The 57,671-nt window shown below is 40.9% G+C and carries 59 protein-coding genes and 2 other annotated features (2 of these 61 cut by a window edge); of the genes, 25 read left to right on the plus strand and 34 right to left on the minus strand.

Annotation, left to right across the window (positions count from 1 at the left end):
• The 6 genes from C6348_RS16005 to C6348_RS16035 form a co-directional block, all read right to left on the minus strand.
• A protein-coding gene (locus C6348_RS16005) for a hypothetical protein (RefSeq protein ID WP_106043715.1) crosses the window boundary here: on the minus strand, window positions 1-5 show its start. The gene continues 1,279 nt to the left of window position 1, outside the view; only the first 5 of its 1,284 coding nucleotides appear in the window; its start codon is at window positions 3-5; its stop codon lies off the left edge, out of view.
• Between the two features lie 26 nt (window positions 6-31).
• Window positions 32-598 (minus strand): hypothetical protein, encoded by a 567-nt coding sequence (locus C6348_RS16010; protein ID WP_106043716.1) that lies wholly within the window; start codon window positions 596-598, stop codon window positions 32-34.
• 173 nt (window positions 599-771) lie between these two features.
• The gene (gene thrS, locus C6348_RS16015) at window positions 772-2,694 is read right to left on the minus strand and encodes a threonine--tRNA ligase (RefSeq protein WP_106043817.1); all 1,923 of its coding nucleotides are present in this window, start codon (window positions 2,692-2,694) and stop codon (window positions 772-774) included.
• A gap of 52 nt (window positions 2,695-2,746) precedes the next feature.
• Window positions 2,747-2,970: a binding site (T-box leader), on the minus strand.
• A gap of 37 nt (window positions 2,971-3,007) precedes the next feature.
• Window positions 3,008-3,231, minus strand: a binding site (T-box leader).
• Window positions 3,232-3,305: 74 nt separating this feature from the next.
• Window positions 3,306-4,490 carry a DUF1835 domain-containing protein gene (locus C6348_RS16020; protein WP_106043717.1) on the minus strand — a complete coding sequence of 395 codons (1,185 nt, stop codon included), beginning with the start codon at window positions 4,488-4,490 and terminating at the stop codon, window positions 3,306-3,308.
• 338 nt (window positions 4,491-4,828) lie between these two features.
• Window positions 4,829-5,152 (minus strand): carboxymuconolactone decarboxylase family protein, encoded by a 324-nt coding sequence (locus C6348_RS16030; RefSeq protein ID WP_106043718.1) that lies wholly within the window; start codon window positions 5,150-5,152, stop codon window positions 4,829-4,831.
• Between the two features lie 26 nt (window positions 5,153-5,178).
• On the minus strand, window positions 5,179-5,568 hold the full coding sequence (locus tag C6348_RS16035) for a tautomerase family protein (RefSeq protein ID WP_106043719.1): 390 nt from the start codon (window positions 5,566-5,568) through the stop codon (window positions 5,179-5,181).
• 110 nt (window positions 5,569-5,678) lie between these two features.
• Here C6348_RS16035 and C6348_RS16040 point away from each other — a divergent pair, with 110 nt between their 5' ends.
• A complete protein-coding gene (locus C6348_RS16040; protein ID WP_106043720.1) occupies window positions 5,679-6,563 on the plus strand; it encodes a LysR family transcriptional regulator in 885 nt (294 codons plus the stop codon).
• 101 nt (window positions 6,564-6,664) lie between these two features.
• Here C6348_RS16040 and C6348_RS16045 read toward each other — a convergent pair whose 3' ends face one another.
• The 3 genes from C6348_RS16045 to C6348_RS16055 all read right to left on the minus strand — a co-directional run bounded on the left by C6348_RS16045 (window position 6,665) and on the right by C6348_RS16055 (window position 9,569).
• Window positions 6,665-7,075 (minus strand): DUF6508 domain-containing protein, encoded by a 411-nt coding sequence (locus C6348_RS16045; protein WP_106043721.1) that lies wholly within the window; start codon window positions 7,073-7,075, stop codon window positions 6,665-6,667.
• Between the two features lie 136 nt (window positions 7,076-7,211).
• Window positions 7,212-8,597 carry a 23S rRNA (uracil(1939)-C(5))-methyltransferase RlmD gene (gene rlmD / locus C6348_RS16050; protein WP_060595788.1) on the minus strand — a complete coding sequence of 462 codons (1,386 nt, stop codon included), beginning with the start codon at window positions 8,595-8,597 and terminating at the stop codon, window positions 7,212-7,214.
• A gap of 102 nt (window positions 8,598-8,699) precedes the next feature.
• Complete coding sequence (locus C6348_RS16055; protein ID WP_106043722.1) at window positions 8,700-9,569, minus strand: DNA-3-methyladenine glycosylase family protein; 870 nt, start codon at window positions 9,567-9,569, stop codon at window positions 8,700-8,702.
• Between the two features lie 431 nt (window positions 9,570-10,000).
• Between C6348_RS16055 and C6348_RS16060 the strand changes: the two genes are divergently transcribed.
• From C6348_RS16060 to C6348_RS16070, 3 genes are all read left to right on the plus strand, one after another.
• The gene (locus tag C6348_RS16060) at window positions 10,001-10,507 is read left to right on the plus strand and encodes a hypothetical protein (RefSeq protein ID WP_034665101.1); all 507 of its coding nucleotides are present in this window, start codon (window positions 10,001-10,003) and stop codon (window positions 10,505-10,507) included.
• A 132-nt stretch (window positions 10,508-10,639) separates the two neighbouring features.
• Window positions 10,640-11,599, plus strand: a complete 960-nt coding sequence (gene corA / locus C6348_RS16065; RefSeq protein WP_060595785.1) for a magnesium/cobalt transporter CorA — start codon at window positions 10,640-10,642, stop codon at window positions 11,597-11,599.
• A gap of 32 nt (window positions 11,600-11,631) precedes the next feature.
• Window positions 11,632-12,123: a DUF2716 domain-containing protein gene (locus C6348_RS16070; RefSeq protein WP_106043723.1), complete on the plus strand. Its 492-nt coding sequence runs from the start codon at window positions 11,632-11,634 to the stop codon at window positions 12,121-12,123.
• Window positions 12,124-12,157: 34 nt separating this feature from the next.
• Here the strand turns inward: C6348_RS16070 and pdaA are convergent, their stop codons facing one another.
• Window positions 12,158-12,949: a delta-lactam-biosynthetic de-N-acetylase gene (gene pdaA, locus C6348_RS16075; protein ID WP_095286087.1), complete on the minus strand. Its 792-nt coding sequence runs from the start codon at window positions 12,947-12,949 to the stop codon at window positions 12,158-12,160.
• A 101-nt stretch (window positions 12,950-13,050) separates the two neighbouring features.
• Complete coding sequence (locus tag C6348_RS16080; protein WP_044139757.1) at window positions 13,051-13,242, minus strand: SE1561 family protein; 192 nt, start codon at window positions 13,240-13,242, stop codon at window positions 13,051-13,053.
• A 146-nt stretch (window positions 13,243-13,388) separates the two neighbouring features.
• On the opposite strand from C6348_RS16080, the gene yfkAB reads away from it, so the two are divergent.
• The 9 genes from yfkAB (at window position 13,389) to C6348_RS16125 (ending at window position 20,811) form a co-directional block, all read left to right on the plus strand.
• Window positions 13,389-14,510, plus strand: a complete 1,122-nt coding sequence (yfkAB, locus tag C6348_RS16085) for a radical SAM/CxCxxxxC motif protein YfkAB (protein ID WP_060595783.1) — start codon at window positions 13,389-13,391, stop codon at window positions 14,508-14,510.
• A gap of 7 nt (window positions 14,511-14,517) precedes the next feature.
• Entirely contained in the window at window positions 14,518-15,354 is an 837-nt protein-coding gene (locus C6348_RS16090) for a mechanosensitive ion channel family protein (RefSeq protein ID WP_060595782.1), read from the plus strand.
• Between the two features lie 101 nt (window positions 15,355-15,455).
• Window positions 15,456-15,857, plus strand: coding sequence for a nuclear transport factor 2 family protein (locus tag C6348_RS16095; RefSeq protein ID WP_106043724.1), 402 nt, complete (start codon window positions 15,456-15,458; stop codon window positions 15,855-15,857).
• A gap of 131 nt (window positions 15,858-15,988) precedes the next feature.
• Entirely contained in the window at window positions 15,989-16,708 is a 720-nt protein-coding gene (locus C6348_RS16100) for a YebC/PmpR family DNA-binding transcriptional regulator (RefSeq protein WP_012009270.1), read from the plus strand.
• Between the two features lie 460 nt (window positions 16,709-17,168).
• Window positions 17,169-17,366, plus strand: coding sequence for a hypothetical protein (locus C6348_RS16105; RefSeq protein ID WP_024425263.1), 198 nt, complete (start codon window positions 17,169-17,171; stop codon window positions 17,364-17,366).
• Window positions 17,367-17,430: 64 nt separating this feature from the next.
• Entirely contained in the window at window positions 17,431-18,000 is a 570-nt protein-coding gene (locus C6348_RS16110) for a YIP1 family protein (protein WP_159049986.1), read from the plus strand.
• 18 nt (window positions 18,001-18,018) lie between these two features.
• A complete protein-coding gene (locus C6348_RS16115) occupies window positions 18,019-19,575 on the plus strand; it encodes a hypothetical protein (RefSeq protein WP_106037178.1) in 1,557 nt (518 codons plus the stop codon).
• A gap of 14 nt (window positions 19,576-19,589) precedes the next feature.
• Window positions 19,590-20,252, plus strand: a complete 663-nt coding sequence (locus C6348_RS16120; protein WP_060595779.1) for an ATP-binding cassette domain-containing protein — start codon at window positions 19,590-19,592, stop codon at window positions 20,250-20,252.
• Window positions 20,245-20,811 (plus strand): stage II sporulation protein M, encoded by a 567-nt coding sequence (locus tag C6348_RS16125; protein ID WP_060595778.1) that lies wholly within the window; start codon window positions 20,245-20,247, stop codon window positions 20,809-20,811. Before C6348_RS16120 ends, C6348_RS16125 begins: the two co-directional genes overlap by 8 nt.
• A 38-nt stretch (window positions 20,812-20,849) precedes the next feature.
• Here the strand turns inward: C6348_RS16125 and C6348_RS16130 are convergent, their stop codons facing one another.
• The 3 genes from C6348_RS16130 to C6348_RS16140 form a co-directional block, all read right to left on the minus strand.
• Window positions 20,850-21,632, minus strand: a complete 783-nt coding sequence (locus tag C6348_RS16130; RefSeq protein WP_050944786.1) for a YfkD famly protein — start codon at window positions 21,630-21,632, stop codon at window positions 20,850-20,852.
• A 67-nt stretch (window positions 21,633-21,699) separates the two neighbouring features.
• Window positions 21,700-22,767, minus strand: coding sequence for a calcium/proton exchanger (gene cax / locus C6348_RS16135; protein WP_060595776.1), 1,068 nt, complete (start codon window positions 22,765-22,767; stop codon window positions 21,700-21,702).
• Window positions 22,768-22,831: 64 nt separating this feature from the next.
• A complete protein-coding gene (locus C6348_RS16140) occupies window positions 22,832-23,209 on the minus strand; it encodes an OsmC family protein (RefSeq protein ID WP_106043725.1) in 378 nt (125 codons plus the stop codon).
• A gap of 75 nt (window positions 23,210-23,284) precedes the next feature.
• Here C6348_RS16140 and C6348_RS16145 point away from each other — a divergent pair, with 75 nt between their 5' ends.
• Window positions 23,285-24,466 carry an MFS transporter gene (locus C6348_RS16145; RefSeq protein ID WP_106043726.1) on the plus strand — a complete coding sequence of 394 codons (1,182 nt, stop codon included), beginning with the start codon at window positions 23,285-23,287 and terminating at the stop codon, window positions 24,464-24,466.
• Between the two features lie 210 nt (window positions 24,467-24,676).
• Here the strand turns inward: C6348_RS16145 and C6348_RS16150 are convergent, their stop codons facing one another.
• The 3 genes from C6348_RS16150 to C6348_RS16160 are packed head-to-tail and all read right to left on the minus strand — an operon-like array spanning window position 24,677 to window position 26,337.
• Window positions 24,677-25,495, minus strand: a complete 819-nt coding sequence (locus C6348_RS16150) for a YihY/virulence factor BrkB family protein (protein ID WP_106043727.1) — start codon at window positions 25,493-25,495, stop codon at window positions 24,677-24,679.
• Window positions 25,496-25,513: 18 nt separating this feature from the next.
• A complete protein-coding gene (locus C6348_RS16155) occupies window positions 25,514-25,846 on the minus strand; it encodes a hypothetical protein (RefSeq protein WP_034665145.1) in 333 nt (110 codons plus the stop codon).
• 20 nt (window positions 25,847-25,866) lie between these two features.
• The gene (locus tag C6348_RS16160) at window positions 25,867-26,337 is read right to left on the minus strand and encodes a low molecular weight protein-tyrosine-phosphatase (protein WP_034665148.1); all 471 of its coding nucleotides are present in this window, start codon (window positions 26,335-26,337) and stop codon (window positions 25,867-25,869) included.
• Between the two features lie 174 nt (window positions 26,338-26,511).
• Between C6348_RS16160 and C6348_RS16170 the strand changes: the two genes are divergently transcribed.
• Both C6348_RS16170 and C6348_RS16175 read left to right on the plus strand, forming a co-directional pair.
• Window positions 26,512-27,867: an alanine/glycine:cation symporter family protein gene (locus C6348_RS16170; RefSeq protein WP_060595772.1), complete on the plus strand. Its 1,356-nt coding sequence runs from the start codon at window positions 26,512-26,514 to the stop codon at window positions 27,865-27,867.
• Window positions 27,868-27,944: 77 nt separating this feature from the next.
• Window positions 27,945-28,160, plus strand: a complete 216-nt coding sequence (locus C6348_RS16175; RefSeq protein WP_003214000.1) for a DUF1128 domain-containing protein — start codon at window positions 27,945-27,947, stop codon at window positions 28,158-28,160.
• Window positions 28,161-28,272: 112 nt separating this feature from the next.
• On the opposite strand, the gene C6348_RS16180 is transcribed toward C6348_RS16175, so the two are convergent.
• On the minus strand, window positions 28,273-28,791 hold the full coding sequence (locus C6348_RS16180; RefSeq protein WP_095286079.1) for a type 1 glutamine amidotransferase domain-containing protein: 519 nt from the start codon (window positions 28,789-28,791) through the stop codon (window positions 28,273-28,275).
• Between the two features lie 302 nt (window positions 28,792-29,093).
• Between C6348_RS16180 and C6348_RS16185 the strand changes: the two genes are divergently transcribed.
• On the plus strand, window positions 29,094-33,320 hold the full coding sequence (locus tag C6348_RS16185) for a multifunctional 2',3'-cyclic-nucleotide 2'-phosphodiesterase/3'-nucleotidase/5'-nucleotidase (RefSeq protein ID WP_223251593.1): 4,227 nt from the start codon (window positions 29,094-29,096) through the stop codon (window positions 33,318-33,320).
• Between the two features lie 48 nt (window positions 33,321-33,368).
• On the opposite strand, the gene C6348_RS16190 is transcribed toward C6348_RS16185, so the two are convergent.
• From C6348_RS16190 to C6348_RS16220, 7 genes are all read right to left on the minus strand, one after another.
• Window positions 33,369-33,803, minus strand: coding sequence for a terpene synthase (locus C6348_RS16190; protein WP_106043729.1), 435 nt, complete (start codon window positions 33,801-33,803; stop codon window positions 33,369-33,371).
• 73 nt (window positions 33,804-33,876) lie between these two features.
• Window positions 33,877-34,605, minus strand: a complete 729-nt coding sequence (gene treR, locus C6348_RS16195) for a trehalose operon repressor (RefSeq protein ID WP_060595768.1) — start codon at window positions 34,603-34,605, stop codon at window positions 33,877-33,879.
• A 19-nt stretch (window positions 34,606-34,624) separates the two neighbouring features.
• On the minus strand, window positions 34,625-36,325 hold the full coding sequence (gene treC, locus C6348_RS16200; protein WP_106043730.1) for an alpha,alpha-phosphotrehalase: 1,701 nt from the start codon (window positions 36,323-36,325) through the stop codon (window positions 34,625-34,627).
• Between the two features lie 15 nt (window positions 36,326-36,340).
• Complete coding sequence (gene treP / locus C6348_RS16205; RefSeq protein ID WP_106043731.1) at window positions 36,341-37,777, minus strand: PTS system trehalose-specific EIIBC component; 1,437 nt, start codon at window positions 37,775-37,777, stop codon at window positions 36,341-36,343.
• A gap of 163 nt (window positions 37,778-37,940) precedes the next feature.
• A complete protein-coding gene (locus C6348_RS16210; protein ID WP_106043732.1) occupies window positions 37,941-38,327 on the minus strand; it encodes a DnaJ family domain-containing protein in 387 nt (128 codons plus the stop codon).
• Window positions 38,328-38,406: 79 nt separating this feature from the next.
• Entirely contained in the window at window positions 38,407-40,131 is a 1,725-nt protein-coding gene (locus C6348_RS16215; protein WP_034665174.1) for a methyl-accepting chemotaxis protein, read from the minus strand.
• 31 nt (window positions 40,132-40,162) lie between these two features.
• The gene (locus tag C6348_RS16220; protein WP_106043733.1) at window positions 40,163-41,821 is read right to left on the minus strand and encodes a pyridoxal phosphate-dependent decarboxylase family protein; all 1,659 of its coding nucleotides are present in this window, start codon (window positions 41,819-41,821) and stop codon (window positions 40,163-40,165) included.
• A 578-nt stretch (window positions 41,822-42,399) separates the two neighbouring features.
• Here C6348_RS16220 and ltaS point away from each other — a divergent pair.
• Both ltaS and C6348_RS16235 read left to right on the plus strand, forming a co-directional pair.
• On the plus strand, window positions 42,400-44,382 hold the full coding sequence (ltaS, locus tag C6348_RS16230) for a lipoteichoic acid synthase (RefSeq protein WP_106043735.1): 1,983 nt from the start codon (window positions 42,400-42,402) through the stop codon (window positions 44,380-44,382).
• Between the two features lie 99 nt (window positions 44,383-44,481).
• Entirely contained in the window at window positions 44,482-45,069 is a 588-nt protein-coding gene (locus C6348_RS16235) for a YjgB family protein (RefSeq protein ID WP_106043736.1), read from the plus strand.
• Between the two features lie 44 nt (window positions 45,070-45,113).
• Here C6348_RS16235 and C6348_RS16240 read toward each other — a convergent pair whose 3' ends face one another.
• Entirely contained in the window at window positions 45,114-45,617 is a 504-nt protein-coding gene (locus C6348_RS16240; protein ID WP_034665187.1) for a DoxX family protein, read from the minus strand.
• Between the two features lie 195 nt (window positions 45,618-45,812).
• Between C6348_RS16240 and C6348_RS16245 the strand changes: the two genes are divergently transcribed.
• Complete coding sequence (locus C6348_RS16245) at window positions 45,813-46,571, plus strand: DUF817 domain-containing protein (RefSeq protein ID WP_095286073.1); 759 nt, start codon at window positions 45,813-45,815, stop codon at window positions 46,569-46,571.
• Between the two features lie 18 nt (window positions 46,572-46,589).
• Here C6348_RS16245 and nagE read toward each other — a convergent pair whose 3' ends face one another.
• Window positions 46,590-47,951 (minus strand): N-acetylglucosamine-specific PTS transporter subunit IIBC, encoded by a 1,362-nt coding sequence (gene nagE / locus C6348_RS16250; RefSeq protein ID WP_223250510.1) that lies wholly within the window; start codon window positions 47,949-47,951, stop codon window positions 46,590-46,592.
• Between the two features lie 191 nt (window positions 47,952-48,142).
• Here nagE and map point away from each other — a divergent pair, with 191 nt between their 5' ends.
• From map to C6348_RS16260, 3 genes are all read left to right on the plus strand, one after another.
• Entirely contained in the window at window positions 48,143-48,892 is a 750-nt protein-coding gene (gene map, locus C6348_RS16255; RefSeq protein WP_044139748.1) for a type I methionyl aminopeptidase, read from the plus strand.
• Window positions 48,893-49,014: 122 nt separating this feature from the next.
• A complete protein-coding gene (locus C6348_RS19095) occupies window positions 49,015-49,176 on the plus strand; it encodes a hypothetical protein (RefSeq protein WP_003214360.1) in 162 nt (53 codons plus the stop codon).
• Window positions 49,177-49,310: 134 nt separating this feature from the next.
• Window positions 49,311-49,448 (plus strand): YflJ family protein, encoded by a 138-nt coding sequence (locus C6348_RS16260; RefSeq protein ID WP_003214303.1) that lies wholly within the window; start codon window positions 49,311-49,313, stop codon window positions 49,446-49,448.
• 41 nt (window positions 49,449-49,489) lie between these two features.
• Here the strand turns inward: C6348_RS16260 and C6348_RS16265 are convergent, their stop codons facing one another.
• Window positions 49,490-50,140 carry an MOSC domain-containing protein gene (locus C6348_RS16265; protein ID WP_106038422.1) on the minus strand — a complete coding sequence of 217 codons (651 nt, stop codon included), beginning with the start codon at window positions 50,138-50,140 and terminating at the stop codon, window positions 49,490-49,492.
• 122 nt (window positions 50,141-50,262) lie between these two features.
• Between C6348_RS16265 and C6348_RS16270 the strand changes: the two genes are divergently transcribed.
• Entirely contained in the window at window positions 50,263-50,532 is a 270-nt protein-coding gene (locus C6348_RS16270) for an acylphosphatase (RefSeq protein ID WP_034665208.1), read from the plus strand.
• Window positions 50,533-50,551: 19 nt separating this feature from the next.
• Here the strand turns inward: C6348_RS16270 and C6348_RS16275 are convergent, their stop codons facing one another.
• Both C6348_RS16275 and C6348_RS16280 read right to left on the minus strand, forming a co-directional pair.
• The gene (locus C6348_RS16275; protein WP_106043737.1) at window positions 50,552-51,658 is read right to left on the minus strand and encodes a nitric oxide synthase oxygenase; all 1,107 of its coding nucleotides are present in this window, start codon (window positions 51,656-51,658) and stop codon (window positions 50,552-50,554) included.
• Window positions 51,659-51,762: 104 nt separating this feature from the next.
• Window positions 51,763-52,320: a PadR family transcriptional regulator gene (locus C6348_RS16280; protein ID WP_106043738.1), complete on the minus strand. Its 558-nt coding sequence runs from the start codon at window positions 52,318-52,320 to the stop codon at window positions 51,763-51,765.
• Window positions 52,321-52,432: 112 nt separating this feature from the next.
• On the opposite strand from C6348_RS16280, the gene C6348_RS16285 reads away from it, so the two are divergent.
• Window positions 52,433-52,918: a phenolic acid decarboxylase gene (locus tag C6348_RS16285; RefSeq protein ID WP_095286068.1), complete on the plus strand. Its 486-nt coding sequence runs from the start codon at window positions 52,433-52,435 to the stop codon at window positions 52,916-52,918.
• Between the two features lie 227 nt (window positions 52,919-53,145).
• Here the strand turns inward: C6348_RS16285 and C6348_RS16290 are convergent, their stop codons facing one another.
• The 4 genes from C6348_RS16290 to C6348_RS16305 all read right to left on the minus strand — a co-directional run.
• A complete protein-coding gene (locus C6348_RS16290; RefSeq protein WP_106043739.1) occupies window positions 53,146-54,777 on the minus strand; it encodes a M14 family metallopeptidase in 1,632 nt (543 codons plus the stop codon).
• Between the two features lie 180 nt (window positions 54,778-54,957).
• The gene (gene citM / locus C6348_RS16295; RefSeq protein ID WP_034665220.1) at window positions 54,958-56,256 is read right to left on the minus strand and encodes an Mg(2+)/citrate complex secondary transporter CitM; all 1,299 of its coding nucleotides are present in this window, start codon (window positions 56,254-56,256) and stop codon (window positions 54,958-54,960) included.
• Between the two features lie 191 nt (window positions 56,257-56,447).
• Window positions 56,448-57,425, minus strand: a complete 978-nt coding sequence (locus tag C6348_RS16300; protein ID WP_106043740.1) for a tripartite tricarboxylate transporter substrate-binding protein — start codon at window positions 57,423-57,425, stop codon at window positions 56,448-56,450.
• Between the two features lie 3 nt (window positions 57,426-57,428).
• On the minus strand, window positions 57,429-57,671 hold the final stretch of the coding sequence (locus C6348_RS16305; protein WP_189293948.1) for a response regulator. 456 nt of this gene lie beyond the right edge of the window; only the last 243 of its 699 coding nucleotides appear in the window; its start codon lies off the right edge, out of view — the gene reads right to left on this strand; the stop codon is at window positions 57,429-57,431.

Below are 57,671 nucleotides of genomic sequence, written 5' to 3' on the forward strand. Positions count from 1 at the left end.
TTCAATGGTTTCACCTCAAAATAATGATGTTTTATGGAAGAAGAAAAATTACGATAAAGATAGAGATGATGATTGCCATCAATAACCCTAAAGCAATTCCCATCATGTTAGACTCTTTTGTATAGCCTGTTAATTCTCCTTCAGTCGATCTGTCGATTTTTCGAAAGCGAAAAAGCATGCTTATATTGATAGAGGCTAGAACGATTAAAAACAAGAAAATGGTAAATACAGGATCGATGTCACTAAATGGATTCGTTACATTTTGAAAACTAAATGATTGAAAAAACATAATGCCACTCAATACGACTTTCCAAACATTCTCTAAAAATTTTTCTTTCTCCCACTCTTTTCCTAATTTCTCTTTTTCATAAATAGCTACCTGCTCAAAAATAGGTATGAAAAACTTTGTTTTTCCTTTTTTGATAAAGCCTATAATGCCTTGGAGAAGCATTAAAATGCCTAAACACAAAAAGAAATGTGTAAGTTGGATATTAAAGATTTGAATCACCATAAAAAAAGCGATGATCATAAGTCCGAATATCAAATTAGAGACAGCTATTTGTTTTGTCCTCATCTTTTTCAGTGCAGCTTGTTCCATGTAATACTCCTCTCCGCTTTAAATGTTTCTGTTGAACGCTCTATCTTTATTACGATTTTACCCGAAGAAATGTTTCAATATTTTCCCTTTCCATTGCAGATTCAGCTTTTCAGCAAATGAAAAGACGCCCATCATTCAATGAACGTCTGATCCTTCTTCATGAAATCACCACATCATATTTGAGCAGTTGTTCTTTCTTTTATTTGCTGAGCTGCCAAGTGTTTAAAGTCGTCAATAGACAGCTGTCTAGATGTCTTTTCTCCATGCTGTCTGATATTCAATGTTTTATCTTGCATTTCTGTATCACCAATGACAGCGATATAAGGGATTTTTTGCATTTGTGCTTCTCTCATTTTATAGCCGAGTTTTTCATCCCGTTCATCGATTGTCACTCTTATTCCGATCTTTCTTAATTGCTGCTGCACCTCAAGGCAGTGATCAAGGTGAACCGTTGAGACAGGGATGATTTGTACTTGTACTGGTGCCAGCCATAACGGGAAGGCGCCTGCAAAATGCTCGATGAGAATGCCAAGGAAACGATCCAGAGAACCGAAAATGGCACTATGAATGACAACTGGCCGTACCTTTTCATTCTTTTCATTGATATATGTTAAATCAAATTTCTCAGGCATTTGAAAATCTAACTGAATTGTGGCGCACTGATGGCTCCGCTGCAAGGCATCTTTTATATGAAAATCGATTTTCGGGCCATAAAATGCCCCATCTCCTTCATTTAGCTGATAATCGACTTTTAGCCGATCAAGCACATTCTTTAGCGCTGATTCAGAGATATCCCAAATGGCATCATCGCCTAACGCTTTTTCAGGACGAGTGGATAGTTCCACAGAGTACTCAAATCCAAATGTCCGATACACATGATCAACTAATTGGAAAATCCGTTTGATTTCAGCTTCAATTTGATCTTCTCTCAAAAAAATATGGGCATCATCTTGGCAAAATGTTCTGACCCTGAACAATCCATTTAATGCTCCGCTAAATTCATGACGATGCACCTGACCAAACTCAGCCATCCTGATGGGAAGGTCTCTGTATGAAAATAAGCTATTTTTAAACATGAGCATATGTCCTGGACAATTCATAGGCTTTAAAGCAAAGCTTGTATGGTCTACTTCTGAGAAATACATATTTTCATGATAATGATCCCAATGTCCCGACTTTTCCCAAAGCTCTTGGTTCATCATAAACGGTGTGCTCACTTCTTCATATTGCGCTTTGCCTCGCACTTCTCTAGAAAAAGCCATTAATTCATTTTTGACAAGCTGACCCTTTGGTAAATAAAACGGCATACCTGGCGCTTCTTCCGAAAACATGAACAGAGATAATTGTTTCCCTAATTTCCGGTGATCACGCTTGTTTGCTTCTTCCATGAAATGAAGATATTCAGCTAGTTGTTTTGAATGTTGAAACGCTACACCATACACTCGCTGCAATACATCTTGATGACTGTCTCCCCGCCAATAAGCCCCTGCAACACGTGTTAGTTTAAATGACTTTAAGTACCCAGTAGAAGGTAAATGTGGTCCACGGCACAAGTCGATAAATTCTCCTTGCTGATAAACTGTGATGGCTTCTTGAGAGGGTAGACCTTTTAAAATATCCAGCTTATATGGATCATGTGCAAACAACGATTCAGCTTCTTTGTAAGATACCTCTTTTCTTTGGATGAGATGATTCTCGTTTATGATGTTTTCCATTTCTTTTTCAATTACAGCCAAATCCTCTACACTTAATGTTTGATTGAGCTTCATATCATAGTAAAATCCATTTTCGATAACAGGTCCGATTCCAAGCGTGACATTGTCATATAACCTTTTCACCGCTTGGGCTAATACGTGTGCAGATGTATGGCGCAGTACTTCAAGCCCTTCTTTTGAATCGAGTGTGACAATAGACAGCCGAGCATCGCTGTCTAGCTGGTGACTTAGATCGACCATTTGATAATTGATCTTTCCTGCCACTGCTTTCTTCCTTAAGCTCGGGCTAATATAGGAGGCAACATCTGCGACAGTCGTACCTGCAAAAAACTCCTTTATCTTTCCATCTGGAAATTGAATCTTCACCATTTTTTCTCTCATCACTGACACACCTTTCATCTTTTTTGAAATAAAAAAACACATCCATCCCTCATAAAGGGACGAATGTGTAATCCGTGGTTCCACCCAAATTCCCATAATGCGTATTCGCTTTATGGCTCTGGTGCCGTAACGCGGCGTAGTCGGTATTGGATACTATGATTTCCCCAATACAGCTCAAAGGTGGTAAGACAGCTTTTCTGCGTTAGGAAGATTTCAGCGTGACTTCCCTCTCTGGTAACCGATAAAAGCTGCTCTTGTCCTTTTCGAAGCAATGATCATATATGAGTGTACAAAAAAACACACCCATCCCTCATAGAGGGACGAATGTGTGATCCGTGGTTCCACCCAAATTCCCATAATGCGTATTCGCTTTATGGCTCTGGTGCCGTAACGTGGCGTAGACGATATTGGATACTGTAATTTCCCCAATACAGCTCAAAGGTGGTAAGACAACTTTCCTGCGTTAGGAAGATTTCAGCGTGACTTCCCTCTCTGGTAACCAGTAAAAATGGCTCATGTCCTTTTCTTCGCTTTTAATTTCTCCATATCTTACATGATGATGATAGAACATGTAAAGCTTTATTTTGTGCAGTGGTGACGAAATTCCCTCTTTAAATGTAATATTGCGCGTATTCACTTGGGGTGTATTCAATTTGATACGCAGGAGATAATTCACGTTTCACTTCTTTCGTGATTCGCTCTCCTTCTTGATTAAACTTCCTTTTCATGTCTACACCATTTGGCAGTAAATCATCGGTTTCTTCGTCAAACCAGCGGCCATACTGTATGACCCAATTCCAAATCTTTGAGAAAAGGGTATCGCTTACTGGTACATCATCTCTTTCTAAATGACATTGACAATACCCGCAATGAAAAGGTTCACCACCGTAATCTCCTTCAATTTTCACAAAGGGATGATCTACAAACTCTCGACAGCACACCCATTTTTTGAAGTTCTGACCGAACTCTGTCAGTTTAAACGAGTAATAACGCATGGAAGTTCGTTTTCCTTTCATGTCAAAAATCCCTTGATCAATTAATGTCTTCAGTCGATATTCAATAAAATCATCGCCGATATACTGATCTAAATGACCAATGACTTCTCCTATTAGACGTGGAGTGACGATGTACTCCTCTTCTGGCGCGGACTGATGAAGCCGCTTAGCCATTTTCACTAAATAAGCATCAAATTCATCTTCTGGTACGCTGATCATTTGTCCTTTTTGCCATATCCGCAGCGTATGATTTTCTTTAGCAAGTGAAAGCCATTCATTTTGTAATCTTTCTCTCTCTTCTTTTGTCACTGGGTGAATATGCTCTTTACTCTCATACAAAATTTTAAATTTTTCAGAAGCGATTTCTCCGGAATGTCGAAGGATCATTCTTCTTGTATTTGTATTGAACAGCTGATCAAATGCTGTCGTTATATTGATTACAGACAATTCAACCCTTTTTTCTTTTAATAAATAGACGGCATATCGCAAACCAATTTGCTCATGGGCATTACTGCCTGTCCAGATGAGAATACGACTGCCAGTCTTTATTTCTTTTATTTGCTGAAGCATTCTCTGCTGATCGTTGACCATGTCATCAAAATAGCCAAATTCATTTGACATCACGTTACGCAGCCACTCTATACGGTTCGCTTGTCCTTCATGTTCGTGTAAATGTAGAAGTGGTCCAATCGAATAAATATCATTAAAAGCGATGATATCATCTATTTGATCTTGCTTCATTTCACGTATTGCTTGTTTTAAACTACCGGCAGGTGCCGCCCCAAATATGATATGTATCATCATTCGTCTCCCTTTATCTTACAGTTTATTTCATCTTCACCTATTCATTGTTCTTTCGTCAATTCTATTGAGTCAATTTCATTCAAAAGTATGACAATGAGACGATAAGATATATACAGAAGAAATGAATGCAGAATCGAGGAGACAAATGTTCTTAGACTTTTTATTTAAAAAGGAAGAAACAACTAAACCCGTTGTACAGAAAGATGTCCAACAAAAAACTACGGACAACAAAAAAACCGAACGAAAAGGGGCACTTGGTGTACAAATTTCTTTATCTTCCTTGTTCCATCACCTTCAAACTCTTATCTCAAATAGGGCCCGTTGTTTAATCAACTTTATTTGTCCTCCTGAATATGTTTAGCTGCTTCTAGTGCTGAAGCTGCTTTAGGCCATCCAATATAAAAACTAAGATGCGTTATCACTTCGATCAATTCTTCTTTCATGACACCATTTTCTTTAGCCAGATGTAAATGGTATTCCAACTGATTCAGGCTGCCCGCGCTTACTAAAGCTGAGACTGTAATCATACTTCGATCTCTTAGCGAAAGTTCCTCTCTTCGCCACAAATCCCCAAAGAGAACTTTTTCGGAGTACTCAACAAATGCTGGAGCAAAATCTCCGAGGGTTAATTTCACAGTTGACTTGATTGGTTGATGCATATCTATTTCCTCCTCCATTCGTTCCATTACTTGATCATCTGCGCAAGTCCTTCTCCAAAGGACCAATTCTCCAAGCCTGTCTCAACCAACATAATGAATACATTTTCTTTTGGTATATGGAGTTGGCTATTTAACTGGTCAGCTATTTCCTTATATAAAGACTGCTTCTGTTCGTGAGTTCTTCCTGAACCACATGTAATTTGGATATATAAAAGACGATGATCCCTCTCATGATGAAGTAGATAATCGGGATCATAAAAAAATTCTTCTTTCTTATGTGAACTGAACACCTGAAAGTAATCTTTTTTAGGAACATGAAATTCTTTCATCAGGGCCTTCATGATCGTTTGGCTAACAGAAGCTAAGCTTTCTTTATCGTACGCATTTTCCATATAACTGACTTTTACAAATGGCATGAATGTCATCTCCTCTTTCTGTCTCACTTCATTTTACGTCTTCATACTTGTTTTGTATAATTGATAAATATATAAATTATTATTCGAAATACGAATGGAGATTATCAGAAATGGACTTAAAAGAATTAAAAGCTTTTCAAGCCGTGATTCAAGAGGGGACATTCTCAAAAGCCGCTCAAAAATTGAATTATGCACAGTCAACCATAACAAATCAGATCAAACGATTAGAACAGGAGTTAGGATTTCAATTGTTTGTGAGAGGATGGGAGGCTGAATTAACCCCTTCAGGGCAATTGTTTGCCAAAGAGATTGATCAGCTGATTCTCCATTGGCACTTTGTATTAGAGCAATCACAAAAACTCCAAAAAGAAGAAATCGGTACCTTGAATATAGGAGTCATAGAACCTATCGCTGCCTCTAATGTTCCTTCCGTCCTTCAAACATTCAGAAAGCAAAAACCGAATATCACATGCCACTTTATCATCGGTAATACAGACTTTCTTCACAAGCAGCTGCTCAAGGGAGAGATTGATTTTGCTATTGCAGGGGAACCGGCGATGAACCCACTTCCGTTTGAGGAATTGTACAAAGAGGAAATATCTTTTATCATCTCAAAACAGCAGGCAGATCAAGTTGGAACGATTTCATTGATCAAGGATCTTTATCAACAACCACTGATCATAGGTGGGGAAAGTTGTTTATATCACATGAAGTTACAAAAGGAACTATCAAGAATAAATATTGAGCCGTTCACTTATACTATCAGCCAGATTTCAGCGATTCCGCCATTTCTAAAAGAATTTCCCTCCGTCGGAGTCGTCCTTTCCTCTACACCATTGTCAGACGAGTTTGTGAAAGTTCCAATCGATATGGAGGATCCTTTTATCCCAATAGGAATCTTATCTCATAAGGAACCTCATCTCTCTCTGGAAAAGACCAAGCAGCTGCTGCTTGATCTATTTCGTCAAGAAGCTGAGAAGTTAACATGCTCGTGATCTTGTTCGGAAACAGAAGAAATGATGCAAAAAAACCTAGACTTCATATCATCTAGGTTTTTCATTGTTTCAATGCATTTTTTATCAGACGCACCCTTCTCTTAATCCAAACAATCCAATCTTTCAAGGCACTTAACAATGGTTCCGCTTTTAAAGAAATTGAATATGAGACCCTCGCAAAACCGTTCAGCTATCACAACCCCCATCATGAGAGCAAGCACACACTGCGCATTTAAATCTGACATGTCCACATTCTCCATATCATTCATTCCCGATTCAATGCCATTTTCTTTGAGGATTTCTCTGTAGCGGGTAAGCTCCAGCTCTTGATGTTGTTTTGCAAAGGTATAAACATCTTCGATCAAGTGACGGACCGTTTCGGAATAATTCACAAAGGGCATCTGAATCGGATGTTCAGCTGTGCCATCATTTTCTTGATCGTTTACCCATTCTCCAATATGATCTTCCTGAAGCATCGGGATGTATTTTGTTAGAATATCGAATTGACTCATTTTCATCCTCCTCTATCTCCTTTATATGGTTTACTCTGATCGACACCTATGGATCAGTATAAAAAAAAATCCGTGATCATCCTACCAGCTAGACACCAGTATTCAAATCACGGACAGTCTTTATTCACTTCACTTTTTATACTCTAACCATTGATACAACTGTCTCCACATGCGCCGTTTGCGGAAACATATCCACTGGCTGCATGTATTCGATTTTGTAGTCTTTTGACATGTATTCGAGGTCTTTTGCTAATGTCGATGGGTTGCAAGAGACGTAGACAAGGCGTTTTGGTTTGACTTGTTTGACAGTGTCTAAGAAGGTGCGCTCGCAGCCTGTTCTTGGCGGGTCCACGACGATGACGTCAGGACGGAAGCCTTCTTTGACCCATTTTGGCAGCCAGTGTTCAGCTGTTCCTGTCACATAGGTCGCGTTTTTCATGCCGTGTTTTTTGGCATTTTTCTTGGCATCATCAATCGATTCTTTGATGACATCCATTCCTCTTACTTCTTTTGCGCCATCTGAAAGCCACATACCAATCGTTCCAACGCCGCAATACGCATCGACAACCTTTTCTTTGCCAGTCAGTTTGGCCGCTTTTTTCGCTTCGTCGTAAAGCTTTAGCGTTTGCTTCGGATTCAATTGGAAGAAAGCACGTGCACTCAGTTCAAAGGAGACGTCTCCTAAAAATTCTTGAATGACCATGTTGCCAGCTAGGTGAGATGTCTTATGGCCAAAGATGACCGACGTTTTTTCACCGTTGACATTGTGCATAATGGACGTCACTTCTGGCAGACGTTTTTGAATGGCTTCGGCGATTTCTTTTTTCTTTGGAAATTCAGGTTTCGATGTCACAAGAACGACTTGTACTTCCCCTGTTTCAAAGCCGACACGCACGACAATTGAGCGTACGTCGCCTTTTCTTGTCCGTTCATTGTAGACCGATACACCGAATTTCTCTAAGATTTTGCGGACAACGCCCGTTGTTTTGTTCGTATTTGGATGCTGCACGATACATTCCTTGATCGGTACAAGCTTATGAGAGTTCAGTCCGTAAAGTCCAGCAATGATGTCACCGCTGTGAGAACGCCCTACTTGGAACTGGCTTTTGTTCCGGTAGTGCCACGGATCTTCCATACCGATCGTTGGTCGAATATCTAGTTTTTCAACTGATAGCTTCGTATGTCGTTCTATTGATTGAATGACAATATCTCGTTTTTCCTTTAGCTGCTGCTCGTATGCCAAATGCTGTAGCTGACAGCCTCCGCACTGCTCGTATACTGGGCATGGCGGTTTCACTCGATGCTCGGAGCGCTTTCGGACTTTCCTGACCGTACCTTCTGCATATTTTGCTTGGACATTCGTTGCTTCCACAACCACTTCTTCGCCTGGAAGCGCACCCGGGACAAAGACCACTTGCTTTTTAAAATAACCGACCCCTTCCCCATTAATGCCAAGGCGTTTAATGGTAAGCGGGAACTGCTGTCCCTTTTGTAAAAGGGCACCTTGCTGTTTTTCCTTCACTTCATTCTCTCCGTTCTATCTGAACCCTTGATAGGTTGTCTTCATTTTATTCCATCTCATTAGTATATCATGACTTGGACAAAGAGAGAAAATCCCTTTCATTTATTTATCTGTCTCAATGCTTCTCCATAAATATAAAGAAGCGTAGCTTAAATACGGGGTCCACTCCTTGCTTAATGCTGCCATTTCTTCTTTTGTCGGCTTTTCAGGCAGGTCAAAATGCCGCTTGATGGCGTTTTGAATACCGATATCTGCCATCGGAAAGAGATTTGGTCTTCCAAGTCCATTCATGAGCACATTTTGAACTGTCCAAGGTCCAATCCCTCTAATCGGAAGCAGACGTTCTTCCACCTCCAGATCAGTTAAATCGTGTAATTCTTCTAAACAAAGAGAGCCGCTCACAATTCGCTTCGATACATCGATGACATATTCCGCTTTCCGCTGACTAAATTGGAGCTTTCTCAAATCCTCTGTTTCAAGTGAGGCGATGGCTTCCGGTAAAGGATCAAACCAAACACCTTCTATTTGCTCACCGTACGTATGAACAAACCGTTTCGTGAGCTCATAAGCAAACGCCAGATTGAGCTGCTGATGAATGATGCATTTCATCAAACAATGATATAAATGAAAATCCAGCATGAGCGGTGTCCCGACATGACGCTCAAATATGGACGCTAAATTCGTTTGAGAAAAATGCTCATGCACAGCGTGTAATTGATGCTTCATACCAAATATCCGCTTCATCTCACATATGAGAGGTTCCTCAGGACCTTTTCCTTGCACCCGAAACGTGGGCGCTTCTTTTGTTCCGGTGGCTTGAACGACGACAACGTATGGTTTTTGTTCTAACCTAATTGGTACTTTGATTTCTCGTTTATTCAAATCGACTGCTTTTAATGGATCACTTGATAAGCGTCTGAGCACTTGATCGAAATGATACGGCGGCTCCACCATCAGCTCTTTTTCCCACATGTTTTCCTCTTCCTTTCTGCAAACACGCAGATGCGATTGTTTCACTTTGCATGAATGATTCTCCATATTGAATACTTTTAAACATAAAGAGTACAAGAATTTATCAGTTATATCTTCCTTATTTACGGTCATTTTCCTTTTGGATGAAGGAACATTTTTAGTCGAATTCAGCTAAAATTCGACAGCACCCTTCAATATTTTAGGATTATTTACCTTAAATTAGAAATAGAACCTCTGGGTGATATCTTCTATCCCGAAAATATTTGTATAATTATGACATATCAAGGAGGTGAACAAAGGAATTAGCTGATTAGGCAATCATTTGTTTTATCTTGCAGGACCATATTTTACCTCATTGATAACCGGCTTCACCTAGTTTCACTTTTTACGAAAAGGAAGACCCAAAATTTAAAAACAAGGAGATCCGACCAATGAAAAAAACCATTCTTTCTGTTGCCCTTGCCACTGCTGTTTCTTCGACACTACCAGTATTCGCTGACGCTGCTGAACAAAAAACTACTCCAGTTTCAACTACTGTTCAGCAAACTGTTTTAAACAAAGCTGCTGAAAGTAAAGCATCTACAACCGCAGGAAACGTTAATATTAACTTTGACGTACTTGGTATAGCTAATGCATTAATCAATGCTGCAAATGCTAACACAAACCGTGAAGGCTTTGTCAAAGGACTAATGGAGTCTGCTTTCTATGCTGCGGGCTCAAAATACAATGTCATGGTATTTAACTTAAGCCAAGGTTATGAGACTCGTTTCAACGGAGTCAAAACGTTTGCTACTGTGAAATACGGAAGCATTACTTACGGAGTTTGGGTATTTGAAAATGGATCTTTCACAAACAAAGGTGACGGCGGCTACATCAACTGGGCATTTAGAGGCTGGTTCGACCGTAACGGTGGTTTCGTCAACTTCCGTCGTCCTTAATTCTCGGTTTTATCCATCAATCATACACGCACATTGGACCGATCTCAGTAATGAGATCGGCTTTTTTATGCAGAACACGTATAAGTTCACCGGTGCTGCTTCATGATATAATGCAAGTCTGGAGGGGTGCACATGCTGAAAAAAATTGCAGTGACAAAAAACGGCGACTTGATTGAACATGCAACATTGCAGCAGCTTTCAAGCCCCGATATCGCCTGGTATTGGATTGATTTTCATGCGCCTACGGAAAAGGAAGCAGCGCTTTTAAAAGAATACTTTCAGTTCCATCCGCTTGCGATTGAGGATTGCTTCCATTATTTACAGCGGCCGAAGCTTGATTTTTATGAAGGGTATTTATTTTTCGTGCTTCATGCCCTGAATCAAAAGACGCTTCGATCTGAGGAAATCGATCTGTTTGTCGGTGACAATTATATTGTGACCTTTCATTTGAAGGAAGCACCATACATTGATCGTGTCATTCGAAAGCTCAAAGAATCTGACAAAACCCGAAATAGCGGACCTGAGCATATTGCTTATATGCTGATTGATCAGCTTACCGATGATTATTTCCCAATCATTTATCAAATTGAGGACAGGCTGAATGAAATTGAGGATGAAGAAGGTCATAAAACATATGGAACGCTGATGAACGAAGTATTCGGAATTCGATCCGATTTGCTCAAGCTGCGAAGAACGATTATCCCGATGAGGGACCTTTTATATCGTATTGTCAACACAAATACGATGAGAAGCGATACGAACCGGCAAGCATATTTCAATGATATTTATGATCACCTTTTGAAACTAACCGAGATCGTCGAGTCAAACCGTGATATGACGGCCGATTTACGAGACAGCTATCAGACGCTGAATTCCAATCGAATGAATGCAATCATGATGACATTGACCATTGTGTCGACCATTTTTATTCCACTGACCTTTATTGTTGGGGTGTACGGGATGAACTTTGACAACATGCCTGAATTACACTGGAAGTATGGCTATTTTGGCGTACTGATTTTCATGGGTCTGCTCGTCTCGGGTATGCTTTTGTGGTTTAAGCATAAAGGGTGGTTCCGCATTTTCAAATAATTTGTTGAGAGAATAGCTTGGGGGCGGTTAAGGTGGAAAACTGGATTCCATTGACTCATCAAGAACTAAAGCTGGTATGGAAGACGTTCTATCGAGATTTCAAATTTAATCCAAGCATCTCTCGTTTTCCCTCATTTCACGTACCTTCTCCTTTCATTACATATGATATTTCTGCTTATTTTGAGGACCCTTCCCTTCTACATGCGGAGGAAGACCTTGAAGAGAAAGCGTTACTTGCTTTTCAGGAGCATATGAGAACAGACGAATATATGCTGGCACTCGATTGGCAGCACGAATGCTACTGGATCACTCCATACGGGTCATTTGAAAAAGATGAAATTGGGGAATGGAGAGTCCCTGTGCTTCCTAACGGGGATTATGATTTCTTTTTATCAAAGGAGATGCATTGGGGCTTGCTAGGACATCCTTGGGAGCAAACAATCACGATTTTCGGTGAGGGCTTGATTGACTCTTTTACGCGTCATCACCCGATTTTGTTTCAGCGTAAAATAAGAGAAGGATAAAGAAAAAGCTCGCAGGTCTTCTGCAAGCTTTTTTCTATAGCTGAGGCAGATGCCATACTTTTTCAAGCATGAGATCGTCTAGGCTTTTAAAGGAATATCCTTGTTTTTTCAGAGCCGTGATGGCATCATCCAATGCCTCGGCATTGTCCCTTGAGACGGTATGAAGTAAGTAAATGGCACCTGGGTGCGCCTGCTTCATCATTTGATCGTAGGCATACTGTTTTCCTTTTTGATGATGAATATGCCAGTCCACAAACGCTACTGACCAGAAAACGGTTTGGTAGCCGAGCTCTTTTGTTTCCTTCAGCACTCTTTCACTGAATACACCGCGCGGCGGACGAAGATAGAGGTTGTCTTGTTTTCCAGTGATTTTGTACACGGCTTCATTGACACGGTCCAGCTCTTCTTTGATTTCTTTCGTACTCTTTGTTGTTAAATCTGGATGGTGATAGGAGTGGTTGCCAATGATATGACCTTCCTCTGCCATCCGTTTGACGAGCTCAGGCTGATCCTTCACAAAGTGCCCTGTCACAAAAAAGGTGCCTGGTACTTGATGTTTTTTCAGCACATCTAAGATCTTCGGCGTGTACCCATTTTCATAGCCATTGTCGAAGGTAAAATAAATCTCTTTCTTTTTCGTGTTTCCTAAATAAAAGGCATCATACTTTTTTAAAAGGACGTTCAATTCTTTACCCGCATCTGCTGGCTTGTGTTCTTTGCTTTTCGCAAATCCCCAATGGACGGGCTTATTAGACACGGCTTCCGCTTCTGAGAGAGGCATGGATACAAAAAGCGCACATAAACAGATGAGCATGTATTTTTTCATTTACGTCACTTCCCGGTTTTTCTTCTATTGTGCAGAATAAGACCGAGACTCATACACTGATTCACCTGCCAAATTAAAGAAAAAAGCCCGCACTGCGCGAGCTATTCTTCCTTCCAATCGCTTTTAAACCGTTCATATTTCGCTTCTAGGTCGTCAATCATCTGGATCAGTCTGTCTATATCCTCAACATCTGTTGATTCAGGATCTAATGAATCAATCACATTCATAAACATATCTAATCGGTTCTTTAAATAATCAACCTGCTGCTCTTTGCTGTCTGCTGCCTTGCCCATAGATACACTCCCTTTAGCATTTGTTTCTAGCTTATCTTTTTTCCCCTTGTAAATCAATGATGCCCCACTTGCGTATAACGGTGATGGGGCTTAAAATTAACTGTTGGCGGGTCTACGTTTGCCCGAATGAAAAGGAGATAGATACCATGAACCAAAAAACAGCACTTCGTCCGATTACACCTGCATACGACCCTTGGGAAGCCTATCTCGATGTGCAGGATTACGGAGAGATGAAGCTGACAAATATCGAATTTACAACAACGACGTTGTGTAACATGAGATGTGAGCACTGTGCGGTCGGCTATACCTTACAGCCTAAGGACCCGAATGCACTGCCGCTTGATTTACTGCTTCGCCGTTTAGATGAAGTTCCGCTTCTGCGCTCAATCAGTATTACAGGCGGAGAGCCTATGCTTTCTCTCAAATCTGTGCGGGAATATGTCGTCCCTTTATTAAAGTATGCCCATGAACGCGGCGTCCGTACACAGATCAATTCAAACTTAACACTTGATTTGGCGCGATATGAGGAAATTATTCCATACTTAGATGTCCTTCACATCTCACATAACTGGGGAACTGTCGAAGAGTTTGCAACGGTCGGTTTTGCGATGATGGACAGAAAACCAACCTTTGAGCAGCGCGAGAAATTATTTAACCGCATGATTGAAAATAGCCGGGCACTTGTCAAAGCGGGTGTTACCGTATCTGCTGAAACCATGCTGAATAAGCGCACGCTTCCATATATTGAACACATCCACCGGCAAATCGTGGAGGAAATGAAATGCCAGCGCCACGAAGTTCACCCAATGTACCCAAGTGATTTTGCCAGCGCCCTTGAATCATTGTCGCTTCCGCAAATGCGTGATGCGATTCATCAGCTGCTTGATATTCGTGATCAAGACACATGGATGCTGTTTGGTACCCTGCCATTTTATTCTTGCAGCACAGATGAAGAAGATCAGCGCCTCCTCAAGCGATTGCGTCAGGAGAAACATGTCACGGTACGAAATGACCCTGACGGCCGCTCACGTTTGAATGTGAATATTTTTGATGGGAATATTATTGTGACAGACTTTGGCGATACACCGCCGCTTGGAAACATTGCTACTGATACATTGCAATCTGCTTATTCACGCTGGATGGACACAAAATTAGCAAAAGAGCTGAATTGCCATTGTCCAAGCGTACAATGCCTCGGTCCGAATGTTCTTGTGAAAAACAGCTATTATCAAGATGTTGATTTTACTTCTCGTACAGCCAGGGGGTAACCGATAGATGGACGATACTTTTCTGACAATAGTCAAGAACAAATACATTGAAATTCTCCTTGTGGGACTCGTTCTTTGGCTTGCCGTCTTTATGATTAACAAAGCGCTTCAAATTTTCTTTAAACGAACGGAGTTTATAGAGGACAAGAAGAAAAAAACGATCGAGAGCTTGGTCAAATCTGTTACAAAATACACCGCTTCGATTTGCTTTGTCATGTATGTCATTTCTCTCTTCTTTCATGATTTCGGAAAAATCCTTGCAGGTGCTGGTGTTGCTGGGATCGTCATCGGTTTTGGCGCCCAGACACTGATTCGCGATATTTTAGCAGGCATTTTTCTGATCTATGAACGTCAGATTCATAAAGGGGATTATGTGACAGTGAATAACCTCTTTAATGGAACGATTGAAGAGATTGGTCTCCGCTCTCTGCAAATTAGAGAATGGAGCGGCAAGCTGTTAACCATCTCTAACGGAGACATCCGGCAAATTCAAAACTATAACATGCACTACATGCGGATTACGGAGTCTGTATTAATTAGTGCGAATCAAAACCCAGATACAGCCTTTCAAGCACTCGAAACGGCCTGTGACAATTTAAATCAGATGCATCATGATTTTCTCAAAAAAGATGAATTTCAACATGCCATTGAACCGTTTCAAGTCCATGGCATTATGGGCCTGAACAAGCTGAACCGCGGGATTGAGATCACAGTGAAAGGAATGGTCGAAGACGAAAAATACTTCGATGCTGCCCTCGCTGTCCGAAAAGAAATGATCAAACAACTTCATCAGCATGATGTCAAATTGCTTGAAGATCTCGTTTATCCCCAGCCTGCAAAATAACCTCATTTATGATGGGGTTATTTTTTTGATTGTTTTTTGTTAATCAGTTAATTATAATGGATTATAGTTAACTGGTTAACATAAAGAGAGGATGTTGATTCATGACAAAAAAAGAAGCGATATCATTTTTTAAAGAGATGTATGAAGAGGTATTAATCAAATTCAATATAGAAAAAGTGGAGGCTTATTTTTCACCTGATTATCAGCAAGTGACTGATGGAAAGGTTTCGACACTTGATGAGTTTAAAAAGCATCTATCCACATTAAAAGGATTGACAAAACAGCTTGAGATCCCCGTTTTTCATGATGTGTTATTTGATGAAGATACGCAGCAAGGGTGTTTTCGTTACACTGTAAATGTGGAACTCGCAAGCGGGGACAGGGGTTTAATTGATGTCATGGCTCTTTTCACGTTATTAGATGGCAGGATCATTCGGTGCGACGAGCTGACGAGATCTCACAAGCAGCATGAAACGCTTGAACAGCTTGGACACATCAACTGAGAAATCTCTTCATTTCAGCCCTCTTACTTCTATCCTCTTGACTGATTCATGTATAATAGAAGGCAGAATGATTTCATGCAGCATGGGGACCCTCATACTGTGTATTTACTAAGTGAAAGAGAGTGAATAAGATGGGTCGTAAGTGGAACAACATTAAAGAAAAGAAAGCATCAAAGGATGCCAGTACAAGTCGTATTTACGCAAAATTCGGGCGTGAAATCTATGTGGCTGCCAAACAAGGTGAGCCAAACCCAGAATCAAACCAAGCACTTCGTTTTGTCCTAGAACGTGCAAAAACATATAGTGTCCCAAAACACATTGTAGACCGTGCCATTGAAAAAGCCAAAGGCGGTGCGGAAGAGAATTTCGATGAGCTGCGCTACGAAGGATTTGGTCCAAACGGATCAATGGTGATCGTTGATGCCCTTACCAATAACGTGAACCGCACAGCGTCAGATGTTCGTGCGGCATTCGGGAAAAACGGTGGAAACATGGGCGTAAGCGGCTCTGTTGCCTACATGTTTGACCAAACAGCTGTCATCGGTGTCGAAGGAAAAAGTGAAGAAGAAACGCTTGAGCTTTTAATGGAAGCAGACGTTGATGTACGTGACATCATGGAAGAAGATGAAACAGTGATTGTATACGCTGAACCAGATCAATTCCATCAAGTACAAGAAGCATTCAAACAAGCCGGCGTCGAAGAATTTACTGTCGCTGAAATCACAATGCTTCCTCAAAATGAAGTGACATTAGATGATGAATCTAAAGAACAATTCGAGAAACTAATCGATGTATTAGAAGAGCTTGAAGATGTGCAGCAGGTTTATCATAATGTGGATTTAGGGGAATAAAAGGAAATTTTGCCATAACATAAGTTTATTTAAATAAACTTATGTTATGGCTTTTTTATTTAAAACTCATAATATCTTTTGAAAGCAAAACTTTATATTCAAATTAGGAAAAACGTATCTTAATAGAGTAAAGTTAAATATTCTATTTTTGTGTAAAATTTAACAAAAAAGGTATACTACTCCTTTGTCTAGTTGTATTATAGTGATTACGAGAAATAATACATAATTTTATATATAAAAGTTAGGTGGTGTTATTATTTTTAAAATATGGTGGAAACAGTATTTTGGATTTATGATCATACCATTTATTACTATGGGGTTTATCTTTAACAACTTCTCTCACTTTACAAAAATTATCTATTTCCTTTTCCTTGCTTGGTTATTATTTAATGTTATTGACTTTTATAGAAGTGAGGTAAGAAACAAAAACGACAAAAAGTCATGAAAGGGGGTGTAGACGTTGATATTTGAAGTAGCCACGAAATTTTTTTTAACTATTGGAACAGCAACGGAAATAGTTAATGCTGTAAATAATGGTTTAGGAATTCTAACGATAATAGGACTTGCTGGTGCTACGTATGGCTGGGGAGCAATTGCTTACCCACTTATTAGAGGTGCTGTCGCAAAGTGGGGAACAAAACAGGCAATAAACTGGTAGTATACTAGATTTAACAAAGAGGAGAGGATTCTCTCCTCTTTTAATGAAAGGTTGTTCTTACGTTATGAGATTTTTCAAGATTTTTTATCAGCCATTAGAATTGATGTACTCTCTTAATAAAAAACCTAACATAGCTCTTCCATTATTATTTTCTGCTTTAATACCCTTACTTTATATTCAAGTCATTTTTGAACGCTTTGAACATGTGGAAAGCAAGTGGTTATATTTAATAGCTTTAGGTATGAGTTTTTTTTCATTAATGACTTTTTTCATTACTTCTTTTACCATCTATTTGTTATTAAATACTTTTATGTTAGATAGAGAAATCAGTTTCAAAACGACCATTTCAATTTATGGATTTAGTCAAATGCCAAAAATCTTTTTTGCCATCAGCCTTTTATTCTTTCCATTTTTAGATAACACCAATATATCTCAGTACGATCATTTTCTAACAGCCCTTGCCATCTTTATCATAAATCCCTTTAATATCTGGAGATATATGTTGTTAATATGTGGCTTTCATGTACTAATCAACATGAAAATAAAAAAATTAATTGCTATTGCGATAATTTTCGTAATCATTGAGGTATGTATTATATTTTTCGGAAGTGATATAACTCATATTTTTAGATAAAGGAGAATCATTTTTCTAATGAGAAATGTACTAACATATATTTATTTTAGACAAAAATCTTTTTTTTACTATCGACTTCCAAAATTAAAAATAAAGAATGACTTATTTGTTTATGTCGCTCTATCCGTCATTCTTTTATTCAGCGCAGTTTTTACCACTATAATGACTCAATTATATACCAATCATTTATTTTCACATAACGAGATCTTTTACATATCAACTTTTTTCATCATTACTTTTTTATTAACAGGAATTCAGCAATCCATTACAAATACTGTTTATAAAACATCTACAAAAAATGACCTGAAATTATTAATTGTATCACCACTTTCTTTTCACGAGTTGTTACTAGCAAAATATTTTGAAACCACATTTTTGAAAGAGGTTTTAATCTCTTCAATTCTTATTCCAACAATTTTTTTATATCATTATTCACAAATAGGTTCGGTTTTTTTAGGCATTGTATTTACACTTAACTCTGTATGCTTTCTTTATATAATGAAATTTGCGGTTTTCTACTTATCTGTCATTGGGTACCGTTATATTGCGACAGCATACCAATTGTTTTTTTCAATTCTGAGAATTTTTGTTTTGTCTATATTAGCTGTTATTTTTTTATCCAACAAAATAGATTTCCAATCTCATTCAATGCTTAATTGGTTTTTCAACTGGATATCCCAAATGCCTTTTGCGGTTTTACCAACAATTTTCCAAGATAAATTCATCATTTTTTTACAAATTTCATTATTAATCATCGTTATGTTATTGATTCGAACTTCTTTTTCTAATGGGGTAAGAGCACATTTCATTGGTGAAAATTCAAAAAAAAGAAAGGTTAAAACAATGATTTCTCACCTTTCCTTTCATGAAAGAAAGGAGCTGTCTCTCATCCAGTTAATGATTGCTTACATCAAAAGACAAAGAAAACAAGAAATTATTATGACATACTTGCCTTTATTTAGCTCGCTATTTTCTATCATACTTATTTTATATTTGCTTTATTATAGAATACCAACATTTATGAATGCTAATGAGAGTTTAGTTTTTATCATTCTGTCAGCTGCCATTGTTAAAATGTTATCAGATACATATTGCTTTCTCGCAAGCATCGATTTTCATGGTGCACGTTTTCAACTTCTGAAATTGACTGGGATTCATCCCAAATTCATCGTACGAAGTCACATTATTCTCTCTAGTTCAATTAATATCACGCTGTTCATTATCCTTTTTACAATAGCTGCAATCATATTTCAAATGTCTTTCCCTTTCTTTATTTTCATTTGTGTTATGGCAATAACACAAATGATCTTATTCAATTGTATTTATTTCTTATCAAGCATTAGTTATCCAGAATTTAAAAGAAATTTTGTAAGTAATCTTCCTTCAAGCAAAGCAAAAATGACTGCGAATTTGCTAATTCTATTTTGTTTTTTGCTGGAAGGACTGATGCTAATCATATTTGATAAACAGCATTACCTTGCTTTTATTATCTCTACATTGATTTATTTGATATTTATTTTTATTATTTTGAAAATCTCTAGTCTTAAGATACAATTTCTTAATTTAAGTAAGTAAAAAGGGGAAGTAAAATGTTAAAGTTAGATAATATTCATGTCCAAATTAACAACAAATCCATTCTCCATGATTTGTCTCTTCATGTTAAGCCACATGATTCTGTTGGTATTATAGGAAAAAACGGCGCAGGAAAAACGACTCTATTTGAGATCATTTGTGGCATACGATTAACTGATGATGGCGTTATCCGCTTTTTAGATAAGCAACCTAAGGATCGTCATTATTCAAGTCACCTTTTCTTTGTACCTGATGATTCTCTTGTATATGAATACTTAACTGCATCCGAGTATATCAATTTTGTTTCTAGACTCTACAACAAAAAGTTAGACTCAACAGAAATCAATACTATGCTTTCATTCTTTGAACTTGACTACCTGTCCAACAAATTAATTAGAGACTATTCTAAAGGAATGAAAATGAAATTAGCTATTTCACTTGCTCTTTTATTAAAACCTCGATTACTTATTTTAGATGAACCCTTTAATGGGCTAGATCCATCTAGTTGTATTAAATTAGTTCAGAAGCTAAAAGAATTTCTTCAATTTGGAAGTGTGCTTTTTTCATCACATACTTTAGATTTTGTTGAAGAGCTCAGTCACTCTACATATCTTCTTCGGAATCAGCAATTAACAAACGTGACGACAGAAAATTTAAAAGAGCTGTTTACTGATGAGTAAAGCAATTAAGAGTTACTTAAAAGATTTTTACCATGCTTTAAAAGTGCTTATTTTACCTTCTATTTTCTTCATAACAATTGGAATGGTCATGGGATTTTATATGACAAACGGAGATTATTCAGAGGATATTGTTAGAATAAATGATCAACGTCATTTTTTTGATTATTTCTTTCAAAATTTATCTATATGTATCATGATGATAGTTGGAATGGTTACTTTTGGTTTATCTAGTGTATACATATTGTTTATCAATGGATTAATGATTGGTGGAGCTTTTAAAATTTCGATTCCGTATTTAATGCATCCTTTACAATCATTACTTCTCATCTTACCTCATGGTATAAGCGAATTGATGGCTATTATGATTTCTGGTGGTATTGGTTTTATCCTTCTGAAAGAGGCCATCCTTTTATTGTTTGATAAAAAGAAGAAAATAAATTTTAAAAATATATGTAAAATTACTTGTACAGGGCTTGTGCTAGTAACTATACTATTATTTTTCTCGGCCATCATAGAGTTTTATATCACGCCTGACATTAATAACTTTACGACAAATTAAACCCCCTCTTCTATAGTGAAAGAGGGGGTTTTACTATGTTAATTCATCCCTTGAAACCCAAACGTCAGGTGATCCTGAACAGGAATCCAAGCGCCGATTCCTTGTGAGGTCACGTTTTTCACGACGAGTTTGCGTTTATTTCCTTTGAGCACAAGGTACACTTCTCCGTATGTCACCTTTCCTTTTTCGTTAATCGCTGGTGCATAGGCATGAAGCGAAGCTGCTTTTTTCGGAGATACATGGTACGACTGATCTCGTTTTGTTCCTGCGCCAATCACTGTGTCAAAAGCGAGGGGCAGCTTTGTTTTTTGAATGGCTTTTTGCATCATCAATGTTTTCACATCTTCCGGGTTTGGCACCTTTGCTGTGAGCCCGCCGCTCACTTTCACTTGCTGCTTTTGAACGTATTTTCCAATGGCAGTTTTGTTGCCGCCTCTATTATCAATGTGGTTCGTATTCACTTTTTTGTATTCCCAGTTGGCAACCGTTTCGTTTGAATCGTAGCTCAGTGCCCATCTTCCAAGGAAAATGGTCGCGCGGTATCCAACCGCTAATGGCGTCCCTGAAATGCTGGATTCATTCAGCATTTTGATCAAATGGGTATTTTCAATCGGTACATTCGTTGTTTTGAACAATTCAGCTGTCAGCTCGCTCGGCTGGAGCAGGGGCTGATCCTGTGACGCGTTCGGATACGTATTCTCCTTTGAGATACTAGCGACAGACGATGGCACCTTAAATGGCTTCGCCGCCTCCGCTGGAAAGCTGTATAGAAAACTTAAGGATAAGAGAACAACAAACATGATGCGGGGCATCTTTTTCATATCATCACTCTTTCTCATTCATTTTTCCATAGTATTTTCCGCAAAGACGTCCCTTATCCACAAAAGATTATAAAAGGAAAAATCCAATCGCCATAATGAAATAGGCAGCAAGTAATGTGGCGCCTTCAAACCAGTTTGTATCACCATCATTTGATAAAATGACCGTGAGTAACACAGCGGATGCCATCGCAATGAGCTCTGGTAAAGAGAAAATGAGCGGCATCTGCTTATTGAAAAAAAGAGAGCTGATGACAAGGATTGGCGCGACCATCATGGCAACCTGAAGCGTTGAGCCAAAAGCAATTTCCACCGCGACATCCATTTTGTTTTTATACGCCATGATGACAGCTGAGGCATGTTCTGCGGCATTTCCGACGATGGCCACAATAATGACTCCGATAAACAGCTCACTCCAGCCAAATTGTTCTCCCACCGTATCAAATGTATGGACGAGGCGCTCTGAAATGTACGCAACGGCAATCGTCGCAAGCAGCAAAATCACAGTGGCAAACTTACCAGACCATTCAGGTGTTTCTTCTTCCGTCTCCGCTTCCCCGTCCATGCTCTCCAGCTTGGCAACATAGACTCCGCGGTGGCTGACCAGTTTGAAATAGAGCGCTGCGACATAAAGCAAAATCATCACAATGCTAATTCCAATGCTTAAAACAAATTGTTTATCCTCAGCCATCTCCACCGAAAACACTTCTGGAATGACAAACGCCACAATAATGGCAAACATGAGCAAGCCCGAGTTGTGCCTTGCATCGTGGACATTGAACACTTGGCGCTTATATTTTAATCCGCCAACGAAAAAAGACAGCCCCGCCACAAGCAGTAAGTTTCCGATAACTGATCCAGTTAATGAAGCAAGTACAATAGCTGTCAGTCCTTGCTTTAATGCAAAAAATGAAATAATTAACTCTACCGCATTTCCAAATGTGGCGTTTAAAAGCCCGCCAATTCTTGGGCCCGCTATGATGGCAAGACTTTCTGTGGCTCTTCCCATAAAACTAGCAAGACCAATAATGGCGATACAATACACGGCAAACATGATGACCTGCGGGAAATGAAGAAAACTGCCAATGACCGATAGCGGCACACCAATTGCGACAATCACAAGAAACAAACGATTCATACAGCCATTCTCCTTTACATATGTCTGATTGTTATTCTTTCGTGAGTGCCGGCATCATATACATTTAGATTCGTTCGTGTGAGAAGGTGACCTCAATACTTCCTTTCACAGACTGCACCATCGAACAATGCTTCAAAGCAATTGTGATGACTTTATCTATTTGTTCTTCAGATGTATTGATGTGTTCAAAAATGATATGTAAATGAATACGGGAGATTTTGTTTACAGCTCCTGCTCTTGTCGTTTCAGGTGTGATCGACAGCCCTTCACAGGATATTCGCTTTTTCCGGCATACATGAATGAGCATTTCTCCAAAGCAGCCTGCAATAGCTGAGGTGAACAATTGAGATGGCCTGTACCCCATTTCTTCTTTTCCTGAGATATACAGCTGCTTTTCATCTGTTCCCGCAATCCACCGGTCCGTTTCGTATATCAGTTTCATTCCTTTTCCACCTTTCTATTGAAACCCCTATGGTTCCATTGTACGATGAAAATATGAACTTGTAAGGAGCTTCTTATGTCGAGAATTCACTTTATGATTTTAATTTTACTTGTATCTGTATCTGGTTTTTCGCAGGGAGCGTTATTGCCTGTCATTTCGATTATTTTTGAACATGCCGGCACTTCTCCTACGTTAAACGGTCTGCATGCCACAGGCTTATATCTTGGCGTGCTGCTAGCATCTCCCTTTATGGAAGCGCCGCTTCGCCGGTTTGGGTTTAAGCCGTTAATTGTCATTGGGGGCGCTGCTGTCTTTTTAAGCTTGTTTAGCTTTGTGTTTTTTGAATCTTATGTCGTCTGGTTCTTCCTGCGGCTCATGATCGGGATTGGTGATCATATGCTGCATTTCTCTACACAGACGTGGGTGACCTATGCGTCGTCATCGAGAAATCGCGGGCGAAATATTTCATTGTATGGGTTATCCTTTGGACTCGGTTTTGCCGCTGGACCTTTTTTAACACCACTCATTGAAATCAACCCATCTTTACCTTTCATTGTTTCTGGTGCCGTTAGTTTATGTATTTGGCTGCTTGTTTTTGTTTTGAAAAATACATATCCAGATACGGGCGAAGTGCAGACGTCAGAGCAGACAAACAGTTTGAAGCGCTTTAAGAAAGCCTTTCAATTTGGCTGGGTCGCCTTTATGATGCCGTTTTGCTATGGCTTTTTAGAAACGACACTCAATAGCAACTTCCCTGTGTATGCACTTAGAAGCGGGGTAACAGTGGATGCAGTGGCGTTTATTTTACCTGCGTTTGCCATTGGAAGTATTGTCTTTCAGCTACCTCTCGGGATGCTCAGCGACCGGTTTGGCAGGCGCCGCATCATTTTATGTGTCACACTCGTCGGGTCTTTCTTTTTCCTACTAGCAGGAATTTTCATTCAATCGGTTTTGGCTGTTGCGATTTGTTTCTTTATTGCCGGAATGGCTGTAGGCTCTACCTTCTCACTTGGCATCAGTTATATGACCGACTTATTGCCAAAGCATCTGCTTCCTGCTGGAAATTTGATGTGCGGGATGGCGTTTAGTGCGGGGAGTATTCTCGGGCCTGTTCTCGGTGGAATCTTTGTGCAAACGTTTGAAGGAATGAATTTACTTTACCTTGTCAGCATCGTGATATTATTCGTGTTTTTCTGCGTTCGATTTGGGCGAACGGCAGCAGTGGTTGAAAGTTCCAATGCATCCATTTCTAAATGAAAAAAACTCCCCTGCGCTATGCAGAGGAGTTTTTTCATTTAGTGATATCCATTTTGCCCGTTCGCACTGCCGCTTGTTTTGTGCTTAGGCTGATGACCTTTGTTTTGTTTCGTATTGCTTCCGCCTTTTTTCGATTGTTTGGACATATGTGATTTCCCCCATCCATTCAGATTGAACTTGTTCGTTCTTCTTTAGGATGCCCGGATTTCTTTATAGCTTGCCTGGTACGATTTTACGTTTATGTAAAAGCGCATTGAGCTCGCCGCCAAGGATAATCATGATGCCGGTTAAATAAAACCAGATCATTAAAATAATGATTCCCCCAATGCTTCCGTACATCGCACTGTAGTTGGCAAACTCGCCTACGTAAAATGAAAACAGCATGCTGACCAAAATCCATCCAATCGATGCAAAAATGGCACCTGGCAGAACAAATTTCAATTTCAGCCTAATGTTTGGAGCAAAATAGTACAAGGATGTAAAAACAATCAACAAAATCAGCGGGCTAATGATCCATCTCATCGCAGTCCATACGGTGAGAAAGGCATCTGACTGCCCGACTAATTTAGCGACAAATAAACCAAGTTCTTTTCCAAAGACAGGCAGCATCAAGGCAAAAATAATGGTCAAAACCATCGCGATCGTTAAGATGATTGATGTTAAACGTACGAGAATGAAGGAACGATTCTCCTCAACTTCGTAAGCATGGTTAAAAGCTCTGACGACGGCATTAATGCCGTTAGATGCTGACCAAAGGGCGGCAATAATCCCAAACGATAATAACCCGCCGTTACGATTATTCAGCGTCTGATCGGCAATGGATTCAATCATCGAAAGCGCTCCTTCTGGCGCATAATCAGAAATGACGCTCAGGACATCCTTTGACGTCAGCGGCAAATACCCAACCAGTGTCAGCACGAAGATGAGAAACGGAAATAATGAAAGCAAAAAGAAATACGCAAGCTCAGCAGATTTTGCCGGTCCTTCGTGCAGCAAAAAGCGTTCAATTAACGCTTTAATAAAACCCATACGCCTCATCTCCAATGATCAATCTGTCTGTTTCGATTGAAAGTGATCCTTTGTTTCTTCAATAATTTCTAATACCCTTGGGGTTGTTTCCTTTAACTGATTGACCTGTTCATTTAAAAATGACAAATCATCTGAGACTGTTCGCATCAGCTGCTTCGTTTCTTCCATCTTTTCTTTCATGCAAGCCGATATTCTGCCTGGCTCCTGGCGGTATTCATCCAGCTTTTGCTGGCAGTCATTCCATTTGTCTTTGAGTGCAATTCTCGTTGGCCGATGAAATAAAGTCAGCAATGCGCCGCAAGCTGCTCCTATGGCAGCTCCTCGGAGCACGATTTGATTTTTTTCTTCCATCTCGTCTGATCTCCTTTCAGTTAAAGGTGGTTCTCTTTCTTTACATACGTCAAAAAACGGTCAATTCCTGTTTCAATTAATTCATGGACTTCCTCAAAGTTCCCAGTGTAATAAGGATCTGGCACATCATCTCGATCGTCGTCTTCTACAAAATCAAGAAGACGGCCAATAAAGTGATGTTTCCCATAGCCGGCTATACTGCGAAGTGCCCCTACATTTTCTGCATCCATCGCCATGATATAGTCGTATGTGGTGATATCCTTCTCCATGATTTGTCTTGCAGTCATTCCTTCATAGCTGATGCCTTTTTCATCAAGCAGCTTTCGCGTTCCTTCATGCGGAGGACTTCCTTGATGCCAGCCGCCAATCCCTGCTGAATCAATCACAAAGTGCTCGCTAAGCCCCTCATCTTCTACTCTTTTTCTAAACATGGCCTCTGCCATCGGTGACCTGCAAATATTGCCAAGACACACGAATAACACATGAATCATTCTTCATTCTCCTCCTATCTTTTCCCTAAGAGTTCTTTTCGAAAACCTTTTCTCTATCATATCAAGCCCTTTTTCTTTTGGAAACTTTGCAAGAAAAGCTCTCATCGCCATTGACAAATTACACAAAAACAGGAGAAACTTTAGGAGAATTACACAAACAAAGGGGGATATTAGATGGGAATAATTGAGCAGTTTGTCACGACGATGAACAATTTTTTGTGGGGGCCTCCCCTATTGATTTTAATTGTTGGTACTGGAATATACCTCACCTTTCGCGTTCTCTTCATTCAAATTAGATTACTTCCTTATTCTTTAAAGCTCGCTTTTTCTAAACAAGACAAAATGTCAGAAGGAGATATTTCTCATTTCCAAGCGTTAATGACGGCTCTTGCTGCAACTGTCGGTACAGGGAATATCGTAGGTGTGGCCTCGGCAGTTATAGCGGGTGGTCCGGGTGCGGTATTCTGGATGTGGTTTGCTGCATTTTTCGGAATGGCCACTAAGTTTGCAGAAGCTGTTCTTGCAGTTAAATACAGGATCAAAAACGAAAAAGGCGAAATGTCTGGCGGACCTATGTATTATTTAGAGCATGGATTGAAACAGAAATGGCTAGGGGTTCTATTTGCTGTTTTCGGCGCCAGTGCTGCCTTTGGGATCGGCAACCTGGTACAGTCTAATTCCATCTCAGGAGTCATGAATTCTACTTTTCAAATTCCAACATGGGTAACAGGTATCATCATTACGGCTTTTACGGCACTCGTGATTTTAGGCGGAATTAAAAGCATTGGCCGGGTCACATCTATTTTTGTACCAGTCATGGCTTTATTTTACGTCATTTGCGGTCTGATCATTCTTGTCATGAATGCTGATCTCGTTCCAGGCGCAGTCGGTCTTATTTTCTCAGATGCCTTTACGGGTCAAGCCGTGGCAGGTGGTGCAATTGGAACTGTCATTCGCTGGGGTGTGGCACGAGGAGTATTTTCCAATGAAGCAGGTCTTGGGTCAGCACCAATTGCTGCTGCGGCTGCGAAAACGGATATGCCTGCCCGTCAAGCTCTCGTATCTATGACGCAAGTGTTTATCGATACAATCATTGTTTGTTCTATCACTGGCATTACCATTGTCATGGCAGATATGTATTTAACAGTGAAAAGTGATGCGCTGACCTCGTTATCCTTTGCTCATTTCCTCGGTCCAGTTGGCTCAACCATTGTGGCAATCGGTCTGCTCTTGTTTGCCTATTCCACCATCATTGGCTGGTCCTATTATGGCGAAAAATGCTTTACATATTTGGCGAAGGATTCGTACGTCATGTATTATCGCATCGTGTTTGTCATTGCTGTCTTTTTCGGTGCCGTGTTTAAAAATGACTTCGTTTGGGGTGTAGCAGATATGCTCAATGGGCTGATGGCGATTCCAAACTTAATCGGGCTCATCGGTTTATCAGGGGTTGTCGTATTTGAATCCAAACGAATCATTGATAAGATTAAGCAGGAGAAAAAGGAGAAAAACATCTCCGTGTCATCTTAATAGCCCTTTTATTCTTTTGCATTTCTGTTAAAATAGACATATTATTCGACATATATGCAGGAAAGGACGTGCCGCCCTTGTCAGAGCAAAAAGCGGCTGAAGTCAATCAGCTGATTGAAGACATTTCGCAAAAGTTAAATATGCTGAACATTGGAGTCATTAAAGCCGAGGACTTCAGTCCAGACAAGTACGAAGATATCGAATTTCTTCACCAAATGGTGATGAAAAAATCTTCATTCAGCCCAAGTGAAATGCAAGCCATCGCAAGCGAGCTAAAAAACTTAAGAAAATAATGGTGCAACAGGAAGCTGCTTTACGGTCTACACGCAGTTTCCTTACATCATGCGCAGAAAAAGCCAGCACCCCGCAAGGTGCTGGCTTTTTTTATCCTGTCATAACTGCGGTTTATTTCTCAAGCAGTTTTAATGATTCACGGTTAAATGCTGGAATGTCATCAGGTGTACGGCTTGTCACAAGCTGATCCTGACAAACGACAACTTCTTCGTCTTTAAATTTAGCGCCTGCGTTTTCCATATCTACTTGAATGGATGTATAGCCAGTTGCGCTTCTTCCTTCCAGCGTCTTCGCTGTAATAAGCAATTGCGGTCCGTGACAGATCGCAAATACTGGTTTTTTCTCGTCCATAAATGCTTTAGTGAATTGGACGTAACGATCATCTGCACGCAGAATGTCCGGTGAGAAACCGCCAGGAATCAGAAGTGCATCGAAGTCTTCAGGCTTCACGTGATCAATGGACGCATCCACTCTCACTTCTGCATCTCCTTGCTTCCCTTTCACTGTTTTTCCTTTTTCGTTTTCAATCACTGTGATTTCATGACCTGCATCTTTAAAGGCTTTTGCAGGCTCGGTGAATTCAGCATCCTCAAAGTAATCTGTTAATACAACTGCAATTTTCTTACCCATGTAGAAACCCTCCTGCTTGATTATCGTTTACACTACACACTATACCCGGGCATGTTGAAATCAAACATCCTATCCCTATCAGAAAACCCCTTACGATAAAAATAAGCATTTCGACTCATTCGCATTCCCTCAACAAGGTAATTCGTATGATTTATGTTACCTTTACAATAATCTGCAAAAAATAACTACAAAAGTTAACGAAACATTTCTACAATAGGTATTGTGGTCAAAAAAATTAGAAAGGCGGAGATCAGGTGAAGAAGCAACGAAGGAAAAACCTGTCTATTCTGCTCACTTCCATTATGATGATTAGTCTCATTCTCCCAGCAGTACCTACTTATGCAGAAACAGAAAACGGCAATGCCGTAAAGGTCAGCATCTTAGCCACAACCGATGTTCATGCGAACATGATGAATTATGATTATTACAGCGACAAAGAAACAAATGAATTCGGTTTGGCAAAAACAGCCGAGCTGATTGACAAGCACCGCTCACAAAACCCAAATACACTCCTTGTTGATAACGGAGACCTGATTCAAGGAACCCCTCTTGGAGAATACGTTTACAAACATGAGAAAGACAGCATCATCAATCAAACAAAGGTTCACCCCATTATTCATACACTCAACAAACTAAAATACGATGCAGGAACACTTGGCAATCATGAATTTAACTACGGGTTATCCTTCCTTGACGGTACCATTGCGGGCGCCAACTTCCCGATTGTCAATGCGAACGTCAAAAAGCTAAATGGAGAACACCGTTTTACACCTTACGTGATCCAAGATAAAACCTTTAAAGATGCAAACGGAGCCTCACAAACTGTGAAAGTTGGTTACATAGGATTTGTTCCACCACAAATTATGACGTGGGATAAGAAGCATTTAGATGGACAAGTCCAAGTGCAGGACATCGTCGAATCTGCCAATGAAACCATTCCTGAAATGAAGGCGAAAGGCGCAGATGTCATTGTCGCTCTTGCCCATACAGGAATTGAAAAAACAGCTTCACCTAAAGGATCAGAAAATATGATCTTTGACCTTGCCACGAAAACAAAAGGCATCAATGCCATTGTATCTGGCCACCAGCATGGCACATTCCCAAGCGCTGAATATAACGGCGTTGACAAATTCGATGTCTCAAAAGGAACCATCAACGGCATCCCAGTCGTCATGTCAAAAAACTGGGGCAGCTACCTCGGAGTCATTGATTTAACACTAGAGCCTGACGGCAGCAGCTGGAAGGTCACCGACGGAACAGGCAAGATCGAATCTGTTGCCGGAGTATCATCTCAGAAAAGCACAGTAAAAGATGCCATTCAAACAACGCATCAAAACACACTTGATTACGTGAGAAAGCCTGTTGGCAAAACAGAAGCAGACATTAATAGCTTTTTCGCTCAAGTGATGGATGACCCTTCGATTCAAATTGTGACAGATGCCCAAAAATGGTATGCACAAGAAAAAATGAAGGACACTGCGTATCAAAATTTACCGATTTTATCTGCAGGTGCCCCGTTTAAAGCCGGCGGCCGAAACGGTGTAAATTATTATACAAATATCGCAAAAGGAGATTTAGCAATTAAGAACATCGGCGATCTCTACCTTTACGATAACACTGTGCAGATTGTGAAACTGAGAGGCAGTGAAGTGAAAGACTGGTTAGAAATGTCTGCCGGACAGTTTAATCAGATCAAACCGAACGTTTCAAAAGAACAGCCGATTTTAAACGAGGAATACCGCTCGTATAACTTTGATGTAATTGATGGCGTGACATACCAAGTCGATGTGACGCAGCCTGCTAAATACAGCACAACAGGCACACTTGTCAACGCCAATGCCAACCGCATCAAAAACCTGTCTTACAACGGGAAACCCGTCTCTGATAATCAAGAATTTTTAGTCGTAACAAATAACTATCGTGCTTCTGGCGGCGGAGGCTTCCCTCATCTGACGCAAGATAAAGTAGTGCTTGCCTCAGCAGATGAGAACCGCCAAGTACTGATGGATTATATTATCGAACAAAAAACCATCAACCCAAGTGCTGATCAAAACTGGGCCATTGCACCGGTGAAAGGCGCAACTTTAACATTTGAATCTTCTCTTTTAGCCAAACCGTTTGCTGAGAAATCAAGCAGCGTAGACTTTGTTCGTAACGCAAGCACAGATGGTCTTGGTGTGTACAAGCTAGCCTTTAAAGAGGATGGCACAACAGAACCGCCTTCATCAGACAACTGGAATTTAACAGTCATGCATACGAACGATACACACGCACACCTTGATGATGCGGCAAGACGCGCAACAAAGATCAAAGAAATCCGTGCTGAAAGCAAGAACAATATTTTATTGGACGCTGGAGATGTCTTCTCTGGTGACCTATACTTCACAAAATGGCAAGGACTTGCCGATCTGAAATTGATGAACTTAATGAAATACGATGCCATGACGTTTGGTAATCATGAATTTGACAAAGGTCCTTCTGTACTACGTCAATTTCTGACAGGTGATGCATCAGATGTCGATCCGAAAAACCGTCATCAATTTGAAAAGCCTCAATTCCCGGTCGTGTCATCAAACGTGGATGTCTCGAAGGAAAAACAATTGAGCGACTTAGTGAAAAAACCAGCCTCATTTAAAGCTGGTGAGAAAAAAGAAGCCGGGATCTACCCTTACATCCTGCTTGATGTTAATGGTGAAAAGGTGGCCGTATTCGGCTTAACGACTGAAGACACAGCCATTACATCCAGCAGCGGTCCTAACATTCAATTTAAAGATGCGTACAAGAAAGCAAAAGAAACAGTCAACACCATTCAAACAGAAGAAAAAATCAATAAAATCATTGCGTTAACACACATTGGCTACAATCGTGATCTTGAGCTGGCTCAAAAAGTTGACGGTATTGATTTAATCATTGGCGGTCACACGCACACACTTGTTGAAAAATTAAAGGTCATCAATAAAAAAGAACCTACAATTGTCGCTCAGGTGAAAGACTACGGACAATTTTTAGGGAAAGTAGACGTAGTCTTTGACAAAAAAGGCGTCGTACAGCCAAAAGAATCTTCTTTTGACCTGATCTCTATTGATGACTCTGTCAAAGAAGATGCAGATGCAAAAGCGATCCTTGATGGGTACAAAGCAGATATTCAAGATTTAAAAACAGAAAAAGTCGGCTATACAGATGTCTTATTAGACGGACAACGCGAGCACGTCCGTGCGAAGGAAACAAATCTTGGGAACTTTATTGCCGACGGCATGCTGCAGAAAGCGCAAGAATCTGCCGGTGCTGACCTTGCCATCACAAACGGCGGCGGTATTCGAGGCAGCATTGAAAAAGGAGATATCACTTTAGGTGATATTTTAACTGTGATGCCTTTCGGAAATACACTTTATGTCGCAGATTTAAAAGGCAGTCAAATTAAAAAAGCACTCGAACAGGGGCTGTCAGGCATAGAGGAAGGCGGAGGCGCATTCCCTCATGCAGCTGGCATTGAATATACGTTTACTCTCAGTAAACCAGCTGGCAGCAGACTGATTGATGTGAAATTGAAAGACCAAAAGGGTCAACTGACAGACATTGATGATGAGAAAACATACCGCGTAGCCACAAACGCATTTGTCGGCACAGGCGGCGACGGCTACAGCGTCTTTACAGAAGCCTCTCACGGCGAAGACTTAGGTTATGTCGACTATGAAATCTTCAAAGAGCAAATTGAAAAGGCAGACGGGCAGATTTCGCCTGTCATCGATCACAGGGTGAAAGAAGTGTTCCTTCCTCGCGTGAAAGGAAATGGCGCTTATGACATTCAAGATGATGAGAAATTCCAAACGTATGTGCAGCATACAAACAAAGCATTTCTCTATTTAGACAAAGCAAGCAAAGCGAAAAACGTTCAATTGTCTCTATCAAAAGCGCAAGTAGCCGAGCTGAAGAAAAGAGAGCAAGATCCAAACGTCACCATCTATCATGACAAAGTGGGACTTGCATTGCCGCTCTCCAATTTGTCAGAGAAAAGCGCAGATATATGGATGACAAAGACGGATAAAGTGAAAAACGCATTAACGGATACGTATGATTTCAAAATCAAACAAGACAAGAAAAAGGTTTCGACTTTTAAAGACCCTGTCACACTATCCTTTACATTAGACGAGCCTCAAAAGGCGAAAAAACCTAGTGTGTATTATGTGGATCGCGAGAAGAATCGTTACGCCAAAACAAGTAACGGATCGTTCGAAAATGGAGTCGTATCAGGTCAAACTGAGCACTTCAGCGAATACACCGTCCTCAATCAAAATGCAGCAGCTGGAACAACCCCAGATCAAACTGGTGGAGACGGCGAAACATCAGCACCAGGCGGAGGTACAGGCACAGATCCAAACCAAGAAGGAACCGGCCTCCCAGGCGGCACACTGCCGAATACAGCCACGATGATGTATACAGCTGTACTGATTGGCGTGCTCATGCTCGCCGCAGGCGGTATCCTTTATTACTACCAGCGCAAGCGTACAAGAAAAAATGTATCATCCTAAAGGAAAAGGACAGAGCATAGGCTCTGTCCTTTTTTCATGGAATAGTCATTAATCTTGAGATAAATAGATCCAATTGCGGTCGTCAAATTCTTTCACATCATCTGACCCTATATGACGAAGCATTCTATTAAAGAACATGATGTCATTTTCATCATCGACATCATATAAACCCTCTAAAACATAATCTCTCGTAATAAAATTCGTTAAGTTCGTATTATTTACAAAGTCAGCAAAAAAACCTTTTACCATCGTTAAATCCTCTTCACTTAATTTCTCATCATTGATAATGGAAATATGAAAAACATTCAAATACGCTTGTATATCTTCTTCATCCATATAACATAATGGGTCTAGCTTTCTGTCTTCTTCCGTAAACGGTTTTCGCGTATCTTCAATGATGACATAACATAAAATCTGATGATCTTTCATCACGCTGAATATTTCTAAATCTCTTAATTTTAGTGGTCTATTTAATCTAATCATCTTTCCTCCTAAAAAGGGTGATCTATTCGTCGTCTATCTCTCTCCTTCTCCCAAAACCTGAAATGGACAGAGCCTATGCTCTGTCCACTTTTTCTCTTCTTGCAAAATCGACGAATCTGAAGCGGTCTAATCGGTGACGGCTTTCCGTGTATTGAAATAAACTTGTATCCTCTAAGAACACGTAATTCTTCACGACGACGACATGGTCAAACCCGTTCAAATCAAGATACTTGGCGTCTTCTTCTGTACATGGCTCTACCACAAATTCCTTTTGGGCATAGCTGATTGATACACCGAGCTCTCCTTCAATATACTCGTAGATTGATCCTTCACAAATGTCCTTCGACAAGACTGACACATGCTTTTGCAAAAAGTAATCCTTGTCTAAAATCACTTCTTCTCCGCTAATATTGCGAGAGCGGATGACTTCCCAGACATCCTCCTGTCCACTTATTTTCAGCTGAGACTGAATATACTGATCCGGTTTGATTAAACCAAATTCGTGAACCGTCGTAACTGTCTTTCGGCCAAGTGTTTGGGAAAGCTCTTTAAAGCTGACGAGACCCGAGACTGGGAATTGCATTTTCTCACGATTCAGCAAGACAGAGCCTTTCCCGCGGATTTTTTGGATATAGCCATTTTGCACAAGGATATTTAATGCCTTTCTTACCGTCTCACGGGACGTATCGTACATCAAGGATAGCTCATGCTCTGATGGCAGAATGCCTTTATCCTGCCAATCACCTTGTTCAATTCGTCTTGCGAGCTGATCATAAATCACTCGAAACTTATTCTCTTTCATTTTCCCTCCGCCCCATTTTCTAGCGTTTGGTTAAATGATAAACGATTGACTCATATGGACGCAACGTAAATCCCTTCATATCTGCCGGTACATCCTCATAATTGGATAACAGCACTTGCCCCTCCATCTCATCTATAGCCTGCACGAGCTCATCAGGAAGCGTAAAGTCCGCCTCCCCTGCATAAAAATGATTGATCACAAGAAGCTTCTCCTCATGGCTTTTTCTGACATAAGCAAAAACCTTCGGATCTTCTGCTAAGAGTAAAGTGAAGCTTCCATATGTGATCACATCAAGTTCTTTACGCAGTCTGCAAAGCGCTTGATAATGATAGAAAATAGACGACTGATCCTTTAATGAAGCTTCTACTGAAATGTCGTTATTGGCTGGCTCAATCCAAGGTGTTCCTTTTGAGAAACCTGCATTCTTTTCTGAGGTCCACTGCATCGGTGTTCTCGCATTATCTCTTGACTTGACCTGTAAAATGGCGAGTGCTTCTTCCTTTGATTTCCCTTTTTCAAGCATGGCTTCATACATATTAAGTGATTCAATATCGCGGTAAGACGATATGTCCTCAAACCGAGGATTCTTCATGCCAATTTCTTCACCTTGATAAATATACGGAGTCCCTTGCATGAGATGAATGGTAGTCGCCAGCATCTTCGCTGATTGCTGATGGTACGTTTCATCATCACCGTATCTTGAGACGATACGCGGCTGATCATGATTGCACCAGAAAAGCGCATTCCAGCCGCCGCCCTCATGCATTTTCGTCTGCCACTCAGACAGAATCGACTTCAATTCCTGAAAATCAAATGGTGCGAGGGCCCATTTTTCTCCGTTTGGATAATCGACCTTTAAATGATGGAAATTAAACGTCATATCCAGCTCCTGCCGATCCGGTCTTGTATACCGAATGCAGTCTGTGATATTCGTTGAAGACATTTCCCCGACTGTCATGCTGTCATATTTCGAAAAAACCTCTTGATTCATTTCATGCAGAAACTCATGAATTCTTGGGCCATCCGTATAATACATCCGGCCGTCTCCTTGCACAGACTGTCCGGCGTCATCTAAGAAGCGTTGATCTTTCGAGATGTTGTTGATGACATCCAGCCTGAATCCATCAATTCCTTTTTCAAACCAAAAATGCATGATGTCATGTACTTGCCTGCGCACCTCATCCTTTTCCCAATTGAGATCCGCCTGTGTGACATCGTATAAATGAAGATAATACTCTCCCGTTGCTTCATCTAGCTCCCAGGCTGGCCCGCCAAATTTTGACTGCCAATCATTCGGCGGTGATCCGTCTGCTTTAGGCTCCTTCCAAATATAATAATCTCGATAAGGATGATCCTTTGACTCGCGCGATGCTTGAAACCACTCATGAAAAATGGATGTATGATTGACGGCTAAATCCATGATGACTCGTATACCTCGATCATGGGCTTCTTTCAGCATGTGTTCAAAATCCGCCATTGTGCCGTACATGTCATGGATTTTTGTATAATCACTAATATCATAGCCGTTGTCATGCTGCGGAGACTCATACATTGGCGTGAGCCAAATACAATCCGCCCCCAGCTCTTTAATATAATCGAGCTTTTTTGTCACACCATTGATATCGCCTGTACCTGAGCCCGTTGTATCTAAAAAGCTCTTCGGATAAATTTGATAGACCACCGCTTTTTTCCACCACGGTTCGTTTGTTTGTTGTTTCAATTTCCTTCACCACCACTAGTTAAGTTCTTGTGAAACATCTTTCTTCTTTTTTAGCTTTGCATACAAAAGGGTTCCAATGAACGGGACGATGATTACAATGACCATCCCTATCGCAAATGCGCCCCAATATTTCGGGATAATGGAGAAGATTCCTGGAATGCCTCCAACACCAACTGAGCTTGCCAGCACCCCTTGAGAGGCGATAAACATACCAGCTAAACCAGAGCTAATAAGTGCAAAAATAAATGGGAATCGATAGCGCAGGTTGACGCCAAACATCGCTGGCTCGGTAATTCCTAAGTAAGCGGAAATACTTGATGTCAGTGAGAGCCCCTTTTGCTTTTCATCTTTTAAAACAAACATCATCGCAAGTGCGGCTGATCCTTGTGCGATATTAGACAGTGCGAGCATCGGCCATAGAAACGTGCCATGCAGTTTGGAATTAATCAATTGAATATCGACAGCGAGGAACGTATGGTGCATCCCTGTAATCACTAATGCAGCGTACAATCCGCCGTATAATAGACCGCCAAGTGCTGCGAATTGCTGGAATACAGCCACAAGTCCAGATGTTAAAACGTTTCCGATCGCAAATGTAACAGGTCCAATGACGATAAAGGATAAAAAGCCAATGACTAATAACGTAATCGGTGCAACCACTAACAGCTGAATACTTTCAGGTGTCCGTTTTGTGATGAATAATTCGAGCTTTGCAAGTAAATACGAGGCGACGAGTATCGGAAGAACCTGCCCTTGATAGCCTACCTTTTGCACTTCAAGTCCAAACAAATTCCAGACAGGAATCTCACCGGACTTTTCAGCCGCTCCATAGCCCCACGCATTTAATAAGTCTGGGTGTACGAGCATCAGCCCAAGGACCATCCCTAAGAGCGGATTTCCCCCAAACCGCTTCACTGCTGACCAGCCGATTAATGCGGGCAGGAATGTGAAGGCAGTGCCTGCAATCAAGTTGATCATATTCGCTAAATCAGCCCATGCCGGATACACATCCACAATCGACTTTTGATCAAAGAAAATATCAGGAGCTGTTAAAATATTATTAATCCCCATTAATAAACCGGCTGTGACGATGGCAGGAAGAATCGGAATAAAGATATCCGCAAGCGTTTTCACTGCACGCTGCAATGGATTTAATTTTTGATCAGAGGCACGCTTAACGTCCTCTTTTGTGGCTTCCCCAATCCCTGTCTGTTTCACCATTTCAGCATATACTCGATTGACGACCCCTTGGCCGATCACAACTTGGTATTGACCGTTCGCTGAGAAAGATCCCTTCACTTCTTCTATTTGTTCAAGTGCTTTCTCATCAACCTTTCCTTCATCCTTCAGCACAAAGCGCAGCCTTGTCACACAATGTGTTGCTTGATCAATATTTTCTTTGCCGCCGATGGCTTTCACAATCTGATCTGCTGCTGCCTGATAATCAGCCATGCTATCCCCTCCGAGATCGTTTTTTATAAGAAAAAAGAACCAAAAAACTTGTATATACATGTTTGTTTCTTATTTTATATTTGTATATACATGTAGTCAACAACAAAATGCAGCGCTTTCATAAAAAAGCTCCCTCAATGTGCTCAGGAGAGGCAGCGTGTCATCATCTTTTTTTATGCTCCGTTAATTTTTCGTAGACCCTGTTTTTATAAAAGGAGGAGGCTGGACGGGCAAAAGTTTGACGCTTAGATGTGAGTTCATCCAGGCGTTTTTGTTTTTCTTCACATATGAGAGAAAGTTTTTTTCTTTCCCCCCCGTCTATACTGGAGTGAAGAAGCTCTTTGACGGTCATAAGTTCTTTTTTCAGTGCTGTTTCTTCCCCAGCAAAGCCAGCATTTTTCATCATCCTGTAGCCCATTCTGAGTTCTTCAGGTACATGAGCAGCATCATCTTTAGGCAGGGGTTTGCCAAAGCCAGATAATCCTTCAAAAGCCCCGTGATCCATCGCTTTTTTGATCCGTTCTTCTGATAATCTCTGTGCAAAATCCATGGCGTTTCTCCTTTCGTCTGCAACGATTTGATTAAGCATAGCAAAAAAGCTGACTCTCTCACAAGAGTCAGCTTTCTCGTTATTTATTGTCGATTTTGAAAGTAGATACCATCTGTGCTAAGTCCTCTGACATATCAGAGAGCTGTTCAATCGCACTTGAAATTTGCTGCATGCCAGCACTTTGCTGTTCTGTTGCTGCCGCTACTTCTTGAGAGCTGGCGGCGTGTTCTTCCGATACAACCGAAATTTGTTCAATCGATGTAGAAATCGTTTGATATGCTTGCTCTACTTGCTTAATAGAAGCAAGCAAATTGTTCGTTCTTCTTGAAAACTGAGATACGCCGTCGTAAATCACAGCGAAGTTTTGTGACGTGCCTTCCATTTGTTCACGTCCTTCTTCCACTGCTTTACTGCTTTCCTCTACGCTTTCAAGAACACGCTGACTGTTTTCCTGTGTGCCGATGACGAGGTCTGAAACGGTTTTAGCCGCATCCGCTGATTGCTCAGCTAACTTACGCACCTCATCTGCCACAACAGCAAACCCTTTTCCTTCTTCTCCAACACGTGCCGCTTCAATTGAAGCATTCAGTGCAAGCAGATTCGTTTGCGCTGAAATGTCCGTAATAATCGAGATGACACTTTCAATCTCCGTGGAATGAGATTGTAATTCTTCTGCTGCCTGCTTTGAGTTGGTCATCTTATCATGTAACATATTCAGATGCTCAAGCACATGATTCACTAGTTTTTGACCAGATTCTGACTGCTCTTGTACGTCAGATGAAACAGATTTCATTTCATCGACTTCTTTTGTGACACCTTCGATTTGAGTATCGATCTCTGCAACGGATGTTGTACAATCCGTAATATTTGCGACAGAATCATTGATTCCTTCACTCATATTCGTCATGGCTTCTGACACTTGCTGCGCACTTTGACTCGATTCATTCGTTACGGTGCGAAGCTGTGAGGACATTTTCGACACTTCACTAGATGAGTTTGAGATCTTCGCAATGAGCTCTTTGATCCGCCCCTGCATCTTTTGGAAGGATGCGGCAAGTTGACCGATCTCATCTTTACTTTCAACCTCTACCATTCCAGTTAAATCACCGTCAGCAATTCGGTTCGCTGATTCCATCAATGAACGTGCTGGTTTCGCAATTCTTCTGCCCATGATAAAGGAGAAAAACAACCCACCGATGAGCACAATAGCAGATGCAACCGTGATATAGATCGTCAGCTTCTTCGTTGTTTCAGGCACAACAGACGCATCTAAATCAATTCCTAAAATCCCCGTCAGTTCACCGCCTGAATCTTTGATTGGCAAAAAGACTGATTTATGTGTACCAAATGAGTCTTTGTAAATATCACTTTTGATCATTTTATCTTCAGAAAGTGCTTGTTTCATCTCATCTGAAAAGGCATAATCTTGATCAAAATCATTTTCTTCCCCAGTTAATATAATAATTCTTTCTTTGCCGCCTTTATTAGATAGCACGTATAAGTTCTCAAGCGTATGATCTTCTTGAAGCTCCTTGAATTTCTTTTTGACCTCCACATAAAGGGGATCATCCTTCCCGCTAATGCCAAGAACGTTTCCATCCAAATTATCGATTTCTTTCTTTGCAGTATCAATATCTGTTGTTAATCGATAATCAAATTGCTTTAATAACTGGGATGATAAATCCTGGCTGACTAGATAAAATGTTAAAACGAATAGTGCAACGGTTGCGAGTAATGTTACGACAACGACTGACATGATTTTAGAGGATATCGTGTATCCTCCAAATTTCCTTTGTTTCGCCATTTTTTCCTACATCTCCACTCTCAGATTTGATTTAAGCATGTACATGTTCAAATTGTCCACAAACAGATGCGATCACATCTTTTAAATAAGATACGATATGTGGGATATGCTCTGGTAACGTATAAGGTGAGATAACAAAAAACTTACTAACACTTAGATAGAATTCTTGTCCTTCTTTTGCATTTACAAGTAAAAACTTCGTTGTATCGCCAAAGAACATTTCGTCTCTTTTCTCTCCAAGCTTTTCAAACAGCATTTTGTTCAATTCATTATTCCGCTCAATTTCCATTGAAGTCGCTTCGCCTGAAATCTCTTCTTGAAAACGCGGTGAGCCGTCTAGGTAAATTCTAAATAATGTAGCCATTCCGACGTTGTCATCATTCACGACTTCTGCTTGCGGAATTTCTTGACTGAGTGCTTCTCTGAAGGCAAGGTTCACCTCTAGGAATTGACCGAGCAAGCGCTGGTAGCCTTCAATTCCAAACGTTAACAGCACACTCAGCATGCTAATCGAGCTTCCCATTCTTGAGCATTCCAGTGTATAACCCGTATGGTATTCGCCGTAGCCTCTATGACCAACATATGGTGTCTCTTGTTCTTCCAGATCTAAACGCTTTAGGTCAGCAGCATTTTTCACTAAGAATAAACTAGATGTGTAAGGTGTTTGGCCGAGCTTTTGAAAGTCAAAGCACATCGTGTCAGCAAGAGAAAGATGCTGGAATTTCGCTTTGATTTCTTTTAGCATACGAAGAACACCGTCTGAGAATTGCAGCGGGTTTTCAGCTACATCATACTCATTAAAGAAAGCAAAGAATCCGCCGAGCGCTGAATCCGCATGAATATGCGGCACCTGTAGACCATACTCCTCAGCAATGGCTTCTGCTGTTTCACGTACCCCTTTTACATCATCAATTGCAATGGCATCTGTTGTTCCGGTTGTTGCGACAATATAAACGGGAATTCCGCCATTTTGTGCAACACGTTCCATTTGACAACGCAAATCTTCCATATCCATCGAATGATCTTTATTCGTCTTAATTCTGATCAAGTTGTCTGTGCCAAGTCCTGTTGCTTCCATTGACTTAAATAAGCTGTAATGTGCAGCATCAGAACAAAACGCATAAAGATTTTGCGGGACACCTTTTCGCAGTGACTCCGGCGCAACTTTTGCAATCGCTAAACGTAGTCCTGAGAAAATGGCTCCCTGACCTCCCCATGTTGTATATCCCCCGCTCACACTTGGATCATATCCGATGAGCTTAGACATCATTGAGACCACTCTGACCTCAGCTTCCGCTCCTGCTGGTCCATAAACATCCCATAGGTTGTTTCCATTTACCAGCATGGCCGTCAGCATGCCTAGAATTCCTGGTGTACTTGCCATTGGCAAAATGTTCGTGAAGAAATACTTTGTGTGGTATGGATGGTTATGTAAAAGCTTCAGTAATTCTTCATTCACAAGTTCCGCTTGTTGGCCGTTCACCGGAATTTGACTTGTTTCAGTGAGCTTTTGGTAAAAATCTTCTCCACGATTCTTTTCACCCTTTAGGTGTGCACGGTTCGGATCTTTCAGGTGATCGATCCCTGAAACAATCTGCTCCATCAGTTTGATGAGTTCTTTACGCTCTGCTGCATTTCCGTCCTCACTCGGAAACCAGTTCTGAACGAGGTTCTCTGCTCGTACAGTCATATACTATCAATCCTTTCAATGGAAGATTTCCTGTCAAAGTCTATATCGACCCCAATTTAAAAGTTTATAGTCTCGAAATGTTCACTTAAGTATATTTAGATAATTTGTTCATTCATCAAAATAAATAAAACCCTTACAAAACACATCGAAAACATTATGTTGATGAAACAAAAAAATATATTGATATATCTCATCGCAGGAAATCTCATCCATGTTCCTCCTCCATTCTTTTTCTCATTTTTTTTACTTAACCTGCATAAACATTAAGAAACACTGGAAATACTCTCTAAATCATCATTGTAGAAACCAAATTAATTCTTTAGACTTGTGTCTTTTTACCTGTTTTATTGATATAGCAACTGGGAAATTGCTGAATTTTCTGTTAATAATAGGATGAATTTCATAAAAAGTTTTTCGAAGAGCGAATATTTTCGTTTTCTTCCCTTTTATTCCTCGGACAGGCTGCTGACGCTCTTCTCCGGTTAACACTTTTCTATTTGAGCATTTCATGGTATATTCTAATGGTTCGTTTTCTTTCGTTCCGCCTCTTCCGTGTATCGGAGAAAAGGAGTGTTTTTATGAAAACATTTATTCAAAAACGAGGCCTCGGCTTCTTTGTTATTGCAGTCATCTTACTTTGGCTCAAAACGTATTCAGCGTATTTAATTGAATTTAAACTTGGTATATCAAATGTGCTTCAGCATATTTTGCTTTTCGTGAATCCTATTAGCTCCAGCTTGTTCTTTCTTGGCTTTGCTTTATTGTTCAAGAAAAAATGGCAGCCTGCCGCTATCATTGTGATTCATTTTTTCATGTCTTTTTTACTATACGCAAACATCGTGTACTATCGATTCTTCAATGACTTTATCACGCTGCCTACCGTGATGCAGGCAGGAACGAATGGCGGACAATTAGGTGATAGTGCATTTTCACTCATGCGTTGGACTGATATGTTTTACTTTATGGATACAATCATTTTGATCGTACTCGCAGTCCGCATGAAAAAGCAGCAGCAAACAAGTACAGCTACTGTACCTGTTCAAAAGTCAAAATCGTTTAGACTCGTCCTTGTGTCCTCTGTTGTGATCTTTGTGATGAACTTAGTCGCCGCAGAGATTGATCGACCAGAGCTTTTATCAAGATCGTTTGACCGCAATTATTTAGTTAAATATTTAGGTGCTTATAACTTTACTGTGTTTGATGCCATTCAAAATGTGAAATCAAACAGCCAGCGTGCTCTGGCAAATTCAAATGACGTGACAGATGTAGAGAACTATTTAAAAGCGAACAGCGCTGATCCTAACCCGGCGTATTACGGGAAAGCGAAAGGCATGAACGTGATCACCATTTCTCTTGAATCTCTGCAAAACTTTGTCATTGATTACAAAGTAAACGGAAAAGAAGTGACGCCATTCCTTAATTCATTGGCACACGACAACCAAACGTTTTACTTTGATAACTTCTTCCATCAAACAGGACAAGGAAAGACGTCTGATGCTGAATTTATGATGGATACTGGGCTATTCCCATTATCACAGGGCTCTGTTTTTATTAACAAAGCGCAAAACACGTATCAAGCACTTCCTGGCATCTTGAAGAAGGATCAATACACGTCAGCAGAATTCCACGGCAATACGAAAACCTTCTGGAACCGTAATGAAATGTTTAAGTCGTTTGGATATGACAGATTTTACGATTCTGAGTACTACGATATGAATGAGCAAGATACGAAGAACTATGGGCTGAAAGACAAACCTTTCTTCAAAGAATCCATGCCAATGCTCGAAAACTTGAAGCAGCCGTTTTATTCGAAATTCATTACGTTATCGAACCATTTCCCATTTGGAATGGATGAAGGTGATACCGATTTCGAACCTGGTGACTTCGGAGACTCTGTCGTCAATAACTATTTCCAATCGGCTCATTATTTAGATGAAGCCATTGAACAGTTCTTCAACGACTTGAAAAAATCAGGTCTCTATGACAATACAGTCGTCATTATGTACGGAGACCATTACGGCATTTCTGAAAATCACAATGAAGCGATGGAAAAAGTGACAGGACAAAAAATCGGAGATTATGAAAATGCGCAGCTCATGCGTGTGCCGCTCTTTATTCATGTACCAGGGGTAAAAGGCGGACAGATTCATAAATACTCTGGAGAAGTCGATATCGCACCAACCCTTCTGCACCTGCTCGGCGATGATACGAAGAACTATTTAATGTCTGGTTCTGATATCTTATCGAAGAATTTCAAAGAGCTTGTGCCATTTAGAAACGGTGACTTCGTCTCTAAGGACTACACAAAAGTAGGCAATAACTATTACAGCAACAAAACAGGCGAGAAAATTGAGCCGACTGATAAAACATCACAAGAAAATGAAACGGTGAAAAAGATGCTGGAGACATCTGATAAGATCGTCACCGAAGATTTACTCCGTTTCTACAAGCCTAAAGGCTTTACACCGATTGACCGCAATCAATATGACTATACAAAGAAAGTACAGGATGAAGAAGATTCCTCTTCCGCCAAAGATGAATCCAGCTCTTCATCAAAATAACTTTCTCATTTTAAGAACCAGCCGATCCCTGATCAGCTGGTTCTTTTCACGTTTGACCGCTATTGCACCGGGTATAGAAAGAAGAAGGAGGGATTTATCTTGAAAAAAACAACCGCTTTTGTCGTGACTGCTTCACTCGCTTCGTCCGCCCTAATTGGTTTCAGCCCTGCGGTCTCAGCACACGCCATGACCAAAACAGCAGTAGAACAATCCGTTCCTCAAGGTCCGAAAAACACATTAAACAACGTGTATGAGCTGGCACATAAAGGACAAATGCCGTACTATGCAGAAGGACTAAAAATTGGTGTTCAAACAAAAAAAGACGTTCATCATAAACTAGGAAATCCATATCCAGAAACAGGTCACAGCAGCTTTGATTTGTATCATGCTGAAATGGGGAATCCGGGATTTGCTTTTCATTATGATGCAAAAGGCAAAATTGACGAAATCCGTTATTTCGGTACAAATGTAGAAAAAGAAACAAATATCGGCGGGATGACCCCTTCCCTATTAAAGAAACAACTTGGACCAGCGGATTCGGTCAGCACCATCCCTCAGACAAAAGAGAAAAAATACGTGTATCGAACTGGAGATTATGAGCTTGAATTTATCGTCGGCCATGACCCAGATATAAATCAGCATAAACTCACCGTCCTGCATATTAACCTGATGAAAGCCGATTCCTAAATAAAAAAGCATCCTGAGCAGAAGCTCAGGATGCTTTTTCTTTATTATGAAGCCACTTCTAAATGCGGCTTTCTTTTCATTGTTCGTTTCAAGACTGGACCTGCGACATAATCAAGTCCAAATTTGCCTGCATTCCCTTTCGCTGCCATGATGACGATGGCAATGAGCAAGAGAAGCGGGTTGACAGAGACGGTACCAGCTAGTAAGAAAGAGACATTCATCACGCTTCCGAAAAAGGCTGCGGTTGTTGTGAACAATCCAACGATTAATCCTAGACCTACTAAGATTTCTCCCCACATGACCATGGCACTGAATAGTCCCGCATTCGGCAAAGCGACATTTTCTAAAAACCATACATAGAACGGATACACTAAATGGCCATCTTTGACAACAGGTTCAGCTATCGCAAATTGTAAATATCCTGATGCATCGAATCCGCCTGTTAGTTTTCCTATACCAGATGTCAGCCAAGTCCATCCGATATAAAGTCTTGCTGCCAAAAGGATAACCGCTGCCCATACATTCGTTTGTAAGAATTTTGTAAACATGATGATGCCTCCTTTTAATTTATGTGAAATATTTCACATTCTATTTATGATCTTATTATACTATGCCGTTTCTAATTTGTGATCTTTTTCACATAGATATTCACAAATTGTTCATGAATATCTATGTGAGGTAAACTTTTCCCTTGCTAAAACCGTCTAAGTCATTTCAGACAATAAGAAGGGGTTTAACTTTGTATGAAAACATTATTCCATTTTGCTTACTTACAGGCGATGTCGTGTCTATTCCCTGTCATGATCTTTGCGGCGCTTGCCCTATCAAAGATGGTGGCTATTCCTTTTCTTCACCGGTATGATTTCATTCTACTGCTTTGCCTCCTGGCACAGATTCTCATGCTGACGCTTCGGCTGGAGACATTGAATGAACTGAAGGTGATTTGTCTATTTCACCTCATTGGAATTGGCTTAGAAATGTATAAAGTACATATGGGTTCTTGGTCCTATCCTGAAGAAGCTTATACGAAGGTCTTTGGGGTTCCGCTCTATAGCGGGTTTATGTATGCGAGTGTAGCAAGCTATATTTATCAGGCCCTGTCCCGGCTTCAAGTGCAGATGGCTTCATGGCCCCATCCGTTTTTTTCAATCGGGATCAGTTTGTGCATTTATCTCAATTTCTTTACGCATCATTGGCTCTATGATCTCAGGTGGTGGCTGACATTGCTGCTTGTTGTCGTGTTTCGAAAAACGTCCGTCTCGTTTCAGGTTGGCTCTTCTACCTTTCGAATGCCGCTTGTCGTCTCATTTCTGCTGATTGGTTTCTTCATTTGGATTGCCGAAAATGTCACCACCTTTTTAGGAGCATGGCAATATCCAAATCAACAGCACGCTTGGTCTCTCGTACATCTTGGGAAAATCAGTTCTTGGTTTTTACTTGTTGTCATCAGTATTGTGCTGGTGATCGAACAGCGCAAACAAAAAAACGTTCAGCCCATTTGACCTGGCTGAACGCTTTTTTCAATCTCGATCGACTTCCTTGCGGAGATCATCTGCGACAAATTCTACATTCGTTCCAATGATGATTTGTACGGAGGTTTTCCCTGAAGTCAGTACCCCTTTGGCACCTGCTTTTTTCAATGTGCCTTCATTTAATAAATGTGTATCTTCTACTGTTAAACGTAGACGAGTGGCACAATGATCAATCGTGGTGATATTGTCTTTGCCGCCAAGTCCCTCTACAAGCATACTCGCACCTGCCGTCTTCGTATCATCGGCTGCAATATCTTCAATGTCATCATCTTCCCTGCCTGGTGTTTTGAGCTTTAACAGTTTAATGAGGAAATAGAAAACGACAAAGTACACAATGCCATAAAGCACCCCAACTCCGAGCAGCATGAGTGGTTTTTGTGCGATGCCAAAGCTTAAAACGTAATCAATCGCTCCTGCTGAAAAGGCGAAGCCGCTATGAATTCCAATGGTGTTCACAATAAAGAGCGAAAGACCTGTTAGCACAGCATGGACACCATATAAGAGTGGAGATAAAAACATAAATGAAAATTCAATTGGTTCAGTGATCCCTGTAATAAATGACGTAAGCGCCATCCCAATCATCAAGCCAGCTGTAGCTTTTCGCTTTTCAGGCTTTGCGGTCACAACCATGGCTAGACATGCCGCTGGCAGACCGAACATCATCACTGGGAAGAACCCGGTCATAAAGACACCCGCACTTGGATCTCCTTTAAAGAATCGCGCTAAATCCCCTGTTGCCCCGCTGAATTCCCCGAATTGAAACCAAAATAAGTTATTCAGCACATGATGAAGCCCTAATGGAATGAGCAATCGGTTAAAGAAACCAAACAGCCCTGCACCCGTCGCACCAAGACTTAAAATCCATTCCCCTAAACCATTGATCCCGCTTTGAATCGGAGGCCAGACATATCCGAAAACGGCTGCTAATAGAATGGTGAAAAGTGCGGTCATAATCGGCACAAGCCGTCTTCCGCTAAAGAAACCTAAGTATTCCGGCAGTTTCGTATCCTTGAAGCGATTGTACACATACCCTGCCAATAGCCCGCATAAAATACCGCCCAATACCCCCATATTGTTCGTTGAGTTAATCGACGTTGTACCAGCTGATAAAATAAAATAAGAGATCGCACCTGATAATGCCGCTGCCCCATTACCATCCTTTGCAATGCCGATCGCTATACCCATTGCAAAAATTAAAGCCAAGTTTGCAAAAATAGCATTCCCTGCCGCATGAATAAACGGGATATCGAATACATCCTCCCGCCCAATAGCCAAAATAATCCCTGCTGCCGGAAGCACAGCGATTGGAAGCATAAATGATTTGCCTAGCTTTTGAAAAAACTGAAACACCATTTGCCTTCTCCCCCTTTGTCTTCATCATGACCAAACGTTCATGATGTTCATAAAAAATATATCATATGCACATCTAGTTATCTATACCAATTTGTCCACATTCATTTGACATTCCGCTCTTTACTCTTTTCGCGTAAAATGTGGTAAGCTATTGAATAGAATGAAGTTATAGAAAGCGGGAATGAACAGTGATTGTCAAACATGATCATGAGTTAGAAGCCTTAAAAAAAGTCGGCCGAATTGTCGCTTTGGCAAGAGAAGAAATGAAAAGCCAAGCGAAACCAGGCATGTCTACAAAAGAATTAGATTTGATTGGAAAAAAAATATTAGAAGAGCATGGGGCCAATTCGGCGCCTGAAAAGGAATATGACTTCCCTGGGACGACTTGTATCAGCGTGAACGATGAAGTTGCACACGGTATTCCAAGTGAAAAAACCATTTTACAAGAGGGCGACCTCATCAATATTGATATCTCAGCAGAGCTGGACGGCTATTATTCCGATACCGGCATTTCATTCGTATTAGGTACAGGTGATGCTCGTCTTGAAGCATTATGCCAGTGTGCAGAGGATGCGTTCCTCGAAGGATTAAAGCATGCAAAAGCCGGTAAAAGACAAAATCAAATTGGCCGTGCGGTCTACAATACAGCCAAAGAACAAGGATTTACCGTCATTAAAAACCTAACAGGACACGGCATCGGGAAAAGTCTGCATGAAGCACCCAACCATATTTTGAACTATTATGATCCATTCGATAATGCTTTGTTTAAGAATGGCACAGTGATCGCCTTCGAACCCTTTATTTCAACTAATGCTGAATCGATTTATCAGACTGATGACGGCTGGACATTTAAAACACCAGATAAAAGCCTAGTGGCACAGATTGAACATACTATTGTGATCACAAAAGACGAACCCATTATTTTAACGAAGCTGTAAGCCAGCAGGTCCCCTTCTTCACTGGAGGGGTTTTTTTCGTTTCCCTTTCACGAATCTGTCACGACTAAACAAAATGCCTGTGGTAAAATAGGCAAAGATATGCGAAAGGGGTCTTATTTGATATGTGGTTCATCATCATAGGAGTTATCTTTTTGATAGAAAGTATCATCTTAACGGTTGTAGGTATTAAGAAAAAACAATCCATGATGACTTATCTTGGTATTGTCATCATGATTATGACGGTCGGCATGATCATCGTTACCCTCAACCCGCCAAATTCATAAATGATTATTTCCAGCATATACATGGATCATAGGCAGATAGAATCAGTTTTCATTTTTTAACCCCTGCACACTTTTCACGTCCTTTTTTGAGATGTTACAATGCAGGCAGTTTCAATTGAAAGGAGTTTTCTATCATGCATTATGGTAGCAAAGGCTGGTATGTCGAAGAATTAAAGAAGCTTGGTGTGACCAAGCATGAAGGAAGAAAGCTTCAAAGCTTAAAAACATATTTCCTTGCAAATCTTCTTGAGCAAAAGAAACCTAGCTCATAAACGCTTAAAGCCGTACATCAGCATAAGATGTACGGCTTTTTTTAAATGTGCTGAATTCGTTTTTCTAAAGACTTCCTCACCACATCTGCTAAGGCATCTACTGCAAGAACGGCTTTCAGCCTCTCTGGACTTGTTTGACGATATTTGACCTCGTTCACTTCATGGACTGTAATGTGATGGGGCGCTTTTTCTACTAATACAAGAGAACCATCAGGCGGCACTATGCCTTCTTTCAGCACCCGTAAATAAAAACCGGTATACCCCGTTTGCTGTACTTCCTTGACAAGCTTCATGTTAGCGTGCTTAAAAGATAGTTTCACACACGGCTGTCTTGGCTGGCTCACTTCAACAAGTGCTTCTCCAAGTTGAAAGACATCGCCAATACGCACCTTCGTCTCGACTAGCTTGCGCACTGTCAGATTTTCGCCAAACGCAGCTTCCTGTAATGTAACCCCTAAAAATTGCTCGAAGTAAGCATAATGATCATATGGAAAGACGCAGACGGCTTTATCATATCCTCCATGATGAACCAAATCACCTTGGCTATCTCCCTCAAAATTGACCTTACTCAAATATACAGGCTCATGAATACGCTTTTTGTTGATGGCTGTTTTGATTTCTTTTCCGTTCGCATAGGTCGTGATGGGTTGTCCTACTTGGATTCCTACTATGTCATATCTCTTCTGTCCCACGATGACCATCTCCTTTGGTTGTCTCATGCCTATTATTTTACATCGTTAGACAATTAAATCATAGTCGATGCGTGAAGGTCAGATACATGCTATGGTACGATGAGAAAAAAGGAGAGATGACATTGATTCATTATCATGCCATTGTCGCAGGACGGGTGCAGGGAGTCGGTTTTCGCTATTTTGTTCAAGGAGAAGCCGTCAATCGCGGGATGAAAGGCTGGGTACGCAACACAGATGAAGGTCATGTCGAGTTAAAGGTAGAGGGTGAGCAGCAAAAGGTGCTTGATTTCTTAAAGACCGTTCGAAAAGGAAGCCCTTTTTCAAAGGTCACAGATATGCAGATGGAGCCGCTCACTGAGTTAGCTCATTATAAGGATTTTCGAATAAGGTAATCAAAAAACCTAGCTCTCGCTAGGCTTTTTCTGTCCCATGGTAGGGCTTTTCCTGATAAAAATAATTCGGCTTCACAATGGTATTGTCGTAATGCTTGTGGAAGATGTGGGTAGCAGCTGGTGATACTGGCGGAATCAGCCATGTCCAGTCCCCAGTCAGCTTGCGGTCAGCCTTTTCTTCCTGCTTTTCAAACTGTTTGAATTGATGTGCTGCTGTATGGTGATCAACAATGGTCACCCCTGCTTCTCGGTAAGAATGGAGAACCGCCACATTCAACTCAACAATGGCTTTGTCCTTCCAAAGCGACGCATTCTTTGTCGTGTCCAGCCCTAAAATAGAAGCAACTTTTTTCAACATATTGTAGCGATTTTCATCGGCTAGGTTACGTGCGCCAATTTCTGTACCCATATACCATCCGTTAAACGGTGCCGCATTGTAATGAATACCGCCAATCTCTAATTTCATATCAGCAATAATCGGAACGGCGTACCATTTCAATCCTAAATCACGAAATCCTTCATATTCAGGATGGGTAATCTCGACTTCTTGGACGATTTCTTTCGGAAGCTCATACAGAACTGGCGGCTGATCCTTTAGCTGAAACATGAGAGGCAGAATATCAAAATGCGTGCCCTCCCCTTTCCAGCCATGGGCTTCACACAACTTTGTCAATTCAAGAGATGCCTCGTCGCCAATGATGCCATACTCCGTCTCATAGCCTGCATAACGAACGAGCTGATGATTATAAATGACGACTTCCTTTTGCGAATGATTTTCTGGAGGAAAGATCGTAATGGATGGTTTGATTTTCCCGCCATTTGTCGCATACTCAATATGATGAAAGAGTGCCTCTTTCACCTCTTCTTCTGTCTTCACATGCCGGCAGTCGTGAACATGCAGGGTTGACCAAAACAAACGGCCAATGCAGCGGTTGCTGTTGCGCCACGCCATTTTCGCCCCGTGCGCCAATTCCTCTTGTGTGTGAGTATACATCCCTTTAGAGTCAATTTCTTGTTTTATTTCATGCAGACGTGCTGCTTTCTCTTCATTTGACTTGCTTAATTCTTCATAGCATAAAGAAATAAAAGCTTCTGCTTCATTCCACAACGCTTCTTGATTACTCAAACATACTCGCCTCACTTTAATACGAATATATCCATTGTAGCGGTTTCTATTAATAAATTCACTGGTTTCAAACCATTTTTTATCATATCATCCGACCATTGTCCTTAGAGCGCGGATGAATCAATCCGTTTAAGGGTCTGCTCGAGCCAGCGGACATAGCCGTTTTCTCTTTCAATTGCCCTTGTCAGCACTAAGTAATGCCCAAATTGCGCTGAATGAAGCGATTCAGCGGCAGGGTCTTCCTCCGTTAAAGCGTGCAGCTTCTGTTCTAGCATGTCTATTTTTTTGGTGCGCTCTAGCAGTTGATGTGTAAACAAGTCAGCCGCTTCTTTGTTGTCCATGGAAGAGATGAAAAATGTTTTGAGCATGAATTCATCCTTTGTTGTTTCTGGTATCGGGTCTTTTGTCCTTAACCACTGATGCAATTCTGCTTTCCCTGCCTCTGTGATTTGATAGACCTTCTTCTCCAGCTTCTTTCCTTGTATACGAATAACAAATTCAATAAACCCTTCTTCTGTGAGACGCTTCAGCTCAGGGTAAATTTGGCTGTGCTTCGCGCTCCAAAACTGTCCAAGGGAATCCTTAAAATGTTTGGTTATATCATATCCCGTCAGCTCACACTGATCTAGTAAACCAAGAATGGCATATTTTAAAACTCTCATAATGTGCCTCCAACGCTTATTCTTTGACAATATTATACCATAGACTTTAAAATAAACATGTAAATCATGACATGTTTGAAATAACATCATTCTAATGAAAGAAGGAATAAACATGGATCAATTCGTTGGACTTCATATGATTTATACGTATGAAAATGGCTGGGAATATGAGATTTACATTAAAAACGATCACACCATTGATTACCGCATTCATAGCGGAATGGTTGGAGGCCGCTGGGTCCGTGATCAAGAAGTGAATATTGTGAAGCTGACAAAAGGCGTTTACAAAGTTTCTTGGACAGAACCAACTGGGACAGACGTCTCTCTGAACTTTATGCCTGAAGAAAAACGCATGCATGGCGTCATCTTCTTCCCAAAATGGGTGCATGAACGTCCAGATATCACAGTTTGCTATCAAAATGACTATATCGATCTCATGAAAGAATCTCGTGAAAAATACGACACCTATCCAAAATATGTTGTTCCAGAATTTGCGGACATTACGTATATCCATCATGCAGGTGTAAATGACGAAACCATTATCGCCGAAGCACCATATGAAGGCTTGACTGATGAAATAAGAGCTGGACGAAAATAAAAAAGCGGCACGCACTGTGCCGCTTCTAGATTGTAGACAAAGGGCTAAAATGATGTTTATTTTAGCCCTTTGTCTTCTTTTCAGCGTGATAGAAAACCTTTGCAGTCTAGGAAGGACGAGCACCGAAGCGGAGCGAATTTAACATTCGTGAGCATCGGCGCACAGGACTGACACCGAATGCGAGGGTTTGTCTACACGCTGAGGGCTAAAATAATTTTAGCCCTTTTTTATTTAATGCCTAACGTCTTTTGAGATAGCAAGAACCGGTACACTGGCAGTTCATCGCCCACTTTTGAAGCAATAAACCCAGATGACATATAGCTGTCTTTTGATTCTGGTTCAAGGGCAAGTGACAATAAATTCGTTTGCGGCTGCGCCGTGATATATACCTTTGTCCCTTTTGGCAGCTGTCGTTTCTTTTGGGTGAGTTTTGTTTCAAGCTGAATATCAGTTTTGCTCTTTTCGTCTCGTTTTGTTACCTGATAGGCTTGTACCGGTACTTTTACACTGGCAGGCAATGTGACACTTTTTAACCCTAAAGTTTTCAGCTTCCGTTCTACCCCTTCATGCCCAGGTAAAACGAGATAAGCTGTCGGTCGTTCTCTCGACATGACAGGAACAGCATCGCTCGCACTGTGAAAGCGTACAGGGACATTGATGGTCTGTCCTTTTTCAATATCCACCATTTCAAGCGAATCATCCACAGGCGCTTTGAAATCATCTTGAATAACCACTTGATCGTCATCATTTGATTGGAGTCCTTTTTTCACCAGCTTCAAACGCTCCGTCACCATTTGCTGCTTCACCTGCTTTGCATGTTTCACCGTTGTTTCAATGATTTTTTCATGTGTGGTGACTTGTGCTGCAACGCGGCGGGTAAAGTCCTCTCTTCCAATTCCAATCCCTCTGCTTTCTACAAGAAAGGATAGCGCTGGCGAGAGCGCCAAGGCATTTCGGCCAATTCGTGCATCCGTTCCGCCTTCATAGAGATCGATCTTTCCATCCTTTCCTCTTGTGCTTGTATAATATAAATCATTCGAAAATCCTTGATTTGTCAGCGTTTCACGGACGCCGTTCACATATAATTCATTTGACGTGAGCCGGATGCTTTCTGGAATATTCAAGTTCTTCCCTGATAATATCAGTAAATCGTGATATTTGAGGGCACCCGCTGAGCCGATATCATCAAACTGCTTTTGTCCCACATCGTATTCATGGGCATCAATGACTACTTCTGGTGCATACCGATTAAATTCTTGATGCAGGGCTGTGAGCTCTGGAGATTCTAATGTCATATGATCACGGTTTCCATCCGTTCCGTTTGCAAGCCTGCGGTCAAACGCATAAGAACCATCAGGATTGATTCTCGGGACAATGATCATATTCACATGATTGAGTATACGCTCTCCTTGTTCACCTGCTAATCGTTTTGCGATGACGAGAGCAGATTCACCGGAGGCTGGTTCATTTCCGTGTATTTGTGCTTGAAGCCAGATCGTTGGCTTTTTTGAAAGTGGAGAGATATGACGATCCTTTGTAAAGTAGAGAGCTGAAATGGACCGTCCTTCAATGGATGTTCCAATCTGTTTCTGCGTAGCGTAAGGACTTTTGCGGACAATATCACGCAAGAATTCTTGAAGCTCTTCTTGTGTTGTAAAGGCTTCTCCTTTTTTCTGAAAGGCAGGGGTGCCGAACGTCTCGTCAGGTTCAGGGTATAGCTTCTTCACTGAGGCCGGCTGTTCATAACTCTTTCCAAAATAAGGGGTATCTGCATGAGCTGAAGCTGGGCTCACCATCGACAAACTTCCTGCTATGAGGCATACAGCAGTAAAAAGAATCGTGCCTTTTCGTTTGGACATGCTATCCTCTCCCTTCGTTGATTTGCATTATAAAGAAAAAAACAGTAAAAGTGTCAGTATTTTTCAAAAATATATCTTTTGGAGGAACAGACATGTTTTTTGTATAGGGCAAATGAATCGAGCCTGCTCGGCAATATGACCTAAAAAAAGTGCCTGCTTAAGTAGCAGACACTCTTTTATTTACCAAATGGAGATGGCCCCAATGAGTATCGACATGACCGTCATGGCGACGACTGCAAGTACAGCCCATTTCATGCCAAACTTCTGATGCTGATCCAGTGATACCCCAACAAGTCCAACAAGTAAATGAGTCGATGGAACAAGCGGGCTTAGCATATGAATCGGCTGACCAATAATAGAAGCTCTCGCGATTTCGATTTTATCAACACCGTATGCTGCCGCTGTTTCTGATAGGATCGGCAGGACCCCATAAAAGTATGCATCATTCGGCATAAAGAACGTAAATATCCCGCTCGTTAACGCAACAATGACTGGAATGAAGCCGCCAAGCTGCTCTGGAATGGCAGATACAATCGAAATCGCCATTTCATCGACCATTTTCGTTCCAGTTAAGATACCTGTAAAAACCCCTGCCGCAAAAATCATAGAGGCAATGGCTAAGACGTTGGTTGAATGAGCCGCAATCCGCTCACGCTGCTGTTCAAGGTTCGGATAGTTCACGATAATCGCCACACAGAAAGCAAGAACAAATAGAACCGTTAAGCTGACTTTTCCTGAGACAAGAAGGAGCACCAATAACAACGTAAGCGTCAAGTTAAACCACCAAAGTTTCGGCCGCTTGATGTCATCCTGCAGTGCCGCTGCCATTTCATTTGCATGAATCGGCTGGTCGAGCTCAATGACACCAAGACGTTTCCTTTCAGACTTCCCAAGAAAGTATGCCACCACAATCATGCTCAAAACCCCTGCACCAATGACTGGAATCATCGGACCAAATAAAAGTGAAGGATCAACGCCAAGTGCACTCGCCGCTCTAGGTGTGGCACCTCCCCATGGAATCGTATTCATAATCCCCATGCCAACTCCGGCAATCCCCGCTAAAATAATCGGACGGATGCCAAGCAGCGTAAATAACGGAAGCATCGCTGTTGTTGTAATCATGTACGTTGTTGTCCCGTCACCATCAAGTGCAACAAGCATGGTCAGGACAGCTGTTCCGACGACAATTTTTAATGGATCACCTTTGACAATGTTTAAAATTTTCGCCACCATTGGATCAAATAAACCAGCATCAATCATAATGCCAAAGTACAAAATCGCAAACATAATCATGACCGCTGTCGGTGCGACTTGCTGTACACCTTTGACAATCATGTCTGAAATTTCAGTAAAATGAAAACCTGCAATAAGAGCAAATGCAATTGGTGTTAACACCAATGCCGTTAAAACAGACATACGTTTCGTCATAATCAAAACCATAAATACAACCATCATAAGAAATCCTAAGATTGCTAACACTTTGTTCACCCCTTATGTTGTATACGCTTTCATTAAATGTTGGTATCCCATTTCCAACCCTTTCTGTCATGATATCTGACGCCTGAATTGAAGTAAATATTATGAATTTTAATTCTTTTTCGGTCGATAAATGCTTTTTGTTCATTTTGTTCAAACTTTGCTTTTGATGGATTCCATGAAAAAAAGCGGTCTCACTCGACCGCTTGTTCTCCTTGGATAAACTGCTCATATCGCCTTAATTGCTCCTCCATAAAGATCTTTGCCTCTTTGCTGTTCATATAACGACTTGTCCAGCCCTTTTGCTTTAATTGCTTTTTCCAAGACTTCGTTTGTGTCATTTTTTGAAGAAGCTGATCCCATTCACGAATATCATGCTGATTCATTTGCTTTGGGCCCATCACACCACGCCAATGAGAGAAGATGAGCGGGATGCCTTGCTCTTTCCAAGTCGGCACATCTTCAAATCCCGCTAAACGCTGATTCGTTGTGGTTGCTACTAGCTTTAGCCTCTTCTTTTCATAATCATGACGAACTTCTGTAATCGTGGTAGTTGCTGCATCTACTTCATGATCTATGAGCGCTTGGAATAAATCATCTGCACTGTCAAATTTCAAAAATTGAATGCGATATGGATCAATTCCTGCCATTTCTGCCGCTCGTGCGAATGAGATTTGATCATCATTACCGAAGTCTGGGGCAAATCCAATTTTTAAGGAATCGGGTTTCTTCTTTAGTGAGTTTAATAGCTCCTTCCCATTTGAGAAAGGAGAATCCACTGGGACTGCGACGACCTGCCACTCTTCTGCCAAAATGGCGAGCGGTGTGACATCGTTCATTGTCATGTTACTGCTGCCAAGCAAATTACGGCTTAACAATAAGCTTGAATTCAAACTAACATAGTTGGTATCTCGCTCCATCATATATGTCCATCCTTTATCCACCGTTCCGCCTCTTTGATAAAGGATATTCACCGGCCGCTTCACCAGCTTTTCTTTCTCGAGCACTGATTTCATCACTTGAGCTGTTTGGTCAAAGCCGCCGTCAGGGACACCAGACACCACAATATATAATGGGCTGTGCTGCAGGAAAGAGTCGCCCTCCTTTTTTTCATTAAAGGTGAGCGTCATACAAAGACAGATCATAATGACAAGGCATATTCCTTTTTTCATCTTTTATGACTCCGCTTGCTTTATGGCAGGATAATATTTCCGTTCTGGTCTGCCAATGATTCCGTACGCAAGCTCTGCCCGGCATTCTCCTGTTGTCACGAGATACTCGACGTACCGTCTCGCTGTTGTGCGTGAAGCCCCCATCTTTTCTCCGAGTTCTTCCGCTGTAATCCCATTATTCTCTGATGCCATCAATGTTTTCACCTTGTCCAAAGTCAGCGAATTGATCCCTGTAGGCAGGTCCCT

Origin of the sequence: Bacillus sp. YBWC18, assembly GCF_002998775.1 — a bacterium.
Lineage (GTDB): Bacteria > Bacillota > Bacilli > Bacillales > Bacillaceae > Bacillus.

Bases quoted from the DNA above. Each gene is read 5' to 3' on its own strand.
- C6348_RS16010 (WP_106043716.1), bottom strand. From the start codon at position 598: ATGGAACAAGCTGCACTGAAAAAGATGAGGACAAAACAAATAGCTGTC.
- thrS (WP_106043817.1), bottom strand. From the start codon at position 2,694: ATGAGAGAAAAAATGGTGAAGATTCAATTTCCAGATGGAAAGATAAAG.
- C6348_RS16020 (WP_106043717.1), bottom strand. From the start codon at position 4,490: ATGATACATATCATATTTGGGGCGGCACCTGCCGGTAGTTTAAAACAA.
- C6348_RS16030 (WP_106043718.1), bottom strand. From the start codon at position 5,152: ATGCATCAACCAATCAAGTCAACTGTGAAATTAACCCTCGGAGATTTT.
- C6348_RS16035 (WP_106043719.1), bottom strand. From the start codon at position 5,568: ATGCCATTTGTAAAAGTCAGTTATATGGAAAATGCGTACGATAAAGAA.
- C6348_RS16040 (WP_106043720.1), top strand. From the start codon at position 5,679: ATGGACTTAAAAGAATTAAAAGCTTTTCAAGCCGTGATTCAAGAGGGG.
- C6348_RS16045 (WP_106043721.1), bottom strand. From the start codon at position 7,075: ATGAGTCAATTCGATATTCTAACAAAATACATCCCGATGCTTCAGGAA.
- C6348_RS16055 (WP_106043722.1), bottom strand. From the start codon at position 9,569: ATGTGGGAAAAAGAGCTGATGGTGGAGCCGCCGTATCATTTCGATCAA.
- C6348_RS16060 (WP_034665101.1), top strand. From the start codon at position 10,001: ATGAAAAAAACCATTCTTTCTGTTGCCCTTGCCACTGCTGTTTCTTCG.
- corA (WP_060595785.1), top strand. From the start codon at position 10,640: ATGCTGAAAAAAATTGCAGTGACAAAAAACGGCGACTTGATTGAACAT.
- pdaA (WP_095286087.1), bottom strand. From the start codon at position 12,949: ATGAAAAAATACATGCTCATCTGTTTATGTGCGCTTTTTGTATCCATG.
- C6348_RS16080 (WP_044139757.1), bottom strand. From the start codon at position 13,242: ATGGGCAAGGCAGCAGACAGCAAAGAGCAGCAGGTTGATTATTTAAAG.
- yfkAB (WP_060595783.1), top strand. From the start codon at position 13,389: ATGAACCAAAAAACAGCACTTCGTCCGATTACACCTGCATACGACCCT.
- C6348_RS16090 (WP_060595782.1), top strand. From the start codon at position 14,518: ATGGACGATACTTTTCTGACAATAGTCAAGAACAAATACATTGAAATT.
- C6348_RS16095 (WP_106043724.1), top strand. From the start codon at position 15,456: ATGACAAAAAAAGAAGCGATATCATTTTTTAAAGAGATGTATGAAGAG.
- C6348_RS16100 (WP_012009270.1), top strand. From the start codon at position 15,989: ATGGGTCGTAAGTGGAACAACATTAAAGAAAAGAAAGCATCAAAGGAT.
- C6348_RS16110 (WP_159049986.1), top strand. From the start codon at position 17,431: ATGAGATTTTTCAAGATTTTTTATCAGCCATTAGAATTGATGTACTCT.
- C6348_RS16115 (WP_106037178.1), top strand. From the start codon at position 18,019: ATGAGAAATGTACTAACATATATTTATTTTAGACAAAAATCTTTTTTT.
- C6348_RS16120 (WP_060595779.1), top strand. From the start codon at position 19,590: ATGTTAAAGTTAGATAATATTCATGTCCAAATTAACAACAAATCCATT.
- C6348_RS16125 (WP_060595778.1), top strand. From the start codon at position 20,245: ATGAGTAAAGCAATTAAGAGTTACTTAAAAGATTTTTACCATGCTTTA.
- C6348_RS16130 (WP_050944786.1), bottom strand. From the start codon at position 21,632: ATGAAAAAGATGCCCCGCATCATGTTTGTTGTTCTCTTATCCTTAAGT.
- cax (WP_060595776.1), bottom strand. From the start codon at position 22,767: ATGAATCGTTTGTTTCTTGTGATTGTCGCAATTGGTGTGCCGCTATCG.
- C6348_RS16140 (WP_106043725.1), bottom strand. From the start codon at position 23,209: ATGAAACTGATATACGAAACGGACCGGTGGATTGCGGGAACAGATGAA.
- C6348_RS16145 (WP_106043726.1), top strand. From the start codon at position 23,285: ATGTCGAGAATTCACTTTATGATTTTAATTTTACTTGTATCTGTATCT.
- C6348_RS16150 (WP_106043727.1), bottom strand. From the start codon at position 25,495: ATGGGTTTTATTAAAGCGTTAATTGAACGCTTTTTGCTGCACGAAGGA.
- C6348_RS16155 (WP_034665145.1), bottom strand. From the start codon at position 25,846: ATGGAAGAAAAAAATCAAATCGTGCTCCGAGGAGCTGCCATAGGAGCA.
- C6348_RS16160 (WP_034665148.1), bottom strand. From the start codon at position 26,337: ATGATTCATGTGTTATTCGTGTGTCTTGGCAATATTTGCAGGTCACCG.
- C6348_RS16170 (WP_060595772.1), top strand. From the start codon at position 26,512: ATGGGAATAATTGAGCAGTTTGTCACGACGATGAACAATTTTTTGTGG.
- C6348_RS16180 (WP_095286079.1), bottom strand. From the start codon at position 28,791: ATGGGTAAGAAAATTGCAGTTGTATTAACAGATTACTTTGAGGATGCT.
- C6348_RS16185 (WP_223251593.1), top strand. From the start codon at position 29,094: ATGATGATTAGTCTCATTCTCCCAGCAGTACCTACTTATGCAGAAACA.
- C6348_RS16190 (WP_106043729.1), bottom strand. From the start codon at position 33,803: ATGATTAGATTAAATAGACCACTAAAATTAAGAGATTTAGAAATATTC.
- treR (WP_060595768.1), bottom strand. From the start codon at position 34,605: ATGAAAGAGAATAAGTTTCGAGTGATTTATGATCAGCTCGCAAGACGA.
- treP (WP_106043731.1), bottom strand. From the start codon at position 37,777: ATGGCTGATTATCAGGCAGCAGCAGATCAGATTGTGAAAGCCATCGGC.
- C6348_RS16210 (WP_106043732.1), bottom strand. From the start codon at position 38,327: ATGGATTTTGCACAGAGATTATCAGAAGAACGGATCAAAAAAGCGATG.
- C6348_RS16215 (WP_034665174.1), bottom strand. From the start codon at position 40,131: ATGGCGAAACAAAGGAAATTTGGAGGATACACGATATCCTCTAAAATC.
- C6348_RS16220 (WP_106043733.1), bottom strand. From the start codon at position 41,821: ATGACTGTACGAGCAGAGAACCTCGTTCAGAACTGGTTTCCGAGTGAG.
- ltaS (WP_106043735.1), top strand. From the start codon at position 42,400: ATGAAAACATTTATTCAAAAACGAGGCCTCGGCTTCTTTGTTATTGCA.
- C6348_RS16240 (WP_034665187.1), bottom strand. From the start codon at position 45,617: ATGTTTACAAAATTCTTACAAACGAATGTATGGGCAGCGGTTATCCTT.
- C6348_RS16245 (WP_095286073.1), top strand. From the start codon at position 45,813: ATGAAAACATTATTCCATTTTGCTTACTTACAGGCGATGTCGTGTCTA.
- C6348_RS19095 (WP_003214360.1), top strand. From the start codon at position 49,015: ATGTGGTTCATCATCATAGGAGTTATCTTTTTGATAGAAAGTATCATC.
- C6348_RS16260 (WP_003214303.1), top strand. From the start codon at position 49,311: ATGCATTATGGTAGCAAAGGCTGGTATGTCGAAGAATTAAAGAAGCTT.
- C6348_RS16280 (WP_106043738.1), bottom strand. From the start codon at position 52,320: ATGAGAGTTTTAAAATATGCCATTCTTGGTTTACTAGATCAGTGTGAG.
- C6348_RS16285 (WP_095286068.1), top strand. From the start codon at position 52,433: ATGGATCAATTCGTTGGACTTCATATGATTTATACGTATGAAAATGGC.
- C6348_RS16290 (WP_106043739.1), bottom strand. From the start codon at position 54,777: ATGTCCAAACGAAAAGGCACGATTCTTTTTACTGCTGTATGCCTCATA.
- C6348_RS16300 (WP_106043740.1), bottom strand. From the start codon at position 57,425: ATGAAAAAAGGAATATGCCTTGTCATTATGATCTGTCTTTGTATGACG.